44 protein-coding genes (2 of these 44 cut by a window edge) are annotated in these 57,671 nt (G+C 47.5%); 13 read left to right on the plus strand and 31 right to left on the minus strand.

The features are described from left to right. From ACYVGR_RS05575 to ACYVGR_RS05680, 22 genes are all read right to left on the minus strand, one after another. A protein-coding gene (locus ACYVGR_RS05575; protein WP_460954396.1) for an aldo/keto reductase crosses the window boundary here: on the minus strand, window positions 1-942 show its 5' portion. The gene continues 30 nt to the left of window position 1, outside the view; only the first 942 of its 972 coding nucleotides appear in the window; the start codon lies at window positions 940-942; the stop codon falls past the left edge of the window. Between the two features lie 307 nt (window positions 943-1,249). Beyond that, window positions 1,250-2,380, minus strand: coding sequence for an efflux RND transporter periplasmic adaptor subunit (locus ACYVGR_RS05580; protein ID WP_460954398.1), 1,131 nt, complete (start codon window positions 2,378-2,380; stop codon window positions 1,250-1,252). Between the two features lie 138 nt (window positions 2,381-2,518). Beyond that, on the minus strand, window positions 2,519-5,785 hold the full coding sequence (locus tag ACYVGR_RS05585) for an efflux RND transporter permease subunit (protein WP_460954400.1): 3,267 nt from the start codon (window positions 5,783-5,785) through the stop codon (window positions 2,519-2,521). A gap of 10 nt (window positions 5,786-5,795) precedes the next feature. Beyond that, window positions 5,796-7,235: a TolC family protein gene (locus tag ACYVGR_RS05590; protein WP_460954402.1), complete on the minus strand. Its 1,440-nt coding sequence runs from the start codon at window positions 7,233-7,235 to the stop codon at window positions 5,796-5,798. A 749-nt stretch (window positions 7,236-7,984) separates the two neighbouring features. Next, on the minus strand, window positions 7,985-9,310 hold the full coding sequence (locus ACYVGR_RS05595; RefSeq protein ID WP_460954404.1) for a bZIP transcription factor: 1,326 nt from the start codon (window positions 9,308-9,310) through the stop codon (window positions 7,985-7,987). A 162-nt stretch (window positions 9,311-9,472) separates the two neighbouring features. Beyond that, window positions 9,473-9,889, minus strand: a complete 417-nt coding sequence (locus ACYVGR_RS05600; RefSeq protein ID WP_460954406.1) for a hypothetical protein — start codon at window positions 9,887-9,889, stop codon at window positions 9,473-9,475. Window positions 9,890-9,949: 60 nt separating this feature from the next. Beyond that, window positions 9,950-11,500: a TMF family protein gene (locus ACYVGR_RS05605; protein WP_460954408.1), complete on the minus strand. Its 1,551-nt coding sequence runs from the start codon at window positions 11,498-11,500 to the stop codon at window positions 9,950-9,952. A gap of 70 nt (window positions 11,501-11,570) precedes the next feature. Then, the gene (locus ACYVGR_RS05610) at window positions 11,571-12,119 is read right to left on the minus strand and encodes a T9SS type A sorting domain-containing protein (RefSeq protein WP_460954410.1); all 549 of its coding nucleotides are present in this window, start codon (window positions 12,117-12,119) and stop codon (window positions 11,571-11,573) included. Between the two features lie 11 nt (window positions 12,120-12,130). Next, entirely contained in the window at window positions 12,131-13,375 is a 1,245-nt protein-coding gene (locus ACYVGR_RS05615) for a bZIP transcription factor (protein ID WP_460954412.1), read from the minus strand. A gap of 349 nt (window positions 13,376-13,724) precedes the next feature. After that, window positions 13,725-13,955 carry a hypothetical protein gene (locus ACYVGR_RS05620; protein WP_460954414.1) on the minus strand — a complete coding sequence of 77 codons (231 nt, stop codon included), beginning with the start codon at window positions 13,953-13,955 and terminating at the stop codon, window positions 13,725-13,727. 275 nt (window positions 13,956-14,230) lie between these two features. Then, a complete protein-coding gene (locus tag ACYVGR_RS05625) occupies window positions 14,231-14,626 on the minus strand; it encodes a hypothetical protein (RefSeq protein ID WP_460954416.1) in 396 nt (131 codons plus the stop codon). 123 nt (window positions 14,627-14,749) lie between these two features. Then, a complete protein-coding gene (locus ACYVGR_RS05630) occupies window positions 14,750-15,874 on the minus strand; it encodes an RHS repeat domain-containing protein (RefSeq protein WP_460954418.1) in 1,125 nt (374 codons plus the stop codon). 290 nt (window positions 15,875-16,164) lie between these two features. Then, complete coding sequence (locus ACYVGR_RS05635) at window positions 16,165-16,530, minus strand: hypothetical protein (protein WP_460954420.1); 366 nt, start codon at window positions 16,528-16,530, stop codon at window positions 16,165-16,167. Between the two features lie 173 nt (window positions 16,531-16,703). Then, window positions 16,704-17,105, minus strand: a complete 402-nt coding sequence (locus ACYVGR_RS05640; RefSeq protein WP_460954422.1) for a hypothetical protein — start codon at window positions 17,103-17,105, stop codon at window positions 16,704-16,706. A gap of 4 nt (window positions 17,106-17,109) precedes the next feature. Further along, entirely contained in the window at window positions 17,110-20,772 is a 3,663-nt protein-coding gene (locus tag ACYVGR_RS05645) for a DUF6443 domain-containing protein (RefSeq protein ID WP_460954424.1), read from the minus strand. Beyond that, entirely contained in the window at window positions 20,769-23,705 is a 2,937-nt protein-coding gene (locus tag ACYVGR_RS05650; protein ID WP_460954426.1) for an RHS repeat domain-containing protein, read from the minus strand. The genes ACYVGR_RS05645 and ACYVGR_RS05650 overlap by 4 nt, the downstream gene beginning before the upstream one ends. 11 nt (window positions 23,706-23,716) lie before the next feature. Next, a complete protein-coding gene (locus tag ACYVGR_RS05655; protein WP_460954428.1) occupies window positions 23,717-24,196 on the minus strand; it encodes a hypothetical protein in 480 nt (159 codons plus the stop codon). Window positions 24,197-24,886: 690 nt separating this feature from the next. Beyond that, window positions 24,887-26,131 carry a hypothetical protein gene (locus tag ACYVGR_RS05660; protein WP_460954429.1) on the minus strand — a complete coding sequence of 415 codons (1,245 nt, stop codon included), beginning with the start codon at window positions 26,129-26,131 and terminating at the stop codon, window positions 24,887-24,889. 72 nt (window positions 26,132-26,203) lie between these two features. Beyond that, window positions 26,204-26,506 (minus strand): winged helix-turn-helix domain-containing protein, encoded by a 303-nt coding sequence (locus tag ACYVGR_RS05665; protein ID WP_460954431.1) that lies wholly within the window; start codon window positions 26,504-26,506, stop codon window positions 26,204-26,206. After that, a complete protein-coding gene (locus tag ACYVGR_RS05670; RefSeq protein WP_460954433.1) occupies window positions 26,503-27,126 on the minus strand; it encodes a hypothetical protein in 624 nt (207 codons plus the stop codon). The genes ACYVGR_RS05665 and ACYVGR_RS05670 overlap by 4 nt, the downstream gene beginning before the upstream one ends. Before the next feature lie 139 nt (window positions 27,127-27,265). After that, window positions 27,266-28,654, minus strand: a complete 1,389-nt coding sequence (locus ACYVGR_RS05675; RefSeq protein WP_460954435.1) for a sensor histidine kinase — start codon at window positions 28,652-28,654, stop codon at window positions 27,266-27,268. A gap of 2 nt (window positions 28,655-28,656) precedes the next feature. Next, window positions 28,657-29,331, minus strand: coding sequence for a response regulator transcription factor (locus ACYVGR_RS05680; protein ID WP_460954437.1), 675 nt, complete (start codon window positions 29,329-29,331; stop codon window positions 28,657-28,659). 479 nt (window positions 29,332-29,810) lie between these two features. Here ACYVGR_RS05680 and ACYVGR_RS05685 point away from each other — a divergent pair, with 479 nt between their 5' ends. Together ACYVGR_RS05685 and ACYVGR_RS05690 are read left to right on the plus strand one after the other, a co-directional pair. Further along, window positions 29,811-30,629: a helix-turn-helix domain-containing protein gene (locus ACYVGR_RS05685; protein ID WP_460954439.1), complete on the plus strand. Its 819-nt coding sequence runs from the start codon at window positions 29,811-29,813 to the stop codon at window positions 30,627-30,629. Between the two features lie 51 nt (window positions 30,630-30,680). Further along, window positions 30,681-32,225, plus strand: a complete 1,545-nt coding sequence (locus ACYVGR_RS05690; protein ID WP_460954441.1) for an FAD-dependent monooxygenase — start codon at window positions 30,681-30,683, stop codon at window positions 32,223-32,225. Window positions 32,226-32,543: 318 nt separating this feature from the next. Here ACYVGR_RS05690 and ACYVGR_RS05695 read toward each other — a convergent pair whose 3' ends face one another. The 3 genes from ACYVGR_RS05695 to ACYVGR_RS05705 all read right to left on the minus strand — a co-directional run bounded on the left by ACYVGR_RS05695 (window position 32,544) and on the right by ACYVGR_RS05705 (window position 38,408). Then, complete coding sequence (locus ACYVGR_RS05695; protein WP_460954443.1) at window positions 32,544-33,971, minus strand: efflux transporter outer membrane subunit; 1,428 nt, start codon at window positions 33,969-33,971, stop codon at window positions 32,544-32,546. A gap of 2 nt (window positions 33,972-33,973) precedes the next feature. Further along, the gene (locus tag ACYVGR_RS05700; RefSeq protein ID WP_460954445.1) at window positions 33,974-37,171 is read right to left on the minus strand and encodes an efflux RND transporter permease subunit; all 3,198 of its coding nucleotides are present in this window, start codon (window positions 37,169-37,171) and stop codon (window positions 33,974-33,976) included. Window positions 37,172-37,235: 64 nt separating this feature from the next. Further along, window positions 37,236-38,408, minus strand: coding sequence for an efflux RND transporter periplasmic adaptor subunit (locus ACYVGR_RS05705; protein WP_460954447.1), 1,173 nt, complete (start codon window positions 38,406-38,408; stop codon window positions 37,236-37,238). A 280-nt stretch (window positions 38,409-38,688) separates the two neighbouring features. Here ACYVGR_RS05705 and ACYVGR_RS05710 point away from each other — a divergent pair, with 280 nt between their 5' ends. From ACYVGR_RS05710 to ACYVGR_RS05730, 5 genes are all read left to right on the plus strand, one after another. Beyond that, window positions 38,689-39,750, plus strand: coding sequence for a sensor histidine kinase (locus ACYVGR_RS05710; RefSeq protein ID WP_460954449.1), 1,062 nt, complete (start codon window positions 38,689-38,691; stop codon window positions 39,748-39,750). Beyond that, window positions 39,719-40,426 carry a LytR/AlgR family response regulator transcription factor gene (locus ACYVGR_RS05715; RefSeq protein WP_460954451.1) on the plus strand — a complete coding sequence of 236 codons (708 nt, stop codon included), beginning with the start codon at window positions 39,719-39,721 and terminating at the stop codon, window positions 40,424-40,426. The genes ACYVGR_RS05710 and ACYVGR_RS05715 overlap by 32 nt, the downstream gene beginning before the upstream one ends. 398 nt (window positions 40,427-40,824) lie before the next feature. Beyond that, window positions 40,825-42,309 carry an ankyrin repeat domain-containing protein gene (locus tag ACYVGR_RS05720; protein WP_460954453.1) on the plus strand — a complete coding sequence of 495 codons (1,485 nt, stop codon included), beginning with the start codon at window positions 40,825-40,827 and terminating at the stop codon, window positions 42,307-42,309. Window positions 42,310-42,313: 4 nt separating this feature from the next. Then, the gene (locus ACYVGR_RS05725; protein ID WP_460954455.1) at window positions 42,314-42,817 is read left to right on the plus strand and encodes a DUF2271 domain-containing protein; all 504 of its coding nucleotides are present in this window, start codon (window positions 42,314-42,316) and stop codon (window positions 42,815-42,817) included. Window positions 42,818-42,931: 114 nt separating this feature from the next. Beyond that, a complete protein-coding gene (locus ACYVGR_RS05730; protein ID WP_460954457.1) occupies window positions 42,932-45,127 on the plus strand; it encodes a PepSY domain-containing protein in 2,196 nt (731 codons plus the stop codon). A 77-nt stretch (window positions 45,128-45,204) separates the two neighbouring features. Here the strand turns inward: ACYVGR_RS05730 and ACYVGR_RS05735 are convergent, their stop codons facing one another. Further along, the gene (locus tag ACYVGR_RS05735) at window positions 45,205-46,191 is read right to left on the minus strand and encodes an FAD:protein FMN transferase (RefSeq protein ID WP_460954459.1); all 987 of its coding nucleotides are present in this window, start codon (window positions 46,189-46,191) and stop codon (window positions 45,205-45,207) included. A gap of 161 nt (window positions 46,192-46,352) precedes the next feature. On the opposite strand from ACYVGR_RS05735, the gene ACYVGR_RS05740 reads away from it, so the two are divergent. Beyond that, window positions 46,353-47,930 (plus strand): DHA2 family efflux MFS transporter permease subunit, encoded by a 1,578-nt coding sequence (locus ACYVGR_RS05740; protein WP_460954461.1) that lies wholly within the window; start codon window positions 46,353-46,355, stop codon window positions 47,928-47,930. A 195-nt stretch (window positions 47,931-48,125) separates the two neighbouring features. Here ACYVGR_RS05740 and ACYVGR_RS05745 read toward each other — a convergent pair whose 3' ends face one another. Further along, window positions 48,126-48,458 (minus strand): winged helix-turn-helix transcriptional regulator, encoded by a 333-nt coding sequence (locus ACYVGR_RS05745; protein ID WP_460954463.1) that lies wholly within the window; start codon window positions 48,456-48,458, stop codon window positions 48,126-48,128. A 106-nt stretch (window positions 48,459-48,564) separates the two neighbouring features. Here ACYVGR_RS05745 and ACYVGR_RS05750 point away from each other — a divergent pair, with 106 nt between their 5' ends. Beyond that, window positions 48,565-49,161 (plus strand): short chain dehydrogenase, encoded by a 597-nt coding sequence (locus ACYVGR_RS05750; RefSeq protein ID WP_460954465.1) that lies wholly within the window; start codon window positions 48,565-48,567, stop codon window positions 49,159-49,161. A 69-nt stretch (window positions 49,162-49,230) separates the two neighbouring features. Here ACYVGR_RS05750 and ACYVGR_RS05755 read toward each other — a convergent pair whose 3' ends face one another. Then, window positions 49,231-49,569, minus strand: coding sequence for a winged helix-turn-helix transcriptional regulator (locus ACYVGR_RS05755; protein WP_460954467.1), 339 nt, complete (start codon window positions 49,567-49,569; stop codon window positions 49,231-49,233). 115 nt (window positions 49,570-49,684) lie between these two features. Here ACYVGR_RS05755 and ACYVGR_RS05760 point away from each other — a divergent pair, with 115 nt between their 5' ends. From ACYVGR_RS05760 to ACYVGR_RS05775, 4 genes are all read left to right on the plus strand, one after another. After that, window positions 49,685-50,092: a DoxX family protein gene (locus tag ACYVGR_RS05760; protein WP_460954469.1), complete on the plus strand. Its 408-nt coding sequence runs from the start codon at window positions 49,685-49,687 to the stop codon at window positions 50,090-50,092. Between the two features lie 23 nt (window positions 50,093-50,115). Further along, window positions 50,116-51,030, plus strand: coding sequence for a helix-turn-helix domain-containing protein (locus ACYVGR_RS05765; RefSeq protein ID WP_460954471.1), 915 nt, complete (start codon window positions 50,116-50,118; stop codon window positions 51,028-51,030). A gap of 101 nt (window positions 51,031-51,131) precedes the next feature. Then, window positions 51,132-52,019 carry an NmrA family NAD(P)-binding protein gene (locus ACYVGR_RS05770; RefSeq protein ID WP_460954473.1) on the plus strand — a complete coding sequence of 296 codons (888 nt, stop codon included), beginning with the start codon at window positions 51,132-51,134 and terminating at the stop codon, window positions 52,017-52,019. 432 nt (window positions 52,020-52,451) lie between these two features. Beyond that, on the plus strand, window positions 52,452-53,735 hold the full coding sequence (locus ACYVGR_RS05775) for an MFS transporter (protein WP_460954536.1): 1,284 nt from the start codon (window positions 52,452-52,454) through the stop codon (window positions 53,733-53,735). A gap of 42 nt (window positions 53,736-53,777) precedes the next feature. Here the strand turns inward: ACYVGR_RS05775 and ACYVGR_RS05780 are convergent, their stop codons facing one another. The 3 genes from ACYVGR_RS05780 to ACYVGR_RS05790 form a co-directional block, all read right to left on the minus strand. Further along, window positions 53,778-55,721: a GDSL-type esterase/lipase family protein gene (locus tag ACYVGR_RS05780; RefSeq protein WP_460954475.1), complete on the minus strand. Its 1,944-nt coding sequence runs from the start codon at window positions 55,719-55,721 to the stop codon at window positions 53,778-53,780. Window positions 55,722-55,778: 57 nt separating this feature from the next. Then, window positions 55,779-57,158, minus strand: a complete 1,380-nt coding sequence (locus ACYVGR_RS05785) for an enolase C-terminal domain-like protein (protein ID WP_460954477.1) — start codon at window positions 57,156-57,158, stop codon at window positions 55,779-55,781. Between the two features lie 96 nt (window positions 57,159-57,254). Beyond that, window positions 57,255-57,671 carry the end of an outer membrane protein assembly factor BamB family protein gene (locus tag ACYVGR_RS05790; RefSeq protein ID WP_460954479.1) on the minus strand. Its footprint extends 1,779 nt past the window's final position, so only the last 417 of its 2,196 coding nucleotides appear in the window; the start codon falls outside the window, past its right edge — the gene reads right to left on this strand; its stop codon occupies window positions 57,255-57,257.

The following is a 57,671-nucleotide window of genomic DNA, read 5'->3' on the forward strand; positions in this document are numbered from 1 at the left end:
GGCACCAGGGGCAAAAACTGTGTTCAGTGTGTTCATTTCTTCCGGCGTAAAGACGATTTCCATAGCCTGGCTGTTTTCTGGCAACCGCGCTCGACTACTCATGCTAACCAAGGGCATCATGTGTTCGCCCTGTGCATTTACCCAGGCAATGGCCAGTTGGGTTGGAGTATACCCTTTTTCAGCGGCCATCGTCTTTAATACCTCAACTTTTTCCAGATTCTTCACCAGATTTTCGCCCTGAAACCGCGAAAAATGATTCCGGTGGTCATTGGCCGCGAGCGGGGCTGTCATATCACCCGTTAGTAAGCCCTCGGCTGTATTGGCAAATGCCACAACGCCAATGCCTAATTCTTTCGCGGTGGGTAGCAGGTCCTGTTCAATCTGCCGATCTGCCAGTGAGTACCCAATTTCCAGGGCAGTTACCGGGTAAACGCTATTGGCTTTCCGCAGTTGGTCGGCGTTGATTTCCGACACACCTAGGTAACGAACCTTCCCCTCTTTGATCAGATCAGCGACCGTTCCAATCACATCTTCTATCGGAACGCTGTTATCCAGTCGGCAGGGTTGATAAAGATCAATGGTATCGATTCCCAAACGCACCAACGAATAATTAATAAAGTTCTTGATGGCTATTGGGCGCAGGTCCAATCCGAGCCATTGGCTACCGTAGAAGATAGCCCCAAACTTAACGCTAATAAAGGCGTCGTCTCGCCGACCTTTGATAGCTTTGCCGACCAGTAGCTCATTATGGCCGCTACCGTAAAAATCGCCTGTGTTTAGGAAATTAATGCCATTGTCTAGTGCCTCCTGAATAGTAGCCACGCTTTCCTGTTCGTCTCGTGCGGCAGAACCCCAAACGGGCGACATGCGCATACAGCCCAATCCAAGTTTCGACACGAGGGGTCCATTGTTGCCTAAAGCAATCTTTGTTATTGTTGTCATACGGATAGTAGTCGATTAACAATACAAAGTTCAGCGCTTATCCCTTGTCGCCGATTTCGTTTATGGCTCAATTTACTTGTCTGAATGGCTCAACAGTAAGCCAGTCTTCTTCTGTTTTTATCTGGTTTTTCACAAAAAATTACCAATACCTAGTGCTTTGACAATTTAGATTCTAACTGTTTCTATAGCTTCTCGAGGCCGCCCGCGCGGTTGATTCTATTGCACTGATAATCAGAAACGATAGAATCAACCGCGCGGGCGGCCTCGAGAAGCTATAGAAACAGTTAGAATCTAAATTGTCAAAGCACTAGTTCACCAATTGCGTTTTGATTGGGGTTTGGTCGGCAATTTCTTCACTGGCGGTTTTCAGAATAATGTCGCCGGGTTTCAGGGCTCCAAAAACCTGTGTCTGTCCAGCCGTATCATCGCCTTTCTGAACAGTTGTCCGGACGGCTTTCCCGTTTACTACTTTTAGCACAAACGTCTGATCCATCGTGCTAACAACCGCGGTTTTTGGAACGTATAAGCTGCCTTCTGCCGATGAGCTGACAGGCAATCGGACCGAGGCAAACATACCAGGCTTCAGCTTTCCCCCTTTGTTCTGAAAATCAATTTCGACCATCTCTGAACGAGTCTCTGGCCGAACGTTATTTGAAATGCGGTTGATACGTCCCGTAAAGTTTTGGTTCGGGAAACTACGCACCGAAAACTGAACCGGGTTTCCCTGACGAATATCGCCTAAATAAGCCTCTGGAACAGCAATCCGCAACCGGAGCCGATCGAGTTGCTTGATTTTTAGCATCGGTACGCTATTTTGGCCGCCCGGCCCCACAAATGCTCCCGGTGAAAGCCGACGATCAGTAATGACACCAGTAAATGGAGCGGTGATTTTGAGGTAGCTTACGAGCTGATTGACCGAGTTATAGTGCGCATTGGCCGCTACTACACCTAAACTGTCCGAAATAGCTTTTGTACGGGATGTCTCCAGATCCACAGGCGAAATAGCGCCCAAGGTGCGACTGGTACGCAGCACCCGTAGAAACGTTCCTTTACTAGCGCCATAAACTGCTTCGGCCGCTTTCACTTTCGAATAAGCCTCAGTCAGATTGGCGGTCAACTCGGGCGCTTCCAGCTCGGCCAGCACCTGCCCTTTTTGTACCTGATCGCCGATGTCGACATGTAGCGCCTTAACATAACTGCTGACACGCGGGTACAGATCGGTTTCATAATAGCTTTCCAATTCGCCCGGAAGGTTCAGTTCGGACGTTGGGCGGGAAGCAACGACGCGAATGGCTTCGTATCGGATATCTTCGTCAACCGGCGTTTCGGCCATCTTGCTCTTTTCGGCGGAGGAGTTACCACACTGACTCAATAGCAACCCCAGGCTGGCCAAAAGGGCTATGTGTATACTTGATCGGAGAACAGAATAGAGTTGCATAAACCTTAGTTTAAATTGGGGATCTATGATGTATGATATAGGATGTATTATATCTAAAATTCAACGCACTTATACTGTGATTATCAGCATATTGACACACGCCACACATCCTATATCAAACATCATACATCTACTATATCATACATCAAGCATTATCCCCCGTGGCGATTCCGCAAGGTCCACCGGCAGACCATCGTAAACTGTACTCGCGGGATCATCTGGGTTGAGAGAAGGCGAATCGAAAGTTGTTTTTCGTTGAACAGATGCAAACACAACGGGCAAAATCAGCAAGGCAGCCACGGTCGAGAAAAGCAGTCCGCCAATAACGGCCCGCCCCAACGGAGCCGTTTGCTCGCCCGATTCGCCCAGGCCGCTGGCCATCGGTATCATCCCGGCAATCATTGCCAGCGCCGTCATGAGAATAGGGCGCAGACGAGCCGCCCCTGCCACCCGAGCCGCTGCCCGGGCATCGCGGTAGGTGAGTCGCAGGGACTCGGCGTTGGTGACCAGCAGCAACGCATTCGCTACAGACACCCCTACCGACATGATAATGCCCATGTATGATTGCAGGTTCAAGGTCTGACCGGTTATCAGGAGCAGCGTAAGCGCTCCTGCCAGTACAGCGGGTATACTCACCAACACTACACTCGCCACCTTAAATGATTGATAGTTAGCCGCGAGCAACAGGAAAATCACCACAATAGCCAGTCCTAGCCCAAACTGTAAGCTGCTGAGTGTTTCCTGAAGGAGTTGTGCCAGGCCGCGCAATTCAACTACAGAACCTTTGGGCGGATCGCCAGCGACAGTAATGGCAGCCTGTACATCGCGCGTGGCTGTTCCTAAATCCTGGTTGTTAATGTTGGCCGATATCGTAATGATTCGGCGGGGCCCAATCCGGTCGTACTCACCCGGAACGGTGGTGGGCGTAATGGTGGCCACGTCGCCGAGGGTAGGACGAAGCTGGCCTTTTACCAGGGGAATTGCCTGTATGTCGGCCACCGACTTCATCTGATCCTGTTCCAGTTGAATCTGCACCTGATACGCAAACCCTTTCGACTGATCGAGCCAGAGGTTTTTGGCCGTAAAACGACTCGACGACGTAGCCGCAACCAACGATTTCGAAATCTCATCGGTACTTAACCCCAATTGAGCGGCCCGTTCGCGATCCACTTTAATCGACACCGTTGGATAGCTAAGCGGCTGATTGATCCGCAGATCGCGCAGGTACGGAATCTCACGTAGATGACTCATTAATCGGTTGGCGTAGTGCTGACCTTCTTTAAGGTCTTTCCCACCAACCAGAATTTCGATGGGTGTTTGTGCACCCTGACTCATGATCTTATCGGTCAAATCAATAGGCTCGAAGGATAGCCGAACGTTGGGCATCTTCTGCCGAACCCGCTTGCGAATCTGCTCTTTCAGCGCGTCTAATGACTCAACCTTATACTCCTCAGACAGATTGATCTGCAAAACTGCTTCGTGTGGCCCAGCATTGAATACATACAGCGCACTGGTGCCATAGCTGGAAGGCGTCATGCCCACAAAAGCCGACGAAATTGCTACGTTATTCTGGCCAACAATGTCGTTGATCTGCTTGATAACCCGTTTGGTTAGCTCTTCTGTCCGTTCGATACGTAAGCCCTGCGGCCCCACAATCCGTACCTGAAACTGGTGCGCATGATTTTGCCGAGGCATCATATCCTGACCAATCTGCGTGAATCCAATGCCAATCAGCACCGCACAAACCAACACATATACCCCAATCACCAACACCCGGCGAGCCAGCAAACTATCCAGCAACCGCAGGTAGCCTAGTTTGAATCGTTCGAAGCCGGTTACCTTTTCGGGGTGCTTTTCCTCGTAGTTCTCCTGTCTTACTTCTGGTTGATTCGGCAAATCGGGGAGAATGCTTAAGTCGTGGGGAGCCGCGTGTTCATGGTTTTTCAACCACCAGTTGGCCACTACGGGTACAAATGTTTGCGATAGCACGTACGACGCAATAATCGAAAAGCCTACTGATAGCGATAAGGGCAGAAACATTCCGCGTGGTACGCCATTCATCAGAAAAGCCGGCGCAAAAACTGCCAGAATACATAACGTAATCAGCAAGAGCGGAAACGACATTTCCATACAGGCATCCAGAATAGCGCGGGCTTTGGGCTTTCCCATTTCGAGGTGCTGGTGAATATTTTCGATCACCACCGTTGCCTGATCGACCAGAATCCCAATGGCCAGCGCCAGTCCTGACAGCGTCATAATGTTAATGGTTTGCCCGGTGAGATTGAGCAATAGAATGGCGCTCAGGATCGATACCGGAATTGTCAGAATAACAATCAGCGAACTGCGCCAGTCGCCCAGAAAAAGCAGAACCATCAACCCCGTCAGAATAGCACCCAAACCACCTTCAACTGCCAGACTATGCACCGCCTGCGTTACGTAAACCGACTGGTCAAATTCATACGTAAGCTGCACATCGTCGGGCAACAGGGCCTTCATTTCGGGGAGCTTGCCTTTCAGCGCATTCACGACGCTCATGGTGGAGGCATCGGCGCTTTTTGTTACCGGGATATACACCGATCGCTTTCCGTTGACGAGTGCATACCCAACCGTAATGTCGGTGGCATCTTCGACCGTGGCTACGTCATGAAGGAATACGGTAGGCCCCACTCCTTTTCGTAGCGGGATATTCATAAACTCATTTACCTTATCGAGTACCGTATTGCTGGGAGTCATGATCGTATAGTCGCCCATTTGGACGCTGCCCGCTGGCGAAATTTGATTATTCTTCACCACCGTCTGCACAATCTCGTCGGGCGTTAGTTCGTAGCTACGCATCCGTTCTGGATTCACTTTCACGACCACCGTACGTTCGTTTCCACCGAACGGCGGAGGAGCCGACGCACCAGGAATCTGAGAAAACAGCGGCCGAATCCGGGTAGACGCCAGATCCTGCATTTCGCCCAGCGATGCCCGTCGACTGCTGAATACCAACTGTCCTACAGGCAAACTGGAAGCATCGAACCGAACAACCGTAGGCGGCACAGTACCCGGTGGCAGGTAATTCATTACCCGACTGACCTGGTTGGCGACTTCGCCCGACACCTGCGCCATATTCACGTCTTCGTAGAACGTACATTTTACCAAACACAGCCCCTGAATATTCTTTACCTCAACATTCTTGATACCCGACACATACAACAGTTGGTTCTGATAACGAGTAGCAATAAAGCCCTCCATCTGAGCGGGTGTCATACCGCCGTAGGGCTGGGCAATATAAATTGTCGGGAGATTGAGCCGGGGAAAAATATCGACCGGAATCGAGAGCAAGGCCAGCACCGCAAACAGTACAATGCCCGCCAGCGCGACGATTACGGTAATAGGTTTGGCTAAGGCAGCTTTAATCATAACAGTTGAGTTAGCGGGGAAGTTGTTGGAGAAACGAGTCTAAATCACCAGCCGTAGCGGCCCGTAACAGCAGGGCACGCCATACGCTGTTCGTAACTAATGATTGATCGACTTCGGCTCGATTGAGCAAAGCGCTGGTTTGGGTAAGTGCCTGAATATTATCTAAGCCGGACTCGTAGCGAGCCTGCGACTGAATATAGGCTTGTTTAGCGGCATCCAACTGAATAGGTGCCTGCTGAGCCCGCGCCTGTGCCAGTTGCAATTGCAGAAGCGCATTCTGGCTCGCAGCCTGAATACCCAACGCCTGTTGGTCGTAGGCCTGCTGGCTGGCCTTGATCCGTTCGCGCTGGGCCGAAACAACGTATTTATTCCGCCATAAATCGGTAGGGCGCCAGATGGCCGTTACCCCAACAATGTAGTTAAAGGAACGTAGCGGAAGCCCGGCTCCCAAGGATGGATCGATGCGGAACGTGCCGTCGGCCTGGGCCTGTTCGCTAATGCCAGAGCCACGCCCCTGAAGCGACCCAAGCAGCGCAATTGACGGCAGTGCAGATGCTTTCAACAAGCTTTCGCTCGCTTTTCCCAGTTCGATATTTTTCTGGAATACACGGAGTTGCGGATGCAAAGCCGGATTACTGCCAGCAGCCAGCGGAAGCTGCGGGAGTTGATTATAAAAAACCATCGAGTCCAGTTGCACCGTCGGATTGGGTTGCCCAATCAACTCGGTCAACCGAAGCACCTGCTGTTGTGCCAATTGTTGGCTTTCCAGCACCTGTAGTTGGGCGCGGGCCACTTCCGTATTGGCCACGGAACTGTCGATACCCGGCCGGAGTCCGCCTTCGGTACTCGCCCGAATGATTCGTTGAAGCTCGCGCGATCGTTGAAGATTGGCCGTTTGCAACGCGACCGATTTCTGGGCATTCAGCGCCAGTAGATAGGCGTCGCAAACGCGCACCTGATGGGTAAATAACTCCCCTTCGTAATCGGCCTGGGCCTGTTCCACCGCCAACCGTGCCTGATCGCGTCGGGCCTGACGACGGCCAAACGTAACGGCCTCCCAATCGATCACCATCGACGCTGCACTGGTCCAGGCTGGCTCATTTCGGAAACCATCGGTACGCACCCCCGAAATTGGCAGAAGTAATCCTCCATTGGACACATAGGCTCCGCGCACCTGATTGGACGTCGCGTTCAGGGTCTGTGCCTGAACACCCGCCTGCGGCAACAAAGCCATTGACAACGCCTGCGCATCGGCTTCGGCCGCCTGAATGGTAGCCAGTTTCCCGCGTAAACCAGGGTAATTAGTTCGGGCTAATTCCAGTGCTTTGGGTAACGTAAGCCGATTGGCGTTGGTCGATAGGGAATTACCCGGTTGCGCCAAACTCTGGCTAAACCAGATACTCGCCAGAATGGTTAGTCGGCCAAAATATCGTTTTTCTCCGCTGAGCATGAGCCTATTTCAATAAATAAAGCCAAAGCTACAGGGCAGAGATTAGAGCCAAATTAGAGGCAAATTAGTTATTATTAGAACGGATTAAGGCAGTAGTATTTGCGTGGTGTCGGTTTTGAGAAACTGACACCACGCAAATACAAGAGGGAGGAGAAAAGTTTGTCAATTTGCATTTTAATTGTCGCTACAGTTGCGCGCTTATTGTTGCAAGTCGATTCATATTATGGTCGAAGCTATCGGTCTCAAACTCAGCTAAAATGTGAGATTTTGAGACGGTCCGCCGTTGCGGTTGAATCACGAGATGACTTTATGAGACGTCATCACATATTAAAAGAATTTATCTGGATGGTAACTGTCTCAATCTCAAGAATGGGGTGATTTTGAGAGACGGTGAATGGGTATGATTTATAGCAAAAGCGTCAAGTGAAATTGAGTCTATTAGTAAGTCATTTGGTCCGACGTTTCTTCATAAAAACAGCCGCTACCCAACGGGCAACGGCTGTTCGAGCCAGTGAAAACTAAAATAACGTGAATAATGGATAGAACCTAAAATCGGCCACTGATTATCAGTTATTTATAGTGTTATTTTTTATCATCCCTCCTGACGTCGGGATGACAAAAAACTAGTATAATTCTATTCGTAAAGCCTCCATTATTCACGTTAAAATAGCATCAACACCCGTTCAAGAGAATGAAGCGGTAGGGAAAGAAAAGTCTTGATCAGCTAGAAAAAACAGTGTACTTCGATGCTATTTCTGTTTCAACATCTGCTTAACAAGCTTTTCTAACTCATCAATTCTGATCTGCTGTTGATCAAGCTGCCGTTGCTTGGCTTGATCTGCTTTTTCTAGCTGAATGCTATACAGCGTCAATTCTTCTATTTTCGCAAGTAGCTTAGCATCTGTTTGATGCAAGTCGTTGCCCTTTTCGACCATCTCCTGAGCGGAAGGGATACCTGGTAGATGACCACTCTTCTGGATGTGCGCTTCTACCTCAGCTAGTGATGCCAGTTTGTAGCCTGTCGCAAACACGTGATCACTCCAATCAATACTACTTTTGACAGCTACTTTTACTTTTTCGGTTAATATACCGTCCGCTACGTATAAACGATAACCAGCAGGTGTTTTATCAACACCTGGGCCTATTATTATTCCGCCAGAATTACCATTACGCATATTATCACCATCAGCAATCCAGTTTAAACTCTCATCAGCCCCTATCCGAGCCGAACCATTAGTACTGCCCAAAATAACATCACCATTACTATCAACGGTCAAAAATTTATTAGTACTCAAAACTGTTGCTGGACTGGTCGACTTGAGATTCTTCAATCGTAAGCCGGACGTATTCGTGGAGTTACTGACCACCTCTAATTTATTAGCTGGAGCAGTTGTGCCAATACCAACATTTGCATTGCTACCTAAAACAAGAGCATTTGAGATCGTTACTTGAGCATTTGCACCAATAGCTCCGGCATTTGTCAGGTTTGCATTTCCGACATCTGCCAAATAGCCAATAATCGTATTGCTACTACCAGATTGATTTGTTACACCCGCATTTGTACCAATCACAATATTATTACCGCCAGTAGAAGTATTAAAACCAGCATGTACACCTAGAAATAGATTATTATCTGACGTAAAAGAATAACCAGCTCCGTCTCCAATAGCTGTATTAAAACGACCAGTCACATTATAAGCGCCTGTTGCATTGCCAATTAAGGTATTATAACTACCTGTCGTTATATTATTTCCAGAAAATGGACCGATAAACATATTAAAAATCCCGCTACTTAAACTATTACCGGAATATGTTCCTAAACAAACGTTCCCATAAGCAGTCGACCCACTCGACCCATACCCAGCTCTATTACCAATAAACACGTTATTCACACCAGAAGTGTTGTAATATCCAGCTTGATTGCCGACAAATGTATTGGCGTTCCCAGTTGAGTTAGCGTAGCCCGCCTGGTAGCCCAGAAAGGTGTTCTGATCGGTAGCTCCCTGAGACCAAGATGGAGCATTATTGGCGATAAGTAAGGCCATAGTCAGGAGAAATATCGAAAACTGTTTCATGATAATGGAGTAGTGATAGACTATAATATAGTGACTCAAAAGAGTCTTTTTGATTAGGATTGGAATTGTTATAGCTATTTTCACTAGCCTTAGGGTCTGACTTTCTTTGCCCGCTTGTACACAATACAAATAGAGGCCTGCGGGTAGATCTCGACCGTCTACCTACATCTGGTACAGCCCCTCCAATTGTTTCTCGGGGCTGATGATTGACGTAGCAGTCGTAGCATTTCCCATATAGAGGTTATAGCTACCCGTCGTGTTACTATGTCCAGTAGCATTACCCAAGAATACATTACCAACTGAGCTGGTACTGGAAAAGCCGGCGCGGTTGCCAATAAGTACGTTCGCGGTACCTGACGTATTATAACACCCAACTTGATTTCCAATGAAAACATTATACGCACCATTTGTAGTATTGAAACCACTTTGAAACCCTAGATAGGTATTACCTATCCCACTCATATTGGCGCTACCTGCTTGATAGCCCAGAGTTGTGGTCTGATCCGACTGAGACAATGTTACAGTACTATTGATAATTATTAGTCCAGTAGTGAGAAGTAGAGAGTAGACGAGTTTCATGTTGATTGGTTAATGCTGGAGTAAACTCTTGGGAACACGTTCATTGGATTATGTTGTCTTCTATTTCTTTTCCAGCAATTGATTCACCAATTGCTTAAGCTGATCGATCTCAGCCTGTTGATGCTGTTTTGTGGCTCGCAATTCTTTTTCTAACTGAATGCTATAAAGTGTCAATTCTTCAATCTTTGCCAACAACTTGGCATCCATCTTAGCCACGTCTATCCCCTGTTTGACAACCTCTGTAGCCGACGGGATACCAGGCAAGTGATTATGCTGTTGTATGTACTGCTCTACTTCTGGTAATGACTTAAGTTTATAACCAGGGGCAAATACATAGTCACTCCAATCCGCACTACTCTTCACGGCTACTTTTACCTTTTCGGTTAGAACGCCATCGGCCACGTACAACCGATATCCCGCTGGTGTGTTGGCGACTCCTGGACCAATCACCACGCCACCCTGACTGTTCGTGTTACGAAGATGTACGCCATCACGACTCCACAAGCTGGCAGAGTCGGCCTCAGCTGCGGTGCGGAAACTACCTTTACTACCCCCCACTTGGGCGAGCACCACATCCCCTACACTATTAACCGTCAAAAACTGATTGGTGCTGCCAATTGGTGTAGTAGCACTCGTCAGATTGCTAAAACGAAGGCCTGAATTGCCGGCTGTACCGTGAGTAATTTCCAATTTATTACCGGGAGCGGTGTTGCCAATCCCCACATTAACCACGTTTGATCCCGTACCTCCCAATACAATTGAATTGCTTTGAGTAACAATGGCATTGGCGCCAATAGCGGCTGCATTATTGACTACCGTAGCCGCTGCATTAACGCCTGCACCATACCCAATGAACAGATTGTTTGAACCAGTTGTATTATAATAACCAGCATTCTGACCAAGGGTTGTATTACCGATTCCAGACGTATTATTGAAACCAGCGGCCCCTCCCACAAAGGTGTTCGCATTGCCGATGGTATTATTTTGACCTGAACGCACGCCCGTAAATGTATTGCCTGTTCCGGTCGTATTCGAGTAGCCAGCATAGGTGCTAAAAAATGAATTCCCCGTACCTGTAGTATTATATGACCCCGCTGCATGGCCAATAAACGCATTGTCACTGCCAGAGGTATTTGTATAACCAGAATAGGTGCCAATAAATAAATTATCTAAACCAGTGGTATTAGAGAAGCCTGCCTGATAGCCAATAAATGAATTATTAGCTCCACTGGTATTAGCCTGCCCGGCACCACTACCAATAAATGCGTTGTTATATCCAGCAGTATTAGCTAGGCCTGCCTGATAGCCGATAAAGGCGTTGTTATATCCAGTGGTATTAGTTAGACCTGCCTGATAGCCAATAAAGGCGTTGCCGCTACCCGAGGTATTACTGTAACCACTTAGATTGCCAATAAACAGATTATTCGATGCCGTTGTATTGTTGTAACCTGCCTGATAGCCAATAACTGAATTGCCTATTCCTGTTGTGTTTGAATAGCCCGCTTTATAACCCAGAAATACATTTTGGTCTGTAGGAGCCTGAGACCAGGCTGTACTTATACAGCTTATAAGTAAGCCAGTAGCCATGAGAAGCGAGGCAAGTTGTTTCATGATGTATAAAAGCATTTAGTTTAGTAGCAGAATATGCGGGGAAAAAGCTCAGGTGAGTCCTATTTGAATCCTAGGGTTTTTTCACTAATCGAAGGGTCTGACTTTCTTTGCCCACTTGCACACGATATAAATAGACACCGGTGGGTAAATTCCGACCATCTACCTGCGTTTGGTGGATGCCTACCGATTGCTCCGTGGGGTCCGATGATTGGCGCAGCACTTGTCCCTGCAGATCCGTCAGCGTATGTTCAACTGGGCCAGACTTGGGTACGTTATACTCCACGGTGGTTGACTCGGCAAATGGATTGGGATAAGCCCGCAAGAGTAAGTCAGGGACATCACTGGTCGTCGGTGAAGAAACCACTCGGTCTACGCTTGCCACAAACACAGAGCCTGCCTGAGCGACAAAGCCTGGTTGCAAGCTTACCGATTGACCGGCAGTAAACAGGGCAACTGCCCCGGCACGGACAGCATTGTGAGCCATGATGGTTTCAGTCGCTTTTTGCTCACTAATCATGCCCGCCGATATGGGTTGATTCAGATTTAATTGAGATTCGTACGTCTGGGCGAAAACAGAGCCGCTCAGCAGGAGTAAGACGAATAGTACAGTTGGTTTCATAATCGAATAAATTAGTGGTTTGTCTTTTTCAGCACTTCTAGTTCCTCTTTTATTTGCTGGTTTTGCTGACGCAGAGTATCTAATTCCCTCTTCTGCTGAATGAGGTATAATGTCAGTTCCTCTATCTTTTCCAATAGTTTAGCATCGGTTTGATGCAGGTCATTCCCTTTCTCGACCATCTCTTTCGCGGAAGGAATGCCCGGCAGATGACCTTTCTGCTGAATGTGGAGAGCTACCTCGGCCAGAGAAGCCAATTTGTAACCCGGAGCAAACACATAGTCACTCCAGTCCGCACTACTTTTGACTGCCACCTTCACTTTCTCGGTCAGGATTCCCTGTTCGACAAAGAGCTTATAGCCAACGGGGGTTTGAGTGATGCCAGCACCAATCACGACGCCACCGGAGTTTGTACTTTGCAGGTTATCGCCACTGGTTGACCATAACTCTGCTCCTAAACGGGCTGAGCCAGGCGTACTGCCAAGCACCACATTACCGCTCCCATCCACGGTGAGAAACTTGGTTTGACTCAGTACACTGGCAGGCGAAGAACTAGTCAGATTTTCCAGGCGTAAGCCGGAGGTGTTGGCTGTTCCGGTAGTTACATGGAGCTTGTTGGTTGGCGCGGTATTACCGATCCCGACGTTAACCCCATTGCCCAGTACTAACGCGTTGGAAGCAGTCACCGAAGCATTGTAGCCAATGGCGGTTGCATTTGTGATAGCACCACTACCTGAAGGAGCAGTGGCCGCAACGCCAATAAAGGTGTTGTTTGAGCCAGTAGTCATGTTGATACCTGCATACCGACCAATGCTGACGCTGTTAGTCCCAGTGGTATTACTAAGAAAAGCCCCATCGCCGATAGCGGTGTTGGCTCCACCCGTGGTCGTGGCATTTCCCGACGAATTACCCATAAACAGGTTATAGCTACCCGTTGAATTGTTCGATCCTGCCTGGTTCCCCAGGAAGAGATTGCCCGTAGCGGTGGTGTTATTAATCCCCGCCTGGTTGCCAATGAAGGTGTTGGCTGATCCTGAGGTATTACTATGCCCTGCCTGACTCCCGATGAACACATTACTATTGCCGGTATTGGTTAAAACACCTGTCTGGTATCCCATATAGGTATTGCCCTGACCGGTCATGGTACTATTGCCAGCCTGATAGCCCAGGACGGTATTCTGATCGATCTGGGCGAAGGTTAAATGACTACTTATGGTTATGAATCCAGTAGTAAGTAAAAGGGTGGAAAGTTGTTTCATGATGGTATAAATATGTTTAGATTTCCTTCGAACCTCTGGCTAACTTACGGCTTTCTGTTTTTCTATTTATGGGTGTTGCCTTTGTGAAACCTTGGGGGGTAACATAGTTTTTTTGCCCTATTGTTGGCCAGTAATTTTACTAGAAGAACAGATGATTAGCCATTACGGAACCGAGGGTAGCCATTATACTAAAAATAGATTATGACTGCCTGATGTATTAGCGGCTCCCGATGCCTCATAAATAATTAGGACGACTAGTATCTGTCTAACTTAAAGCATTGCCGATAAACTGATAATAAAAGCCAATTGTATTAGCGCTACTAATTCCATTGTCAATAAGCGTGATTCCTTATCCAGTAGAGTTGGCCTTCCCCGCTTCACTGCCAATGAAGGTATTTTGATTTCCTGATGTGGTATTAACACCTGCCTGGTTACCCAATAAGGTATTGGCTAAACCTGTACTAAGACTCATCCCTGCTTGATAGCCGACAAATGTGTTTTTATCGGACTGGGCCACGACTGAATTAAAATTGCCGGTTAATAGACCTATAAATAATATAAGGGTGGAAAGTTGTTTCATGATGGTGCAAATGGACATCCTCTAAACTTCAATTAGATTTTAGTAGATTCCAAACCCTAAAAATAAGAGTTTTTCTAATGGATAATTTATTAGATATGATATATATTATTATCCAATAAATATGCAAATTCTTAGTTTAATTTTCTTTTCAAAAAAAAGTTCCACCCTCAAGGAGGGTATTTTTATAAAAAGAAAATTAATATCAATAAGAAATTTAATTTGATTAAATCAACAATTAATCATAAGTCTATGGCTGTTTATTATTAACAAATTGATTATTTACTATTTGAATAAAACCATAAATCTTCTATGGAAAACCTTTCGGGGTCTATACCAAAATCAAATTGATCGTTTAATAGATGGTAATCAATCTTAAATAGTTTTCCTACAAAATCATCTACTTCTATAATTTCAATAGGTCCATCATTGAAAAGTAAATCTTTCAAAACTGTAAAATACATTGGCTTGATAAAAAATAGAGGATGTTTTTGCCATAAATATCCTATGGGTTTATTTTCAACAAGGACGATAGCCCAATTTTCTTCATTTTCCCAATAGGATATTTCGTAACCTTTACGTCGCATATTTTCAATAACGTTAAAAAATAAGCTTATTGACCAATGGGAATTTTGATAAATGGCGCTCTTAACTTGCTGTGTTATATCTTTCATTTAGAAAATGTTTAAACTTTCTGATTGCTGTTGAATCAATTCTTTGTCATTCTGATGTCAGAATGACAAAGAAGGGTCCTCTATTTTCTTATTAAAGAAAAGCTAAATCAGCCTCTTAATAAATTATCTTTTTGTTCCTGGAGAACCATGTATAAATCCATTTGAGTTTCTATAAACATTAATTACGTTAGTGTGTTCGCCATTAGTTAATATTCCAATGTTAGTGTTTGTAACTGGTACTTTTGCTTTAATACCAATCCACAAATTATTCTGGTCCGCATATTGAGCGGCTTTAAGCACAGCTTCTTGAGCATTTAAGGTAGGATAAAAAATACTCCTGTCGGAAACCCCAACAAATACATGCTTTTTCATTGCCTCACGTGCAACAATGTAAGTCCCATTTGTTAATTCTCCATGTTTTGTCAATGAAAAACCAGCCTTAATGGCATCATCTGTTAAGCCAGCAGCTTTAGACGCACCTCCACCCATAAAGAATGGCATTGGCACAGCTGCAATCTGAATATTAGGGTCACTTTGTTCTGGAATTCCTAATAAAAACTTGCCAATTGTAATAAGATTATCAGCTAAATCTGAACCTAAATCTTTGGTTTGCTCCTTAAAGTTAGCATCATTCTGCTTGTCAACCGAGACGGTTGCTGTGGAAGATGTTTTATCATTTTTGCCTTTTCCTGGGCCAGTTCCGCCACTTATATATCCCCCTTCCCCAGGAAGAGCGGCCCCATTAAAGGTCACATTCCCAAAATCATCCCGATTGGATCGCTGATATTCTTGGGTTTCCATCCCATCGGGGTCAATCATCCGTACCGGATTGTCGTTTCCATACACAAACGGACTAAATCTCCGACTTACTTCCGCCAGTGGATCTACTACCCCCCAACGCCCAATCGTCGCATCATAGCCCCTTGCCCCAAAATCCAATAAGCCACTTCCTAACTCAGCCAGAGTTTCCTTACCGTTGAACTTGGCTCGGTTGCTACTTAGCCCACTACCCAAACCCGATAACTCCAGACCCCAGGGGTCATAATCGACCATCTGAGTGACAAAGGCACCATTCACATTAGCCACTATTGCCCGGACGTTACCCAGATGATCCCGCAGGAAATATTCGTAGCCATTGGTGCTACCGGGCAACACGCGTCCCTCTTCATGAGTCACCTCAAAAGGAGCACTGTTGAGGTATTGGAAAGGGCCAATATAATCTCGCACTTCACCTGTCGAGGTGCTCATGCGTAATTTTTGCCCGCTAGCCGTGTACGTGTAACTAACCACCTTGCCACTGCTAAAGGTTACCTGTCGGCGTAGTTTTAAACTATACGCTGGGCCAGCTCAGGTGTAGCGCCCCGGCATAAGAACAGGATAATAGAGTCATTAATAGGTCAAAGAACGGTTGGTTTAGCCGGTGCTAAACCAAAAGGGCAAAGCTTGTTAGTACTATATATAAATAGACCTACTACACCCTACTAGGCAATATTAGTCAAATAGGTCACACTACTTAGGTCTGTTATGTATCCTTGAATTTATGTCCGATTCCTCCTAATAAGGGTTTCTATAATCGAGCTAGGTACGGTGAAGGGAGCGCACATATCAATAATTACTTCTTTCTGGATTTTTTGATCAAGTGCTGTCCAATTATCTATATTTTGCAAATGGATTTTCACTTTTTCTATATAATTTGGATAATCTTCTATACTACCAAACTCTGTATTGTGGGTTATTTTTCTTTCTACAAAATGCTTGTTTAATTCCTTATTTACCTTCCTCAGAAGCTCGCCGACAATCGGGCTAACTGCTAAATAGTGCGCATCGTATTCTTCGCTACCAAATTTTACAAACATCAAAACTTTTTGTAGAGCCAAAAGCTCATCTATTTTTTCTATATTCATTTGCTTGGTATTGTATTAGACCCAATATAAATTATTTGTGGGAGTTTCAAGGTCTCATTGGGATAAATTAATTCTAACGATTGTGAAGGGTGTATCTCTAATATCGTTCGTCTCTTCCACAACTAAGAACTAGCAAAACACGTATCTAAATAATTACAAAATCAAACAAGGCCTTAAATAGAGTACTTTAACGGTTCGTACATGTCGTAATATTCGTAATAATCACTTAAATTTTCAATTTCAAAATTTTCATTCGGCCAAAAAATTTCCCATAACCAAATGAAAAATTTCTTTGGGTCATTAGGTGTATAAAAAGGCAATAAATTAGATTCCATTAAACTCTCAAAATCAAACCATTGTATTGATAAGTAATATTTAAGAGAATCCTTTAATATGTATTTGTATCGATCAGGTTTTAAATTAAAATAAGGCACAAAAATGGACTTAATTAGTTGTTTCATTGTTTTCTCGTCATTTGAGTCAATATCTTCATAAACTACCATTTCATCCATATCGGCTCCTCCAACTAGTGGGTTAAGAATGTCGCTTAAAAAAGCTCTGTTTACCTTTTTCATAGAATTATCGGAGTTTTGGAAACATTGTATATAAATTTCCCCCTTTGAATATTGCCTGAACATTTGTAGATTGAATTACAGCACTTCCTCCTTTTAGATATCCTTCTCCAACGATGAAGCCCATATTAAAATTAACAACACTTTGCCCTGTTTGATTGAATATGGTCTGGGCTCTTTGTGCTGCCTGTAGTTGCATTTGATTAGAAAGAAAACGCGATGCATCAACCGCGCGCCTGGATATCCCATCAGGTGTTAGTCCAGTCAGCGCTCTTATTTCTTGCTGTGCTAGTGTAGTACCAGCACCGTGCCTCGAAAGAAAATGAGCGCCTTGAGTTGCAGCTTCCATAGACGCTAATTGTCTACCAGCGTTAGCTTCTATTAAAGTAGAAATTTTGGGTATGCTACTCCCACCTCCACCCATAAAGAATGGCATTGGCACAGCTGCCACCTGCACATTTGGATCGCTTTGCTCTGGAATACCTAATAAAATCTTACCAATTGTAATAAGATTATCAGCTAAATCTGAACCTAAATCTTTGGTTTGCTCCTTAAAGTTAGCATCATTCTGCTTGTCAACCGAGACGGTTGCTGTGGAAGATGTTTTATCATTTTTGCCTTTTCCTGGGCCAGTTCCGCCACTTATATATCCCCCTTCCCCAGGAAGAGCGGCCCCATTAAAGGTCACATTCCCAAAATCATCCCGATTGGATCGCTGATATTCTTGGGTTTCCATCCCATCGGGGTCAATCATCCGTACCGGATTGTCGTTGCCATACACAAATGGGCTAAACCTCCGACTTACTTCCGCCAGTGGATCTACTACCCCCCAACGCCCAATCGTCGCATCATAGCCCCTAGCCCCAAAATCCAACATCCCACTGCCTAATTCAGCTAAGGTTTCTTTGCCATTGAACTTGGCTCGGTTGCTACTTAGCCCACTACCCAAACCCGATAACTCCAGACCCCAGGGGTCATAATCGACCATCTGAGTGACAAAGGCACCATTTACATTAGCCACTACTGCCCGGACGTTACCCAGATGATCCCGCAGGAAGTATTCGTAGCCATTGGTGCTACCGGGCAACACGCGTCCCTCTTCATGAGTCACCTCAAAAGGAGCACTGTTGAGGTATTGGAAAGGGCCAATATAATCTCGCACTTCCCCCGTCGAGGTGCTCATGCGTAATTTTTGACCGCTAGCCGTGTACGTGTAACTAACCGTCTTGGTCACGGTAGTCCCAGAGCCAAAGCTGATCTTCCTGGGCAATTTCAGTGGGTTATATTGTATCTCCGTGATCCCCCGGTTACGATCCACCTTAAGGCTCCCATCAGGGTAGTATTCATAATCAACGCCACTAGCGTTGCCATCGGTAAAACCTCCACTACCACTCGAGGCATCCGATACGGCTGTCAGACTATTGCCAGCTCCATAGCTATACGTAAGCTGATCAATGCCCGCTCGATTTAAGCTTAAGATATTCCCATTTTTATCGTAGCTCATGTTGGAGAGACTATAATCCTCTCCTGAGGCCCCGCTATAGCTAGCCGAGGTCAACCTACTGGCGCCATCATAACTATACGTGTATTGCCGGAGTTGATTCGACGGGCTAGATGGATTACTTTTTATCCAACGCTGCCGACCAATATTCCCATCATAGTACCCAGCTGTTTCATAGTCTAACCCAAACGAGAAAACATCACTACGACTGGTATTTGGCGTGGGCTGCCCGTTCACATCTACATTGATGCCACGGAGCCATCCTCGAATATGGTATCGATAGTCCAATACCTGAAGACCAGAAATACCAATCCGAGCTTCATAGAGACCATTGGGGTTTCCGGCATTATTAACACTAAACGTGCCATCCGTTATCAGTACATACTGGGTAGCCACATCCACGGTTGGGTTACCTGGTGTTGAAGAACGGGTAATACTATTTGTCTGACCAATGGAAGACGGAGCAATCCCCTTTTGAACCAGCCGTCCAATGGCATCGTAGTTATAGACAGCCAACGGTTTAGCCGCATCACCCCCATACTGATAGGTCAGGCCGGTCCGCCTACCCATATGATCGTAATTATACGTAGTAACTACGGTGGTGGCTGTTCCCCCCGAAACCTTCTGATGACGAAGTACCGATTGCAACAACTCCCCACTGAACTGATAATTCATATCGATACGGTCAACACCACCCAGGTGATTCTGGCTTTGCTGTTGAACGACCCGCCCTTTATCATCATACCAGAAAGCGGACTTTTGCCAGCCACCAAAAGCTTCATTGCCCAGCGTTCGGACACCTGTATACGTCAATAATCCCGTAGCATTATTTGAACTCCAGGGCGTTGATACAAAGGCTCCACTCGAATTGAAGCTAAAATCTGGATCGTTATACGTATCATAATAGTTTTCTGTCAAATGATCGAAAGCCTGCGGGGTGATCGAACTGGGGAAATTCTCATTGGTTATGGTCGAACCGGCAAAAAGGGTTCGAATATCCTCGGCGGTACCACCCTGCGACATACGCCCCGTTTCGGTTACCCGACTTAGTCCATCATAGCGGGTGTACCGCCACATTCCATCGGTCTTATCCTGCTGATCCTGGCTCATAACCAGTCGATCCTGGAAGTCATACACTAGCTCGGTCCATCCCGCCGACGGAATGTGTTTGCTAATCTGGCGTCCACGAGCATCGTATTTATAAACATAGCAGTTGTCCTTAAACTGGGGATTGGGTGTATTGACATCGCCTGTCGGTGAGCCACTCACATTTACATTGGAACCCGTATTAAGGCCATAGAAATACATTTCCCGTCCAGAATTACTACTAAACCAGTCATACAGTTTAGGAGGAATAACGGCGGCTAATCGTTCATAACTGTCATAGACATATACCGTCGTTTGCGTCTGGCCACCACCCAGTAATACATCTCGTCGAATCGTCCGCCCCTGAAGATCGGTGTACTCAATCGTCTGGTTATTCTGCTCATCGGTCAGCGTACGGGTAGCAATATCATTGGGGCCAAAATACTCCCAATTTGTCCCATCATTTTCTACATGGCCATAGATTACGTTCGAGAATAAATTTACCTTAAACCGGATGACATTGCTGGTGGTCCCGTTTCCCGCTACCCCGTACCGAATCTGCTGGGAACGCCCGGCACTGCGCCAGTTCTGTCCCGGTCCCCACTGCTGACTGGGCCGGTTAAGCGGAGAGGCTTCATAGACGGTTTGGCTATAGGGGTTTAAATCACTATAGAATGCCTGGCTACTAGCTTGTACAGTCGTTTGGAGTTGGATACCTCCTCCGCCAACGCTACTGGGCGTAGGCAAAAATGTCTGATCGGCCCGACCATAGGCATCATAGGTCGTTGCGGAGGTTACGATATCGTTCGGGCTTAAGGCATTATCACCCGCTCCTTTCACCTGAATAGTCTGAGTGGGCCGACCTAAGCCATCCAGATACGACACCGTAGCCGGAACACTCATATACCCACTGCTTAAAGTTACGGTTGTTTGAGCCGTACGGGGACTCTGCTCGACCACGTAGTTTTGATTGGCAGTCGGAACCACTTGTGCCAGCAACGGCGCGCTAATGAGTAGCCAAAGACTTACCCAGCTAACGCCACACCGGAGTTGCCAATTAACGAGAAAAGAGAATAAGTTCATGGTGCTGCGGTGGCGTAGTGGTAGGAGTATTGTTTGAGGACGTTATTATCCTTGTCTTTTACCGTGCTCAAGCGGCCAAAACTATCATAGACATAGTAGGTGCTTACTCCTTTTGGATCGGTAGTAGATGAGGGGCCTAGCAAAGGGCGTGCGTAATAAAAAGATGTAGTTTGCGCGGTTGATTGTCCGGCATTCAGGGTTTGCCGGGCGAGGGTCGAGAACAAGACCCCTCCCGAGGGCGTATACGAGTTATAGGCGAAAGTGGTTGATGACCCTTTGGTCACGGTATAACCATTCAGATTTCCGTTAGCATCATAGCTGTTCATCGTAACGCGCAGAACAAACTGGGGATCAATCGGGTAAGTACTCGTACTCGTTGAACTGTTATAGCGTTGATCCGATGATTGGAAAGAACTCGTGGTGGGCTCCAGCAAATACGTCTGGTAGGGCAACGCGGTCGTCAGTCCATTGAGCGTGACAGCCGTAAAAGAGGTCAGTTTTCCGGTCTTGTAATCGAGCGTGGTTGCTCCCTTTTCTTTTCGGTAGTTCACCGTCTCAACGGGTAGGTAGGCATTTCGCAGTTTCAGGGCTCGAATGCCGAGCAGCTCAGGACTGGTAGCGGTTTCAGGAATCGAATTGAAGTTCTGGGGATAGATTAACTGGGTACCCAGCGTTATACCTCCTTCTGCTTTAAGCCGAGTTTCTTTCGGCAAATAAAAGTTGGGGTAATAATCAGTCTCCGTGATTTTGAGGGTATATTTCCCCGAATTGTCATCGGCATAGGTGGAAACGCTACTACTAACGATTTTAGTGATGCCAGATACGAAATAATAGGTTTGGCCAGGAGTATACTGATCAACTACCCAAGTGCTACAATCACCACCGGTTTGAGTAGTGCCAATCTGCTTGAGTGACCGATTGACCAAAACCCCGGCAAAAGAAGCTGAATTACTAGTCCCATAGCTTGCATATGTGTTCTCCGTTTTGCTTCGTAGGTTACCTGCCACATCGGTTACTATTTCGCGAATAAGTTGCCCTCGGTCCCAGCTACGACTGGTTAAAAAGCCTTTACCTCCGCCAACCTGTAAAAAAGCATCTGAGGCTTGATCTCTAAATTCATAGACGGTCTTGCCGGTTGAATTACCATTTCCATCTTCGGTATACTCTGCTACCGTGGAATAGGTAACTGGGCTGCCTTCATCGGGTGAGAGCGGATAGGTTGGGGAGGAGGAAAATGTATAGGCCTTATACGTGAAATTTGGGGCGCCACTATTGGAATCATACTTTCTCAGCGACAACACTGACGTGGGAGCATTGGGATTGGTATTGACCATAGAACGATAAGTTCCTAGCCCAGACTCGGCAGTCCCGTATTTATAGGTTTTGGTTGTTGCCAGTTGGTTGGCGGATGTATAGCTGCGAATCTGTTTAATGCGTAAGCCACCCGCCAATTGATTAGCGCCATATTTGTTCGTTTCAAAGTCGAACTGGGTTGATCCGCCCGTTGGATACTGGATGGATTGAATTACCCAAGCCTTCATTAACGATTCGTTAGGTGCCCGGTTAGCATTGCCAATGGGCACCATCGTTACGCCTGTTGAGGGAGATTTGCAATCGATTCCATAACCTCCTTGAATAATGGGGATCAATGTTGAGCCAGCATTGCCATTATAATACCCCCAGTAATCTTTGGCATTCCCGGCTGCTGCGGGTAATGGAGTAGAGTTATAAGTTAGCGAATAAGAGCCTATGACAGTTGCCGCATCTGCCTGTACTAGGTTTACGCCATCCAAAAAGGTTACCGATGAACCATCTGTCCTCGTTTTATAGCTATACTGGAAGTCAAAACGTTTTGTCAATACATATTGGGACGTGTTTATATCATAGCTCAACAGGTCGATATAATCCAGTACAATACCGCCATCAGACCTAGTTGTTTTTTCGAGCACAAAGCTAATTTTACCACCCGGAAACTGAATTTGCGTCGGAAATCGCGCATCCACATGAACGCCCAGATTGCTTACTGAAGTCGTAGGGATACACGTTGTGACAGCGTTTGAGATATTGGTTTCCTGTAAGTTTCCCAGAACAACCGTGGAATAAACGATTTCAGGGGCCATTGGTAGCCCACTAACGGTCGTATACGTGTAGGTAGCGTGTTCAGAGGTATTCAAACTGACAATTTCACTTAAATACCAGGCGCTTGTAAAGCTATTAAACCCATAAGGCGTATTTTGATTAGTAGACGTGGCCTCTCCGTCTGCGAAATGGAATCGAGTACCACTCTGATCCGTTAGGGTAAACGAGCTTAGTCCACTCGAAGCACTCAGGCTTACCGGGTCAGGCGTTAACCCAACAAAGCCAGGTGCTTCGGGAGTCAAAATGAAGGTATTACTTCCTGATGGGGTACGATACGAAAACAAATCCCGTTGGCCATCTTTAATATTGTCAGCCAGGTTCATGGACGCATCCAGACCGGCTGAAGTTGGGCAACTAACCGAATAAGCTGGCGGTACAATTGTCTGAGTCAATACGCCATTACTTAATTCATCGGGTCGCCCTTGAACACTTCTAGTAATCAGGCCACCGGTTTGTAAACTCCAGCCTAGCCCAACCCAGGAAGCCAGATCATTGATTTTATTACCTGAAGAATGGTAGGTGAGTTTGATCGGTACGGTTAGGGCACCAACTTTAAATTCACAAAGCGGAATTTCAATGGTAGCCAGACCAGAATACATACTGACCGGGTACTCGCCATAACGTCCCAGCGCAGCTGCCGTTGGCGATTTAGGACTAAAGTTGGGGAACAGGTCAGACGTGGGAGCTTGGGCAGTAAGGGAAGCTAACGGAGCCGCAGTTGAATCCTGAGCCCTACTGACACTCCATAGTACTACCAGTGCCCCCAGGAGGGCAAGTCGAAAAATTGTCTGCATGGGGAAAGCAATTAGGGGTGCAAAGGAGCTTTAGGAGTGACTTTTCGGAGCTGCTGGCGCAATCGCTTGATCTCTTTCTCTTGTTGGATTGCGTGTAGGGTCAGTTCCTCGATTTTGGCCATCATGCTCGTCTGCATAGAGACTACGTCAATCCCCTGCTTAGCTATTTCTTTGGCAGAGGGAATACCGGGTAGGTGACCATTATGCTTGATGAAGCTCTCCACATTCGCCAGCGGCATTAATTTGTAAGAAGGCGCCAGCACATAATCCGCCCAGTTACCACTACTCTTGGAGGCAACTCGTAGCTTCTCCGTCAGAATACCTCCTTCAACGGCCAGATAATAGCCAGATGGCGTATTCATGGTGTAGGCCGAAGGCCCAATGGCTACATAATGGGGGAAGTGAACCAGTTTAGTGGGTACAGGTGTGGTTTGGGCAAACAGAGCACTAGTACCCAAAGCCAGTAGACAGGCAGGTAGAAGGAAACGCATAAAGGGATCAGTTGACGTAAATGGATGTTACTGCTCTGTAGTCAAAATGCATACCAACTTAATTCATAATCGTTACCTAGTTTTTATTTTAAATACCTTACATGTTCATAATTTCCTATAAAATACAACTTTAAGTCACTGAAGACACCGCTGTTGGCGTAGTGTAATTGGCTAATAAAAAAGGGGTTAGATTATATTTCGGTATTTAGTCTTGACCGTACTCAGAACATTCTCGATACAGATTGATATCCATTGAAACTTATTAAGCTTACCTAACAGATTTATTAAAAGGCGATTTGCTCATGATGCCAGCTCTTCTACTTCCTGGCTTAACGTTGGTTTGGCATTCTAATTGAGGCAATGGACAGGAAATCAGGCTGAGGGAACTGACAAAAAAAAGAGGCTTAGAAAGAGTCAAGGATTTAAACAAGAGAACGGAGGTTGAAGTAGATAACGCAAATAAGCTAAGCGAAAGGATATCGTTATCAATAATCGTCAAGGTCTGGCCTACTAATAGGTTTGTCATATGGCTTTTTAACTGGATGTTCGAGAATTAACAATACTTTGAATACCATACCTTTGACCATGAAATGAATCGACTTACGATAATAAACGCGCAACTGTAGCGACAATCAAAATACAAATTGACAGAAAAGTTGACGGATCTGAATTGGCTGATGGCACAACGCCTTAGTTGAACCCAAATAGTATTGGAAATAGAAACGTTACAATAACGGCCCATAAAGCATAAACGGGCAGGTAAATCGCGATGCTTTTTCCAACGCTGGGCAGGCTTTCTTTCTTCGAAACCACTCTAAACAGTTGCACAGCTACCAACAGTAGATTAATCAGAATCAGTATGTTACTCCCCAGAACGGCCACTCTGTTAGGTGTTATGCCCCAGGTTGAAATTCTGAACAAAATAGCCGAGAGCGCAATGCCGTTAACAACGATTGTAACAATAGACAGGAGAAAGAGAACCCAAATTTCCGGCAGACTTCGCACAGTCTTGCCCATTTCGGCAATTGAAAAGAAAATAATGGCCATCACGCCAATTAATAACCCATTGAACATCAGCAAAAACTCACGGTTATTGTACGGGTCTTTCCCCGAGTAAATGATGGCAACGAGATAAATAACCAGCATGACGAGCACCAGTGGACTAAAGAGCCGGGCAATTACCGGCGATACTTTACCGACTAGCTGCGGATTGGTCTGCGTAAGATACGTACCGACAATGGGAGCCGCCGGAAGGCCAAAAGCGACGATATTCTCGAAATAGAACGTTTTGATGTCAATACCAATCAGTTGGAAAAGGCCAACGGTTATACCGGTCATAATGAAACCGGCTATCAAAATGAGCCCTGTTATCACAACCAGATCACCATTGTAGCGCAAATAGCTGAGTCGCTTTTGATCATTGTTACTCACCTCGCCAACAAAGGCAAACCCAAGTATCGACCAGAGAAACACAGCTAAATGAATACACGATAAAACCAGCGTATCGCTCTTTTTATCATTGGGAAGAAAGTTGATGAATAAGGCCCCAACCAGGGTTAAGCCAACAAGAATAGAAAGCTTGCTGGCTGGCAATTTATTCTTCCAGGCAAAGAAGGCCGTTAGCGCTGGAAAAACGATAAAACCGATATTTCTGGAATAGAAAAGCTCCGGATCAATATTCAACATGGCGGGCAATTTGGCGATTAGGCCCGCCACCAATGCCGTAAGGATGATGAACCTTAGTTCACGACTTGAGCCCCAGTTTAGCTCATCTGTTTCGTAGCTTAGTCGTTCATGCCAGAAATCGGCAAGGGCGTTGCCTTTCAGTTCTGGATACAACGTACTGAATGCTCGCTTAAAGGGCGCTTTGCTGGTTCGGTACAGCTTTTCGAGTTGTCCCGGATCGTTTAGGCAGGCAATTATTTCGTCTTTCATGAGTTTGAATTTAGGGGTTATTGAATGCACTTTGAATTTCAAAGTGAGTGGATAAAAAAAAGAGAACTACGTTTACTCGCTAACGCCCTTAATTAACTTTTCCAGGGCATTCAAATGGTCACTAAAGGCTGTCCGGCCCAGTTCGGTAGCGGCATAGCTTGTGTTCGATTTCCGGTCAACAAATGACTTTTCTACTTGGATAAACTCTTCTTTTTCCAACGCTTTCAGGTGGCTGGCCAGATTGCCGTCGGTCACGTCCAGAAAGTCCTTCAGCGAATTGAAATCAAGCGTCTTGTTAACAGCCAGGGCCGCCATAATGCCAAGCTTGATTCTGCTTTCAAATGCCTTGTGTAAACCATTGATGGATATCTTCACCGCTCGTACCTGTAATGCATATAAACACCATACATACTATGGGCTACCCCAAACCCTAACGCCCAGCATAGCACTCCGTACTCGACAAAATAGGCGCTAAACAGCCCCAGCCCAATCTGGATGAATCCTAAGCTCCTGATTTCCTCATACGTAAACTGACTGGCGTTGTACAAAGCTATCCCATAAAATAACAGGGCAAATGGAGCCATCCAGCCAATCAATCCGTTAGCCATTACGATCAGGATCAGAAGCCCCCCAACAATGAGTGGCACCGACATATTGATCAAAAGCCGCTTCACCAGCGCATTCCAGAGCTTCTCCCCTCGTTTACTCGCCTTTCGGCTGGAAAGCAGAATGGCGGTACCGATAGCCAGAATCAGGACAACAAGGGCTAACAACACAATTTTCGGTAAGCTGGCCGCTTCACTCGCCGACTTGGTGTCGTAAATGAGCTGGTCTGGGTTAAAGTTAAAAACGGCATACGCGATATAGGCACCAGCCAACGCATACACGCCCGCCATAATACCCGCCCAACCAGCAAGCGAGAGAAATTTGGACGATCGCTCCATGATAGAACGTATCTGGGCTATATCCTGAACGTAATCTTGCTCTTCTTTCATTTAAAAGCACTTTGAAATTCAAAGTAATAATAGAAAAATCAGTTGTGCAAGCCTTATCCGAATTTATTTTGCTAGTAGTCAGCCAGGAACGAATATAGATATGGAACTAAGGGCGTAAAATTTCAGATTGAGCGACTCATCAATCCTGTTGCAAAGGCAAGGTAATTTCCGTAATGGTTCCTCCACCCGGACGTGGACGTAGCTGAAGTTGTCCGTGGTGCAAGGTAACGATTCGGTGCGCTAACGTCAGGCCAATACCGAACCCGCCAATTGTTTGTACATTAGAACCCCGTACCAGCGGCATGAAAACGCGCTCTTCTTCGCCCGGAGCCAGCCCGATGCCCCGGTCTTCGATCCGAATACGGGCTCGTTCTTCGGTATCCATTTCCAGACACAACGTAACAGGTTGCCCGTTCGAATATTTAGCGGCATTATCCAGCAGATTCAGCAAGGCAGTTTTGAATAAATAGGCATTCCCGAAAATCTTGACTGGCGTGGCCTGTTCGAGAATACCATCGCTCAACTGAACGGATAACGATTGTCCCTCCCGCTGTTGACCGATGGTATCGGCCGCATCCAGCACAATGTCAACCAGTTCGAGGGGTTGCCGATCTAGCTGGGCATCGACGCCATCGATTCGGGCCAGTTGTAACAAGCCATTGGCCAATGCCGTTAGTTTATCCAACTCCGTTACAGCTTGTGTCATGCCCCGTTTAAGACTATCGACGTCTGTGTCGTAGAGCATCGATGTTTCCAGCCAGCCTTTGATGGTTGTCAGTGGCGTTCGAAGTTCGTGCGAAGCTTGGGCAATAAACGAGCGTTGATTATCGACCAGGCGCTCCTGACGGGTCAGTAAGTCATTAAACGCCTGCGCCAATACGCCCACTTCGTCCTGCATATTATCGGCCCGTAACCGAAACGGCAGCGTACTGGCTTCGGGGGTGTTAATTTGATCAATCAGGCTATTAAGCGGTTTAAGCGCCTGACGGGAGAAAAAATAACCGAGCAAAATAACCAGACCAATGGACACCGCATTACCCACGATAAACAGATCGCGCAACTCTCGCTGGCGTTGATACCCGTCCTGATCATAAGCGGTAACGATGGCCACAAATTCTTTCCCATCTGGCGAGGGCGATAAGCCAGCATAGGTCAAGGCGACGCCATCTTTTGGGTAAATATGTCCCTTGCTCTCATACTGAAAATGCACCATGCGTTCCCGGCGAACCCGTTTTCGAAACGCAGGCCCCGATACGAAATCATTGGCCTGTTGGCTTTTATAGATGAGGCTATCGGTCGGCGAATAGACAAATTCGACCTGCTCGGGCATGGAGGTTATAACACTGCCTGCCACGGCTCCTTTCAGGGTTAATAACTGCTCTGTTACGCGGGCTTTCCGTTCAAGTCGATCTTCAATGGAACGTTGCCGGAAACTGGTGTACGTGCTATACACATAGACCGAAAAAACCAATAGAATTGTGGCCACCAGCGATGAAAACCACAGAATCAGTTTGTGCTTGATCTGCATAGTCAGCCCCGTAAAACGTAGCCCATGCCTACTACTGTGTGCAACAGTTTCGGGCTAAAATCTTTGTCGATCTTTTTGCGTAAGTAATTGACATACACATCAATCACATTGGTATTGGTATCAAAATGCAAATCCCACACTTTCTCCGCAATATCGACCCGGCTCACGGTTCGCCCCTGATTAATCATCAGGTATTCCAGTAAGGCGTACTCGCGGGCGGTCAGCTCAATTCGTTGTCCGGCTCGGGTAACACAGTGGGCTTCGGTGTCCAGTTCCAGATCGGCCACGCGCAAAACGCGCTTGAGTCCTGTGTAGTCGCTGTTCCGTCGGGCCAGGGCTTTAATGCGCAGCATCAGTTCCCGAAACTGAAAGGGCTTTACCAGGTAATCGTCAGCCCCTGCTCCAAATCCACTTTCTTTATCGGGCAAACTATCCAGCGCGGTCAACAGCATCACTGGTTGCCGGGGCGATTCCTGTTTGATGTGTCGGCACAAATCGAATCCATTGATTTTCGGCAGATTAACGTCCAGCACCATCACATCGTAGGTATTATTATCGGCCAGACGCTGCCCCATCAACCCATCGTAGGCAAGGTCTATCTCATAACCTTCACTCTCCACACCTTTGCGAATAAACGACGCCAGACTTACTTCGTCTTCAACCAGTAATATCTTCATATTTTCGAGAAGCTACCTGCAAGTATACTGCGCCAAACGCGATTGTGTTTGATTAGGATCATTTTTCCCGATCAGTTCTTTATCGTATCCTCGTTCTGTGTCCTCACCTAGAGTATATACACAGCTCAGGTCTAGTCGAATCAGCCCGGTAAGGGCGTCCTGTCAATAGATATTGTCGCTTAGTATGAACCTGAAGCGCCGTAGGTGCGACCTAATTAGGTCCATATAGGTCGCACCTACGGCGCTTCAGGTTATGCTCAATCCTGTGTTTTCTATTAACAGGCCACTCCTAACGGAGTTTTAAACATCTTGAAAAGATGTGTATATACAGTAGACCTACACACAGACCGAGGATGTGGTGTCGGTTTCCCAAAACCGACACCACATCAATCACGTCAACGCACTCCTATTGGTGTTATTGAATTTTCCTTAGAAAGCCCTTTGTTTGAACGAACAGCCCGAATCCCTTATCTTTCAGCATGCAGCACCAGGAATTTGACGCTCCACCAGCATTACAGGATACCATAAAGTGCTTTTGGTACAACCGACGGGATTCAGGCGAATTGAAATTTGATTTTGAGGTCCAACCGGATGGCTATGCCGAAATCATTTTTTACTTTGGAAGTCTACATTTTATGTCTAATGATGGAACCCTGCAACCATTGCCATCTCCGTTTTTGATCGGGCTCCTCAATCAGCCAGCGGTCTTTTACACCGAAAACCGCTTAGAGATTATTGGAGTCCGATGCTTTCCCTGGACAGTATTCGATTTACTCGGGCTGCCATCTGCTAAAGTTAGCCTTCACCTATTTGAGCATCCGATTGCTCAGCTTCAACCGGGTTTAGCGGAGTCGATTCAGGCGGGTAAGATAGCCGAAGCGCTGGATCAGGTGAAGCAGTATTTTCTACAGGCAAGAATGGGCGTTTCCACAGACAGTATGCTATTCAAAGCCGGAGCGGCTATGCGGGCAGCCAGCGGCAATATGCCCGTAAGTCAGGTGGCTGAGGCTGCGCACGCAACGGTTCGAACGTTGGAACGGAAGTTTAAGCAATCGTCGGGTCATACGGTCAAAGACGTGTCGGGACTGATGCGTTTTGAGCAGGTACGAAACCACTTATGGCTGCACCCCGATGCCAACTTAGCCGGTTTAGCGCATGAGATGGGCTACACCGATCAGGCTCACCTCAGCAAAGAATTCAAACGGTATAGTGGTGCTACCCCAGCAGCATTTGCCCGAAAAGCCAGGCAAGGCAAACAGCTTGTTAGCGCCGATTTTGTCGCATTTATACAAGCCTAACCCAGGGGTGTTCCAGAATTTTGCGTCGTAATCATGCTAAACGCAATTTTTATGAAAACCCCACTAAACAACAAACTATCCGAACCCAATCAACCTACTTACGACGTAATCATTTCTGGTGCAGGCCCTGTTGGGCTATTTCTTGCTTGTGAACTGGCTCTGGCCAACTGTTCGGTTCTCATCCTGGAAAAAACGGAGAACCCCAACTCACCCCTAAAACAACTCCCCTTCGGCATACGTGGGCTCTCGGCGCCAACTATTGAATCACTTTACCGTCGTGGGTTACTCGATCAACTTGAGATACACAAACGGCTTAAAAATCCCCATCAACATGCCGGGCAAGGAGCCCGTCGTCAGGTAGGGCACTTTGCGGGCATTCCCTTTCATGAGGGTGATATAGATACATCTCAGTGGACGGATCGCCTGCCCAGCTCGACCGACACCAGTTTGATTTCGGAAATAGCGGAGCTTGAAACGATTCTAGCTCACCGGGCAGCAACGCTGGGAGTAGACATCCAGCGTGGGCTTGGCGTTACGGGCTTTCATCAAACCGACGAAACGGTAACTGTTTTGGCAGGCGATCAATCGTTTCGGACTAAATGGCTCGTGGGCTGCGATGGAAGCCGGAGTGTTGTTCGGAAGGCGGGACGCTTTGACTTCGCGGGGACGGAGCCGGAATTTACGGGCTATACGACGCTAGTCGACATTGCTGATCCGGAGAAATTAAAACCGGGCCGGAACATGACCCCAACGGGCATGTATTTACAATCTCAGCCGGGTTATCTCATGATTCAGGATTTTGATGGTGGAGCTTTTCATGGCTCAGAGCAGCCAATCACGCGTGAACACGTGCAGGAGGTACTACGTCGCGTTTCGAACACCGACGTTACGGTCACCGCCCTGCATACAGCCACCACCTGGACCGATCGGGCAAGGCAGGCTACAACCTATCGTAATGGCCGAGTCCTTTTGGCGGGTGATGCGGCCCACATTCACGCGCCGTTGGGAGGTCAGGGCCTCAATCTTGGGCTGGGCGATGCCATGAACCTGGGCTGGAAGCTCGCTGCCACTATCCACACTAAAGCGCCCGAAGGCTTGCTGGACAGTTACTTTACTGAACGACATCCCATTGGCGCACAGGTTCTGGATTGGTCGCGGGCTCAGGTTGCGATCATGAACTTAAGCCCGCAAGCCCGTGCGCTCAATGCTATTTTCCGCGACCTTCTGAATACGCGTGATGGCGCTACCTACTTTGCAGGACGGGTGTGGGGCATTTTCACGCACTACGACCTCGGTGATGCCCACCCGCTGGTAGGCCATAGCGTTCCTAATTTTGCGTTCGACGATGGTACGACGATTGGTGAACACATGCACGATGGTCAGGGTGTATTGCTTGATTTTGGCCCGAATGATTCCCTCAAAACCTGGGCAAGTGAATACCACGGGCAAATCAAGTATGTTTCAGGCCGGGCGAACGAACAGTTAGGTTTGAGTGCTGTTCTGATACGTCCGGATGGCATTATCGCCTGGGCTTCTGATAGCGATCCTGATTTCAGTGAACTCTCGAAAGCGGCTGTTCGCTGGTTTGTTCGGTAAACAGAACATGGATTATGAATCATTCGCCCCTGTCTAGAATAACCTATTGACGTTGAGAATCGGGCAATTCATCCTGTAGGGATAAAACAGCGCAGCGTCGCCGGGCCGCCGGTGCGGTAGAAAAAGTAATTTCACGATCCATTTGGCGTGCCGTAGGTACGCGATCTATAATCAGTTGCGTACCTACGGCACGCTGGAGAAAGACTACTGCCTTTTAACTTAGCTACCGACGCTACGCTGGTAAGCCCCTAACGGGGCAAAATCAGCAAGCGGTGCCACGATGTAAATAACCGTGGCACCGCTTGCTGATAATTTTCATTACCGCCAGCCCCCGCCCAGCGATCGATAAACCTCAACCATCGCGCCTAACCGTTGTCGTTTGATATCGGCCAACGCCAATTCTGCCTGAAGCGCGTTGCTTTGTGCGGTGATCACTTCCAGATAGGTGGCCATTCCGCTCTTAAACAGAAGTTTAGCATTATTGATAGCGCCTTGTAAGGTCTGGGCACGGGTTCGGGCAATCCGTTCCTGTTCATGCAATTTTTCATTTCGGACTAAGGCATTCGACACTTCCTTCACGGCATTATTCAAACTCTGTCGAAACTGAATTTGCGCCGATTCGCGCTGAATCTGAGCCACTTCGAGCTGTGTTTTGAGTTGTCCACGCTGAAAAATAGGCTGTACCAAACCAGCCGCCAGATTATAAAACAAGGAATTCGGTAAGGCAAACCAGTTACCAGCCTGAAAAGAGTTCAAACCAACACTTCCCGTTATGGTCAACGCAGGATACCGATTAGCTTCGGCCACGCCCGCACGTGCATTGGCTGCCACCAGCACCAGCTCACTTGCCCGTACATCGGGCCGGTTAGCCAGCAATTGGGCGGGCACACCCGTAAGCAACGTGTCGGCAACGGGGTACGTGGAGAGTCGGTTGCTACGGGCAATCGCTCCCGGCCAGTCACCCAGTAATTGCCGGATACCATTCTGTTCGATGACCAGCGCCTGTTCCAGTTGAGAACGTAACAAATCGGCATTCTGACGTTGCGCTTCGGCTTGTTGAACAGCCAGTTCTGTCACATCGCCCGACTGTTTCTGAAACCGGACCAGCCGCACAATAGAGTCACCTAAGGCTACATTCCGTTTGGCAATATCCAGTTGGGCATCGAGCAACAAGACATTAAAATAACTCGTTGCCACGTTAGAAACCAGATTTGTTCGAACAGCTTTGGCGGCTTCATCGGCCTGGAGAAACGTGGCCAGTGTAGCCTCATTCTGCCGACGGATACGCCCCCAGATGTCCACCTCCCAGGAGAGTGACAGGTTTGCCGAATAATCTTCCAGATGTCGGGTACCGATGAAGTTTTCCAGACTCAACCCATTCAAACTATTGCGGGAAGGCGTCACGGTTGAAGCCGCCATTTGTGCATTCACAGCGGGCAATAGTGCATAGCGCGTCTGCCGAACATAGGCCTGATTTTCCTCAATCCGTTTGATGGCTACCTGCAAATCGAAGTTATTCGCCAGCGCCGTTCCAATCAGATTCTGCAATTCGGTATCCCGAAAAAACTGCCGCCACGGAACTTGCGCTACGTTGAGTGTATCCGTTCCATTACGTTGACTGAACTGCTCAGGCATCTGCACCGTTGGGCGCTGATAGTTTTGTCCAACTTTACAACCTGAAACTAATAGGATAAGTGAAAGTATGCCTAGCGAAAGGCGAGACGACAAAAAATAAGGTCCTGACATGATTAATTACGCGTTATCGGATTGCTGGCAAACGCTTCTTCGGCCAGTGCTTTCCGTTCTTCAGCGGTTTTGGGCCGCTTGATTTTCTCCTGAATTCCCTGAAAAATGACAAATAGCACTGGAACGATGAACAGCCCCAGCAGTACGCCGGTCAGCATACCACCTGCCGTACCGATACTAATCGAGTGATTCCCTTTGGCCGATGCTCCCGTAGCGCTCATGAGCGGCACCAACCCCACAATGAAGGCAAACGACGTCATCAGAATTGGGCGAAGTCGCAGTTTGGCCGCGTCTAAGGCCGACGCCAGCAGTCCCATACCCGCCTGTCGTCGCTGAATGGCGAACTCGACAATCAGGATGGCGTTCTTAGCCAGCAAGCCGATGAGCATGATCAGTCCGACCTGCACGTAGATGTTATTGTCGATGCCCGCCAGATTGATGAACAGAAAAACGCCCAGAATCCCTGTGGGAATAGACAATAGTACTGCCCACGGCAATACGTAACTTTCGTATTGAGCCGACAACAGGAAGTACACAAATACCAGACTAAGGGCGAAAATCAGACTCGACTGACTACCAGCCGCGATCTCTTCCCGCGTCATGCCGGTCCATTCGTAAGTGTAGCCAACAGGCAGTTTTTTCTTGGCCACTTCCTCTACTGCCCGGATGGCGTCGCCCGTACTATAACCCGGTTTGGCTTGACCGTTAATGGCTACCGACGTAAAGAGGTTATTACGCGTGATGGCTTCCGGTCCGTAGACGCGTTTCAACGAAACGAACGTCGTTATCGGCACCATTTGACCCGTCGCATTTTTGACGTAAATGCTCTTTAGCGATTCGGAGTCAGCCCGATACGGCGCGTCGGCCTGGGCAATCACGCGGTAGAATTTACCGAAGCGGTTGAAGTCCGATGCAAACGTACTGCCGTAATAGACCTGCATCGTTTGCAGAATATCGCTGGTCGAAACGCCGAGTTGCTTCGCTTTTTTCACGTCCAGCTCCAGCTCAAACTGAGGTGTTTCGGTATCGAAGGTCGTAAAGGCAGCTGCAATTTCTGGGCGTTTCTGTAGCTCTTCAATCAGGGTGTTCGCTGTGGCACTCAGTTTATCAAGCTTTCCACCCGTCCGATCCTGCAACAGCAATTCGAACCCATCGACGTTACTGAATCCCGGAACGGTTGGCATCGTAAATACATCAACCCGTCCTTCTTCAACGCCAGCTACCTGCTTACTAACCGAATCGACCACCTGTTGCAGGTCTTTCACAGCCCCCCGATCAGCATATGGTTTCATCTTGACAAAACCAGCCGCATAAGACGGACTCGATGAATTGGCAATCATGTTGAACCCGCTGATTTCGATATGCTGCTCAACAGCCTGGGTTTTGTGCAGAATGCCTTCAATCTTATCGGCTACTTTCTGAGTACGCTTCAACGACGCACCTGCTGGAAGTTTCAGCGAATAGGCGATAAAGCCCTGATCCTCTGACGGAATAAAGCCCGTTGGCGTCGTGCGCATCAGAAAAACCGTGACAGCCGTGACCAACGCCAGCCCACTCAACCCAACCCATTTGTTGCGAATCAGGAATCGAAGGCTTCCCACATACTTGTTCGTCAGCGAAGTAAAGCCCGCATTAAACGCATCGAAGAAACGATTCAGAAAACCTTTCTTCGCGTGGGCCTTATCTGCCGGTCCGCCGTCGTGATGCGGATTTTTCAACAACAACGCACAAAGGGCCGGACTCAGCGTCAATGCGTTAACCGCCGAAATCAGGATGGCAATGGCCAGCGTGAACGCGAACTGTTGGTAGAAAACCCCCGCCGGACCGTTCATGAACCCTACTGGCACGAACACAGCCGCCATGACCAACGTAATGGAAATGATAGCGCCTGAAATTTCCTGCATGGACTGGATCGTCGCCGACCGCGCCGACTGTCGACTTTTCTCCATCTTGGCGTGAACAGCTTCGACCACCACAATGGCATCGTCGACGACAATCCCGATGGCCAATACGAGCGCGAAAAGCGTTAATAGATTGATCGTAAAGCCGAACAACTGCATGAAAAAGAATGTACCGATAATGGCAACGGGAACCGCAATGGCCGGAATGAGCGTAGAGCGGAAGTCCTGTAAAAACAGGAATACCACGATAAATACCAGAATAAAGGCTTCGATCAGTGTGTGGGTAACCTGGTCGATGGATTCATCGAGGAAGGTTTTGGTGCTGTAGCCGATGGTGTAATTAATGCCCTTCGGAAACGCCCCTTTGGCCTTATCCATAATCGACAGAATGGCCACCTGAATGTCGTTGGCATTCGAGCCCGCCATCTGGTTAACCGCAATTCCAACGCTGGGCCGACCGTTTACGCGAGTGTCGCCACTGTAGGTAAACGAACCAAACTCAATCCGCGCTACGTCCTTGAGCTGAATGGTTGAGCCGTCGGTATTGGCTTTCAGAATGATGTTTTCGTATTGCTCCGGCTGGTTGAGTTTGCCCTTGTATTTGATCACGTACTCAAACGCTTCCTGACTTTTCTCCCCAATTTTACCGGGTGCCGCTTCCAGATTCTGCTCACGAATCGCATTCATTACCTCCTGCGGGGACAGGCCCAGTGCTACCAGTCGATCCGGTTTCAGCCAGATTCGCATCGAGTAATCCTTTACACCAAAGACCATCACCTGCCCTACCCCATTCACCCGCTGCAACTCTGGAATCAGGTTGATTTTGGCGTAGTTCTGCAAAAAGGTTTCGTCATACACATCCTCATCGCTGTTCAGGTTGAGGATCATGATCATACTGTTCTGCTGTTTCTGTGTCGAAATCCCCGCCTGAACCACTTCGGTAGGCAACAGGCTTGTTGCTTTGGCAACCCGGTTCTGTACATTCACAGCGGCTAGATCAGGGTTGGTGCCGAGTTTGAAATAAATATTGATCGCCACCGACCCATCGTTGCCCGACGAGGAAGTCATGTAGGTCATATTTTCGACCCCGTTAATGGCTTCTTCGAGTGGCGTGGCTACCGAACGAGCCACCACCTCAGCGTTGGCGCCGGGGTACGATGCCGCAACCTGCACGCTGGGCGGAGCAATTTCGGGAAACTGCGTAACGGGCAGCGAAACCAGTGAAATGACACCCAGAATAACCAGCAGGATAGAAATAACCGTGGCGAGTACCGGGCGTTCGATGAATACTTTAAACATAAAATAATCAGAAGCGTCTCAAGCCAGTAAGCAGGGTTGAAACGATGAATACAGACTAAAAATCTTATTGCACAGAAGAAACCGTCAGGCTATCGGCGGCAATCAGTCGCGGAGTAATTACGTCGCCGTCGCGGAGTCGGTCGAGGCCTTCCCGAACGATGCGTTCGCCCGGTTGAATACCCTTCGTGATCAGGTAAAAGTTGCCGCTCTTACCTGCAATCTGAAGCGGCCTGCTCACCACTTTATTGCTGTCGGCCAGGGCATAGACGAATACACGATCCTGCCGTTCGAACGTAGCTTCCTGCGGAACGACCACTGCCGACGGGTGTGCTTCAGGAATCCGCACGCGTCCGGTAATCCCGGAGCGTAAAAGCCCCTGCGCATTCGGAAAAACGGCGCGGAAGCTGATAGAGCCCATCGTTTTATCGAATTGCCCCGACACCAGTTCAATCCGGCCTTTCTGGACATAGGCTTTTCCATCGGCCAGCACTAAATCGACGGGAGGTAGTTTTTTGATTTTATCAGCGATACTATTGCCCGATGACTGCTCCGTGAAATGCAGGAAATCGACTTCACTCATCGAGAAGTAGGCAAATACCTCATGTACATCCGAAAGCGTCGTCAAGGGTTGAAGTTCGGTACGACCAACCAGACTCCCCACCTTGTAGGGCAATCGACCAATAAACCCGCTTGCCGGAGCCGTGATAAGCGTCCGGTTCAGATTAACGTTGGCATTTCCTACGATTGAACGCGCCTGTTCGACGTTAGCTTTGGCAGCCGCGTAAGCCGATTGAGCTGCTTTCAACTGCACATCCGAAACGACGTTATTTTCGACCAACGGCGTCAGTCGGGCAACCTCCAGCGCGGCCTTATCCAAATTGGCTTTTGCTCCCAACAGACTGGCACTGGCGTTACCGACCTGCTCCTGATAGGTACGCGTATCGATGCGAAATAAGGGTTGCCCTTTACGAACAGCAGCCCCTTCATCGACATAAATTTTTTCCAGATAGCCTTCCACCTGTGGCCGAATATCGACGTTGACCCGGCCTTCCAGCGTGGCCGGAAACTCCTGATAGGTCGTAACAGAGGCCGTTTTGACCTGAACAACGGGCAACGTGGGAACTTCGGTAGCAGTTGTGGTTTCGTTGGTTGATGAAGTGCAGCCAAAGTGACTCAGTATGAGAAAAAAGGCCAAAGAAAGCGTACCTGACTTGTATGCGGTATTGACGAATAACATGAGGTTGTAACAACAGTAGTTAAAAAGGAACAGCAATTCGGGCCGTTCTATTCCGGCTTCATTAAAAATTAATTAAAAATAAACACGGCAATCCTATTTGAAAGCTGGACCGTTCCTACACGAATAAAAGCCGAAAGTGCGTTACAAAGTACGTTTTGGAGATTCGCCCAATTCTTAAAAAAATGATAAACATAGCCTTTTTGATGACGTATTGAGTTGGTCATTTTAGGTTGGAAAGTAGGAATACATTGGGTTGCTTTGCAGAGATTTTGAGAAAACTATGCATGTACCAAACTGGATTGGCGAGCGAAAAGCGTGGGTACGAGAGAGCCTGTTCTTTATTGTATTGTTTGTGCTCATGTCGCTCAACGCCTGGAACCGCCTGACTACCTGGGACGATTTTTGGCGGGCGCTCGTCAATTTTCTAATTCTATACAGCCAAGCGCAGTTTCACCGCTTTTTTCTCTTTCCGTTGCTGTTTAGCCAGCATATCAAGCGCTACGTAATCCTGACGAGTATTGCGCTATTGGTAGGCAGCCTGGTTGTGTATTGGGCTGATTTCTGGATATGTCCCGAGTTTTTCAGTACCCACGACTGGCGGGAAATGGGTCTTTTCCACCTGGCAACCTGCACGGTCAGTCTGATTGCGATCATGGCACTTTTTCTGATCCGGCGCTTTTATGAACAGCAGGAAAAGCAGAATGCCGATCAACTGCTGCTTCAGGAAGTACAAATGAAGTTCCTACACGCTCAGCTTAATCCGCATTTCTTTTTTAACACACTCAACAATCTGTACGGCATCAGCCTGCATCAACCTAACCGGATGCCTAATCTGATCATGCAACTCTCGAAGCTGATGCGGTACCAGGTTGATAGTAGTCGTCGGTCGTGGGTACTTCTCCAGCAGGAAATCGAGTTTATTACTAGCTACGTAACGCTGGAGCAGGAACGCGTGGGCAATCGATGCCAGATCGAGTATAGTTATCCAACCGATCCCTGCGTCCTGCAAGGCTACCAGTTAGCTCCGCTACTTCTCATCCCGTTGGTTGAGAATGCGTTTAAACACGGCACGAGTGATATTCAGGGATGCTTTGTTTACATTTCGCTGACGCTGGACGGTGATGCGTTAACCCTACGCATTGAAAACTCTATGCCTGGCCACAAGGTCCCTGTTTCTTCAACAGGTTTAGGCTTACAGAATACACGCCAGCGACTGGAAATTCTGTATTCTGGCAAACACCAGCTCCGGGTTGATCAATCTGCGGGCTTGTATAAAACCGAATTGGTTGTTCAGTTAACGCCTTTACACCATGCCCAACCCCTTGCGGTGCCTGCTTATTGATGATGAAGTAGCCGCTCATTACGTACTACAACATTACATTGAGCAGGTAGATCGACTGGAACTGGTTGGCGATTGTTATCATGCCCTGGAAGCCATCAATTTTCTGCATCGCCAACCCGTCGATCTGTTATTTCTGGACATCAACATGCCCCAAATGAACGGGCTTCAGATGCTGGAAACGCTCACTCATCCGCCCAAGGTTATTCTGACAACGGCCTATTCGGAGTTTGCTTTGGAAAGCTACAATTACAACGTAGTCGATTATCTATTAAAGCCTATTGAGTTTGCTCGGTTCCTGAAAGCTATTGATAAAGTGGTGGTTGCGCAACCTGAAGAAGAAACTCCGCGAGTAACTTTAGCGCCTTCAGCCAGCACATCGTTCGTGGTCAAAGTCGATGGCGATTGGGTTCGGATTGCCTACGAGGATTTACTGTACGGACAGAGCTGGGGGAATTACGTGAAGCTATTTACAAGCCAGCAGGTTTACCTGACTTCCATGACCATGACGGAACTGGAACAGCGACTTCCCTCCGACCAATTTATCCGAATTCACAAATCGTATCTGGTCGCATTGGCTAAAATCAAACGACTGAGTGGCAACGAAGTCTTTATAGACGAAGCTCCCCTGCCTATTGGGTCCACTTATCGCCGGGAATTGGTCGAGCGGTTACGGTAATCATTGATAGGTAATCGGGTTATCGCCGGTCGAGGCCGCCCAAGCGGTAGTACTCCGGCGTATAACCCGATGCCTAATCTTCCCCTCCCTGCCAAATTTAGTAGCAACACAACAGCCTTATTTAACGTGAATAATGGATAAATTCTGAAATTATTTACTGATTATCACCCAATTATAATATTGTTTTTTGTCATCCCGACGCCAGGAGGGATCTTCGGTAAATAACCAGTTGCCGAAGATCCCTCCTGGCGTCGGGATGACAAAAAACTAGTATAATTCTATTCGTAAATCCTCCATAATTCACGTTATTTAGATTCAATCTTATTAATTTGCAGCCCGTTTAGGCCTAAGAACGGCTTAAATGCATTGAATCAGCCTTTCAACTCGAATATATTCGCATGAAGAAATTAGTTATCGCCATTTTGGTGGGTGTTTCGTTGTCTGCCCAAGCCCAGAAAAATGTGCTGCTTGACCAATCGTTCTGGCAAAACAAGCCGGATGCCAACCAGGTTAAAGCCGAAGTAGAGAAAGGGAATAGTCCTTCTCAATTCAACCCAAATAGCTTTGACCCCGTTGTGCTGGCCATCAACGCTCAGGCGCCCAACGAGACTATTAAATACTTATTGTCGCAACCCGGAAACGATGTTGCCAAGCTTACCCACGACGGTCGTATCTACCTGCACTGGGCAGCTTTACGGGGCAATGTGGAGATTATGGAATACCTGATCGCCAAAGGCTCCAAAGCGAACCTGGTAGACAGTCACGGGGCTACTCCGCTGAATTTTGCCGCCGGGAGCGGTCAACCCAATACGCAGGTATATGACTTATGTCTGCAAAATGGAGCCAATCTAAAAAAAGACCTGAATCATGAGGGTGCTAACGCGCTGTTGCTCGCGATTGCCAACGACAAAGACCTCAAACTAACGGACTATTTTGTCTCGAAAGGACTGGATTTGAAAAGCACGGATGCCGCTGGAAACAACGCTTTTAGCTATGCAGCCCGAAGCGGCAATATCAACACCCTCAAAGCGCTTCAACAACGGGGCGTACCCGTGAATGCAACGGCTATGATTATGGCCAGTCAGGGTGGACGTCAGGGAGTTGCCCCGATCGAAGTGTTTCAGTACCTCGAAAGCCTGGGTATCAAACCGACTGTCACCAGCAAGAGTGGCGAAAATGTACTGCACGCCATTGCCCGTAGACCCAAGCAGAATGAGCTTATCCAGTATTTTCTGGATAAAGGTGTCGATGTCAATCAGGCCGACGAAGACGGAAATACAGTATTTATGAATGCGGCCGCTTCCAATCGGGATATTGCGGTGCTGGAGTTGTTACAACCCAAGGTAAAAAACATCAATCAGGGCAATCAAAAAGGCACCACGGCTCTGGCGATGGCGGTTCAAAGTAACTCGCCCGAAGTTGTGGGTTATCTACTGAGCAAAGGCGCCGACGTTGCGGTAACCGATAAAAAAGGCGACAACGTTGTTGCTTATCTGGTGCAATCTTACCGACCCAACAGTGGACCCCAGGCAGGAGCTGATTTTGATGCCAAACTAAAAGAGCTTCAGGGCAAAGGACTGGATATTAAAGCGCCCCAACAAAACGGGAATACCCTTTACCATTTGGCCGTCGCCAAAAATGACCTTCCGTTAGTACAACGGCTGGCACCCCTTCAGATTGATGTGAATAGCAAAAACAAAGAAGGTCTGACCGCCCTACACAGAGCAGCAATGATTTCGAAAGATGATGCCCTGCTGAAATATCTGCTGTCGATTGGCGCAAAGAAAGACATTTCGACCAACTTTAAAGAGACTGCTTTCGATCTGGCGAGCGAGAATGAATCGCTAACGAAAAACAATATATCTGTTAACTTCCTGAAATAAGACGATGTCCTGTTTATATAAAATTGGCGTATTGGCACTGGCCCTTACCCTGGCTAAGCCATCCGCATCGGTAGCGCAACAAGCTGGCACCGTGAAGTATAAGTGCATGATCCAGATGACCAACTACATGGGCGAAGGCGCTTATATCGTGGTATCGCTCATCAATGGGAAAGGCGGGTACGACAAAACCTTGTACGTGCTCGGTTCTAATAAAAAATGGTATCCCGACATAAAAGAATGGTATAAGGCTTACGCCAAGAAAAAAACCGACATCAGCGCCATAACTGGAGCCTCAGTGGCGGGCGGTGACCGGAGCGTTACCGTACTGGAACTCGAAAGCGCGAAAATTGACAAGGATTACAAGCTACGGTTTGAAAGTGGTGTGGAAGACAAACCTTACTACGTAAAAGACCTGGAAATTCCGCTCACAACGGAGGCTCTTTCGGCCAAGAGTGAAGGAACGGGCTACATTCGCTACGTGCGTTTCAGCCCTAATGCGAGCAATTGAGACGATGGTAATGGATAATGTAAAATGAATTATGGTCAATCAATGACTGTTCGTTATTCATTTTACATTATTCATTAATCCCCCACGTTGCCCTACTTAACAGCAACCTGATTTATGACCATTTCTGTTTGGAGATACAGCCACTTAGCCCTGGCTGTATCTTCTTTTCTTTTATTGACACTAGCCTCGATTACAGGTATTATTCTGGCCTTCGAACCTATATCGCAGAAACTTCAACCGTATCGTGTCGACAATTTCAATCAACTTACGCTGGCGCAAACCCTGCCGGTTCTCAAAAAAAGTTATCCCGAAATCAGTGAGTTGAGTATCGATGCCAACCAGTTTGTACAGATCAAGGGTAGTGATGCCGACGGCAAAAACCTGACGGTTTACGTTGATCCGCAAACGGGCAAATCGCTGGGCGTACCGACTAAACAGAGTGAATTTTTCGAGTGGGTCACGGCGCTGCATCGTTCGTTATTTCTGCACGAAGCGGGTCGATTTTTTATCGGATTAACGGCGTTTCTATTACTGCTTATTACGGTTTCCGGCACCATGCTGATTATTCAGCGACAGCGGGGTATCAAACGGTTCTTCACCCGCATTGTGCGCGACAATTTTGCCCAGTATTACCACGTTGTATTAGGTCGCCTGTCGTTGATTCCAATTTTCATTATTGCCTTATCGGGCACCTATCTTTCGCTAGCCCGGTTCGACTTAATCGGAACGAAAAAGATTTCTACCAACATTGATTTCGATGCCATCCAATCAAAGCCAGCACGAAAACTGGCCGATTTTGACGTGTTTAAGAACACGCGATTGGCCGATGTTCAAAGCATTGAATTTCCATTTTCAGAAGACCCCGAAGAGTTTTACACGTTGAAACTCAACGACCGTGAGCTGACCGTCAATCAGATTACCGGCGATATTCTCAGCGAGACTAAGTACCCAATGACCGTCTTGCTCACTAACCTGAGTCTGGATTTACACACCGGTCGAGGGAGTAGCATTTGGGCTATTATTCTGGCCATTGCCTCCGGCAACATCCTCTTTTTCATTTATTCTGGCTTTGCAATCACCTGGAAACGGCTGGCTAATCGCGTCAGGAACAAGTACACCGCCAACGAGAGCCGATTTATTATTCTGGTGGGTTCTGAGAATGGCAGTACGTACCGATTTGCCCAGATCATTCATCAGCAGTTACTTAAACAGGGCGAGAAATCGTTCCTGACCGAACTCAACAACTACACGCTGTATCCAAACGCCGATCATTTAATTGTACTGACGGCTACCTACGGACTCGGTGATGCCCCGACCAATGCCCAGAAATTAACGGCATTGATTGAAAAATACTCTCAGAAACAGCCAGTCCGTTATTCGGTGCTGGGCTTTGGGTCGCATGCCTATCCCGATTTCTGCAAGTTTGCTTTCGAGGTAAACCAATTGCTGGCCCGGCAGACCTGGGCGGTTCCGCTGGTGGATATCCATACGGTGAACGACAAAGCGCTGGACGAGTTTGGCTTATGGGCCGAAGCCTGGTCGCAACAGGCAAACATTCCTATCAGCGTTTCGTCCGACTTACTGAAAGCCCCAACCCGTCGTTTGGATACGCTAACCGTCGTCAACAATACCCGAACGTCTGAACCCGATGGCACGTTTCTGCTTCAATTGCAGCCTAAATCTCGCCAGAGTGTGACGTCAGGCGATTTGCTGGCGATCTACCCCGGCAACGACCATCGGGAGCGATTGTATTCAATCGGGATAGTCGATCAAGCGATTCAGCTAAGTGTCCGATTGCATCCGGGCGGATTGGGTTCCGGCTTCCTGCATGCGTTAGCACCGGGCGAAACCGTTCAGGCACGCCTTGTCAATAACGATCATTTTCATTTCCCAGCAAAAGCCCCGATTGTCGTTATGATTGCGAATGGTACTGGGATTGCCCCGTTTTTGGGTATGATCAGCCAGAATAAACAGCAGATTCCCTGTCATCTGTACTGTGGCTTTCGGCAAAGTGCATCGTTTGGACTTTATCAGGCGTTTTTGGCGGAAAGCCAGTCGACTCAAAAGCTCACCAAGCTGCACGTGGCTTATTCACGGGAGAACGAAAAGCAGTACGTCAGCGATCTCCTCACCAACGATGCGGACTTCATTGCCAATACGTTACTTATGAAAGGGGTACTAATGATCTGCGGATCGCTGGCGATGCAAAAGGATGTCCTTGAGCTGCTCGAATCTATCTGCCAAGCCAAACTGGGACAAAGCGTCAGTGTGTATCAATCGCACAGCCAGATCTTGATGGACTGTTATTGAGTTGGCATGTGGTGGTGTCAGTTTCTCAAAACTGACACCAAGAACATAATGACACCAAGAAAACTCTAATCAACTGTCTATAACCGCTTCTTTTTCAAACCTAAATCACTGGAAGAAACAACCTCCCCATCGTCGGTAATCAGGATGTAGCTGTATTGCGGGTGTTTTCGAATTAGTTGCAAGCCAGCCTTTTTGCCCAATACCATGAGCGATGTGCTGAACCCATTAGCGGTTTCGGCGCTAGGCCCAAAGACCGTCACGCTACTCAGGCCAGTAGCCGGGTAGCCTGTGCTGGGGTTGATAATATGCGCATACCGCTTCCCGTTGAAGACGACAAATTTTTCGTAACTCCCGGAGGTTACAACAGCGCTCTTCCGGAGCGGAACAATGGCGAATACGGTATCTTTATGCAATGGATTCGTAATACCTACCGACCAGTCGCGCCCATCAGGTTGTTTCCCCCAGATACTCATATCACCCGAACCATTGACAATGCCCGCCTTGATGCCCCGAGCCAGCATCATCTCACGGCAACGATCAGCAGCATAGCCTTCGCCCAAGGCCCCGAAGCCAATTTTCATGCCTTTGCGCGACAAAAAGATGGTCGATTTCTGCCGATCCAGAACGATGTATTTATAGCCAATTTTCTCAACCGATTTCCTGATGGCTTCAGGGGTAGGCATTTTCGTCATCGAGCCGTCGAATTTCCAGATTCGATCCATGGCCGCAAAGCTAATGTCAAACGCTCCATTCGTGATTTTGGAGAAATGCAACGCCCTTTCGGTTAGAGCAAATACTTCGGCATCGACCTTAACCGGGGCAATGCCCGCGTTTCTGTTGACTTGCGAAATTTGCGTATTCGCCCGCCAGTCCGAAATCAGGTTTTCAATCCGCGTCACTTCGGCAATGACCGTATCAATATTCTGTTCGGCAGTTAGGGAATCGGTAGCCACAATGGTAATATCGAACCGACTTCCCATCAATTTAACCGTTCTTTTCCGCAGTACCTGAGCCGTAGCACTGAAGCCAATTAAAAGCAGAACGAGTATGAATACTTGTTTCATGTGGCAAAAATCGGCAAGCTTTCTCATTGTTCAGGTAGCCCACAAACAGTTTTCAATCGACGGAAATTATTACGGATATGTATGGGTTGTCTTAAAGTATATCGTAACGACTAGCCGCTCTTTACCTGTACCTGTCTCGTTGCTCTCAACTTGTATTTACTATGCAACAACCATTAGCTGCTCAAGCGCCTGCTCTACCAACAGGCTTGCTTCGTGTTATCATCGTCGTCACGGCTATTACGGCCGCAGTTATGGAATTGATCGACGTCACTATCGTCAACGTAGCCCTAAATGAAATTGCCGGCGCCTTAGGGGCTACCATCGAAGACGTTGCCTGGGTGGTTACCTCCTATGCCATTGCCAACGTAATCATTATCCCCATGACGGGCTTTCTGGCCGAGTATTTTGGTCGTAAAAAGTACTATCTGGCCTCCATTGTTCTGTTTACGGCTGCGTCCTATTTCTGTGCCAGCTCAACCAGTCTGTGGCAACTCGTTCTCTGGCGATTCATTCAGGGCATTGGTGGTGGAGCCTTATTATCTACGTCTCAGGGAATCATTTTTGATGCGTTTCCACCCGCCAAACGAGGAGTTGCTTCCGGTATTTTCGGCATGGGCATCATTCTCGGGCCAACATTAGGGCCCTTTCTGGGAGGAGTTATTGTCGAAAACTACCATTGGTCTTACATCTTTTACGTGAACGTGCCTGTTGGCATTGTTGCTACCATTCTTACGTTTCTTTACATTGCCAAGAAGCCCGGCGAAGGCACTCGTAAGGATCAAATCAAGATTGACTATCTGGGTATTTTTCTACTGGCTGTGGGCGTCGGTTCGCTACAATATGTATTGGAAAAAGGACAGTCCGACGACTGGTTTGAGTCGAAAACGATCCTAACCTTCACGATAGCAGCTGTGGTTGGCATGATCGGTTTCGTCTGGCGGCAATTGACCACCGACCATCCCGTTGTCAATCTGCGTGTTCTCTCAAAAGGTACTCTGGGCGTAACGACCATTTTCAGCTTTGTAGCCGGGCTGGGCTTGTTTACCTCTGTGTTCGTTTATCCGGTTCTGGTCCAACGCATTAACGGCTTTACACCCACCATGACGGGACTCTCCCTGCTTTGGCCTACACTGGTTGGTATTCCTTTATTTCCCCTCATCGGTCGGCGCTTATCGACTGGGGCTTCTCCCCTGCCCTTTATCATTGTTGGAATGTGTACGTTTGTGGTGTTCGGCTTTTACAGTGGCACGCTGAACGGACAAGCCAATCAATGGGATTTTTTCTGGCCGCAAATGATGCGGGTCTTTGGCGTTACGATGTTGCAACTACCCTTGATTAATCAGGCAGTGGCGGGGCTTCCTCCCCAGGATTTCCCATCGGCCATTGCGCTCAACAACATGATTCGGCAATTGGGGGGCGCATTCGGTATTGCGCTCGCCAACACATTTGTTACCCGCAGTTATGCCCAGCACCGGGGCGACCTGATCAGCAATCTGGACCCAGTCAACCCCTTACTGACCGAGCGATTAACGATGATGGGGGGCGCTAGTCAACGCGCTTACAAGCTACTGGATCTGACCGTAGATAAACAGGCTTACCTGCTAGCTTACCTGGATACGTTCCGGCTAGTGGGCGTTTTCTTTCTTCTGATACTGCCCCTGGTCTACTTCTTGCGAACCAAAAAGAAATCGGCAGCCGAGATCGCCTTAGCCGCCAAAGCTATGTCAGAGGCTCACTAAGGTGTGTTTGGTGGAGACGAAGCTGTCTAAACTTTTCCTTTTATAGAAAAATCTAAGCTTTTTTGTCATCCCGACGGTAGGAGGGATCTTCGGTAAATAATCAGTTGCCGAAGATCCCTCCTACCGTCGGGATGACAAAAAACAATATTATAAATAACTGACAATCAATCAACAATCCCAGATTCCATCCACTATTCACGTTAAAATATTCTTTCGGCTCCAGTCCGATAACATAAACATAACCGCTCTGAGTGTTTCGCCCTTTTCGCTCAACGAGTATTCTACCCGAGGAGGAACTTCCGGATAGGCTGTACGAACCACAATGCCATCGGCTTCCAGTTCTTTCAGTTGCCTCGATAAAACTTTCAATGCCATGCCCGGAATTGTTTTGTGAAGCTCGCCAAAACGCATTGGCCCTTTCAGCAACAGCCAGATAATGGGAGGCTTCCATTTGCCTCCGATTACATCAATCGTAGCCGTTATCGGACATTCTTCGGCATCGTGGTATTTTATTTTCTCGGTTTCCATAATTCAGGCGCAATTATCACTTTTTTGTCATTACTAGACAAAAAGGTAATTACTTGACAAAAGTAGAGTATTGGTCTACTTTCGCCTAACAAATTCACGAATCAACATGAAAATTATCATTATTGGTGCTACGGGTACCATCGGTAAGCACGTAGTCAGCGCGTTAGAAAAAGACAATGAAATTCTGAAAGTAGGCTCAAAAAGCGGGGATATGCAGGTTGATATTACCAATCCTGATTCCATTAAAAACCTGTTCGAACAGGCTGGTTCGTTCGATGCGCTCGTCAGCACGACTGGTGACGGTCACTTTGGTCCGCTACCCAAAATGACGGATGCCGATTTTAGAATTGGCCTAAACAGCAAACTCATGGGTCAGGTCAATCTGGTATTAATTGGTCAGCATTACATCAACCCCAAAGGTTCGTTTACATTAACATCCGGCAGTTTGGCCGACGACCCTATTGTGTTGGGGGCAGCGGTCAGCGCCATCAATGGGGCACTGGATTCGTTTGTGCGGGCGGCTGCCATCGAGCTTGAACAGGGTGTACGAATCAACACCGTAGCACCAGGTGTCGTTGAAGAATCACCAGGCTACTTCCCGTTTTTTCCGGGCCATATTCCTGTATCCATGCATCGTGTGGCACAGGCTTATGTCAAGAGTGTATTGGGCGCGCAAACCGGCCAGACGTATAAAGTGGTTTAGGCAGACGCATTTCTCCCGTTAGCTGTTCACCTTGGTATATATCCCGCTCCTAAAACAGGAGCGGGATAATCACTTTTCCATTATCTCTTTGCGATGCGCTAATCCCCAATAATGGAGTTCATCCATTACTTTCTCCAGCGATTTTCCGTGTTCAGTTATGGAATACTCAACCGTTGGCGGAAACGTATCGTGGACATCGCGCTGAATTAATTTATTAGCTTCCAGGCTTTTCAATTCTTTCGACAGAGTCTTGTCGGTAATGCCGGGCACTTCTCTCGAAAGCTGCTTAAAGCGCTTACCTCCTGTCGACAAGGCAAACAGTATGAGTAATTTCCATCTACCTTCCAGAGCCTCTAAGGCATCCTTGATGGAAAGAGCTGTTTTTGGACATCCACCTTTGAGTAACATCGATTCCTGGGTTTACTGTACTTCCATTTTGGATAGCGCTATCCAAAATGGAAGTACTATCAATCGGCTAGCAAACATAAATACTTTTACGCCATTACTAAAAAAGAGATTAGGTATGGCAAACCAACAACCATCAAAAGCACTACACATTACCCTCTGGATTATACAAGTAATTTTGGCCGCTACGTTCATTTGGGCGGCTACCATGAAACTGTTTCAGCCTATTGATGAGTTAGCTAACATGTGGCCCTGGGTAGGTCAGATTCCGGTAGCCTTCGTAAAACTCACCGGTCTCATCGACTTATTGGGGGCAGTTGGGTTGATTCTGCCAGCATGGCTTCGCATCAAACCCCAACTAACGCCCATTGCCGCTTTAGGAACCGTAGTGTTAATGATCTGCGCCAGTATTTTTCACATTACCCGAGGAGAAGCATCGGTCATTGGCGTAAACATCGTTTTCGCTGTTCTTGCGGCTTTTATTGCGTGGGGACGGTTTACCAAGGCACCGATCACCGAAAAGTGAAACGAGTTTATCTTAGCTTACGAATGAAAAACGCACAGCCTCAACGGATTAAAACCATAACTGACTATCATCAGGTTATGGGGCTTCCCAAGCCGGAGCATCCCTTAATCAGCGTCATTCCTTTTGAAGCCATTAGACGACCATCGTGTGATAAATCGAATAGTCAAATCCACGATTTTTACTCCGTTGCGCTTAAACGGAATTTCAACGGCAAGCTGAAATATGGGCAACAGGACTATGATTTCGATGAAGGGATCATGATCTTTATGGCACCCGGACAGGTTTTTACGATTGAGGCCGACGGCGACCTACAGCATACGGGCTGGCTACTTCTCGTTCACCCCGATTATTTATGGAACACGTCGTTAGCCAAAACCATAAAGCAATACGACTATTTCAGTTATTCGGTCCACGAAGCCCTGCACCTTTCGGAAAAAGAAGAAGCAGTAGTTACGGGCATCCTGAAAAACATTGAGCAGGAATACCGCGCAAACATTGATCAGTTTAGCCAGAACGTCATTCTCGCCCAACTTGACTTATTGCTAACCTATGCCGATCGCTTCTATCATCGGCAATTCATAACCCGAAAAATTACCAATCATCAGCTTCTGAATCGGCTTGAGGCTACTCTTGACGCTTACTTTGATAGCGATGCCTTAGCCGAAAAAGGGTTGCCTACGGTTCAATACATTGCCGAAGTGCTCAACGTATCGCCCAACTATTTAAGTGTATTGCTGAACGTACTAACCGGGCAAAGTACCCAGCAACACATCCACGATAAATTGATCGAAAAGGCCAAAGAAAAACTATCCACAACCGATTTGTCGGTTGGCGAGATTGCTTACGCTTTGGGATTTGAACACTCGCAGTCATTCAGCAAATTATTTAAAAGTAAGACGAATACATCGCCGTTGGCGTTCCGACATTCGTTCAACTAAGCCATTAATCAGTCAAGAAACGGCTACAACAATCGAAGATTCAACTACAAGGCTAAGATCGACAGACTAGACCTTTGTGCTGTAAACAAAAACAGCTAGTTATGAACGTTGTAGTAACAGGTTCGTTAGGCCATATTGGCAAGCCGCTCACCCAGGAACTCGTACAAAAGGGCCATCAGGTTACGGTTATCAGCAGTAAGCCGGAAAAACAGAATGAGATTACCCAGATTGGGGCAATAGCCGCCATTGGCTCTTTGGAAGACGTTGATTTTCTGAACGCCACCTTTGCTGATGCCGATGCCGTATTTGCCATGATCCCCCCCAATTATGCCGAGCCCGATCAGTTTGCGTATTATAGAAGAATCGGCAGCAACTACGCGCAAGCCATTCAGGGGTTGGGTGTACAGCATGTTGTTCACCTCAGTAGTTATGGCGCGCATCTGCCCAAAGGAACCGGGTTTATCCTTGGCTCTCATCATACAGAAGGGATTTTGAATGAATTACCGGATGTTGCCATCACCCACCTGCGCCCTGGTTACTTCTATTACAATCTGTACGGCTTTGTGAACATGATCAAAGAACAGGGCTTGATCGGCTCGGTTTACGGTGGCGATGACCAACTCGTGATGGTTGCTCCCAGTGATATTGCCACTGTTGCCGCAGAAGAATTGACAAAATCAGCTACAGGTAGAAACATTCGCTATATAGCCAGCGATGAGCGCACCGCCAGCGAGGTCGCTCATGTGTTAGGGAACGCCATCGGTAAGCCCGATTTGCAATGGTTAGCCTTCAGCGAAGAGCAAGTAACAGACGCACTGCTCAAAAACGGGATGCCTGCTTCGCTGGTCGCTAATTTTGTAGAATTAGGCGCCTGTATACACAGTGGCAAATTGCAGGAAGATTATGACCAACATAAACCAGCTAGCCTGGGTAACGTAAAGCTGGAAGATTTCGCGAAAGAGTTTGCGGCTGCATTTCAAGTCGCCTGATTGCCTTTTTGTCAAGCGGTTTCCTTTTAAAGGAAACCGCTTTTTTATGGTTGATTAACCTTTTTGCCCACACAGGGTACAAAGGACGCGGAGAAAATACCCCGTATCCTGGTACTCTTCCAATTTAGATTCTAGAGATTCTTTGATTCTAATTGGTGGTTCAGACATTGATTATCAACACAATATCTCCAATAGAATCCAAAGAATCTCTAGAATCTAAATTGGAAGAGCATTAGTTTGCCAAAGCACTAGGGCTTAACGAATATACCTAATCCATTGTACAAGTCCTTTTTAGCCTCAGAATCAGGCTAAAACTCATTCACTAACAACAGAAAAAGCACAAGAAAGTCATTTATTTAGTGCATATTATCAGAATATTATTTCGATATTCTATATTATTGTAGAATAATTAAAGACTACTTGTACCCTTATATGGTTGTGCCTACTCCTTCATCAGAACCACCACTTAATTCAAGCAAATCCACAACAGTTAGCTTATTTAGTTTGCCAATCATTGTGGCTGCGTTGGGCTATTTCGTTGATATTTACGACTTGCTGCTATTCGGTATCGTTCGGGTGCCGAGCCTGAAAGATATGGGGCTGACACCCGATCAAATCTCGCTGGTTGGTGGACGCATCATGAACTGGCAAATGGCGGGTCTGCTACTTGGCGGCATTGTGTGGGGAATCCTGGGCGACAAGCGTGGGCGACTTTCGGTGTTATTTGGGAGTATCATTACCTATTCGATTGCCAATATTGCCTGTGGATTTGTGAAACATATCACCTTCATGGACCCGGTTCAGTACTATGCCCTGATGCGGTTTGTGGCCGGTGTCGGGCTAGCGGGCGAACTAGGGGCAGGCATTACCCTCGTCAGCGAAATTCTGCCGAAAGAAAAACGGGCCGTTGGAACCTCGTTCGTAGCCGGAATTGGGGTTCTAGGCGCTGTCGTAGCCTATTTTACAGTTAAACTCTTCGATTGGGAAACGGCTTTTTTTGTCGGTGGAAGTTTAGGTTTTGGCTTGTTATTGTTACGTTTTGGGGTGGTTGAGTCGGGCATGTTCACCAACATCATTGAGCAAAAACAGGTAAGCCGGGGTAATTTTCTCTCTTTCTTTACTAACACCAACCGACTCAGTCGCTATCTAAAATGCATCGGCGTTGGCATTCCCTCCTGGTTCGTTACCGGCATTCTGGCTTCGTTCAGTAACGAATTTGGAAAAGCCTGGGGTGTTGACGAGGAAATTCAACCGGGCTTAGCCATCACGTGCTTATACATTGGCATGGCCATCGGCGATCTGTCCAACGGCTTCATTAGTCAGGCGCTGGCATCGCGTAAAAAAGCGATCACGCTCTTCATGTCCATTGCTTTTGTGTTCAGCTTTATCTGTTTGTACCTCGGTATCAAAAGTGCCACTGTTTTCTACGTGCTTTGCCTGGGTCTGGGCTTTGGGAATGGTTATTGGGCCATGTTTGTGACCATTAGTGCGGAGCAGTTTGGCACCAACTTACGCGCGACAGCCGCCACTACCATCCCGAATATGGTGCGCGCTTTTCTGATTCCTATGACCCTGGGTTATCAGGCACTTAAGCCTTCTCTGGATGTTGTCAATGCAGGTGCAGTTGTGGGTCTGGTTACGTTTTTAATCGGTTTTTACGCCATCCTGACCATCCCCGAAACCCACGACAAGGATTTGAATTACCTAGAAGAGTGAAGTGGCCTTCCGTCAACTTAGTACAACCTGAATGACAGAGCGTTACTTTTGGATAGACCGAATCTTTTCCTTCAACTGTAGCGCGATGGCATTATGGCTATCCAGACGAAGCGTTTTTTCTACGTATTTGGTGGCCGCCGTGGCATTCGCAAATTTCAGATAACCTAAGGCCAGCTGATTACTGAGGTTAACATTGGTGGTATCCTGGGAAAACTGATTCTTTATTGTAACCAACTGTTGTACAAAGGATTGTAGCTCGTTCAAACTAAAGCCAGATTGTGTGTGTGCAGCGGCATATTGAAGGTAAGGCAGCGCTTCTTCGGGCCTATCTAGTTTCAGTAACGTAATGAATAATGGCTGAGCTCGCTCAAAACTATTCTCCAAACGAAACGCCTTTTTTAGATAAGTGACAGCTTGTTCATTTTTGGTCAATGCTAAACTGAGCTTAGCCGCCTGGTCGTACAAGGCGGGATTATACGGATATTCGAGCAATTGGGCTTCGGTCACCTGTAAGGCTTTAGTGAAGTTCTTTTGCGACAGATAATAACTCACTAACCGATTCATGGCGTCGGGCCAGGATATTTGCTTGACAACCAGCGCACCCGCCAGTTGTTCTTCCTCAGTTTTTGGCCGTTTTTCTTCAGGAGGCATCGGCACGTTGAACGGCCAGCCTTCTTTTAAGATCATCATTTCGTAGACCCCTTTGAGCGAATCGACAGTCGTTATGGGCATACGCTGTCGCAACTCAGCGAGCGAGAGTTCATGCGTCCGATCATTGGGAAGTAACCGACTCTTTTTCAAGACTTCATAAAACGCATCCGAAAGAAGAGCGTAGCCAAATAAATTAGGATGGACGTGCTCCAAGAGGGTTTCCTGACCTAGAATACCGTGGGGCGAATGAGCTTCAAAAACCTGCTTTGTATCGACCAACGTAACACCTGGGTAGTTAGTCGAGATTTCCTGGATGGATTGATTCATGGCCTCGGGTGCCCTAAATCGCAACATATCCAGCTCTTTGGCTTGTACATACCCTCGTTTGGCCTGGGCAAAATCCCCTTTTGCATAAGCCTGGTTTGCCAGTTGATAGTGTCTTTGAGCTGACGCTGGCCCATTCCCAGGGCTGCTAATAAATGGCTTTAGGTCTTTCTCATTACTGACCAAATTGCTAATAAAGACAGGAGTATGCTGTTCACTCAATTGCTGACATACATCATTCAGATTCGTCTTAAATTGCTCGATACCCGCTTGATACGTTGCAGAACCATAGGCGATCTGCTGATCGGCGGCCATTCGCTTCATCAGATTCTCACGGAGGTCAATTTTCTGACCAGAAATAGCTTTTCGAATTCCGTTTATTGTATTGGCAAGCAGTTGTACCAGCCGAAATTGCCGGAGCTTGATCAACAATCGAATAAGTGTGGGACTGTGCGCAAGACTACTCGTAGAACCAACGCCTAATGCTCCATAGTATTCATTATGACCTACATAAATCAATACCGCATCGGGACTATAGTCGCCTAGTTGCTTCGCGAAATCGGCAACAGTGTAGGTATTAACGGCTGTCAGTGCCAGATTAATGATCTCGAACTCTTTATTCGGGAAGGTATGCATCAGCCGATATTGCAACCAGCGATGAAAGGAGCCGTTGTGCATGTACGGATAACCGATTGTGGTTGACTCTCCCAACACAAAAATCCGAAATGTACCCTCGGCTTTTTGCTTTCGAAACGGCTCAAAGTTACCAATCGTCGCATTTTCAGTTTCCGAAAAATACTTCTCCGACGTGTACTGATTCATGACCAGAAAGCCCTTATTCTGCGGGTCTTCTACAAAAAGGCGTAGGTCATGGCCATAACTAAACAACCTGAGTAAGCCTTCGATAAGTGCCAGCAACAGAAAAGGGAACAGTAACGCTATGCCCTTAAACAGCAACAGACGCTTTCGGCTTGTTGGCGTTGGCGGAGGGGGCGTTACTGTTTTTTTCATAGTTATTGATTGGAATTATGCCCTGGCGCGGATGGATACCCGCGCCAGATCACAAATTTAAGGTCTAATAATCGTGCCGTCCATCTTACGTACCTGCCAGTTTGACTTGGTCGTGATGGGATATTTGGCGGCTTCTTTCTCGTTAATATCAACGCCCAACCCCGGCACTTCATTGACCGACATATAGCCTTTATTCATCGTCGGGCAACCTGTGAACACCTCTTTGGTCTTGTTGGAAAACTGCACGGCTTCCTGAATACCGAAATTCCATACTGCCAGATCAATGTGTGCATGAGCTGCGTGACCCACTGGCGACACATCGCCAGGTCCATGCCAGGCGGTGCGGATGTTAAACCACTCGCCCAATCGCGCTACTTTCATGGCGGGTGTGATTCCCCCAATCTGCGAGACGTGTATCCGGATAAAATCGAACCATTGGTTGACCATCGGCTCTTTGAACTCGTTGATGTTGTTGAACAACTCACCCATAGCGATGGGAACCGATGTCGCTTGTCGAAGTTGCGCGAACCACTTCATATTCTCGGGTGAGAAGGGGTCTTCGATGAAGAAAGGTCGATATTCTTCAACCCGTTTGATCATGTTTATGGCATCGATGGGTTGCACCCGCTCGTGAATGTCGTGAAGCAGTTCGATCTCTTCCCCACATTCTTTCCGAACTATTTCGAACATCTTAGGTACCGATTTCAGATACAGTCGCTCATTCATGTAGTTGTCGGTTTCACCACCGAAGCCTGCCACTTTGAAGTCGGGTTTGTCGGCAGTGGCCCCAACGGCTCCATAACCGCCCTGCTGAATGCGGATGTACTTGAAGCCATCGGCCATCAGTTTCTTCACACTGTCGGCGGCTGCTTCGGGCGTGTTGCCACCAGCGTGGGTATAACAGGGAATGGCAAAGCGGGCTTTACCGCCCAGGAGTTGATAAACGGGCATATTGGCCCGCTTGCCCTTGATGTCCCACAACGCCTGATCCAGTCCACTCAGGGCATTGTTGAGCACAGGGCCATTCCGCCAGTACGAACTCACGTAAGCCGACTGCCACATATCCTCGATATTGTCTACGTCTTTCCCGACGCAGAACTCATTCAAATAGGTATTGATGGCTACAATGACGGTAGCGGCCCGTTGTGTAAACGTAGCACAACCTAAACCATAGAGACCAGGCTCGGTGGTTTCGACCTTCACCACAATGAGGTTAGAGCCCTGGGGGGCCGTAGCAATGGCTTTCACGCTTTTGATTTTAACAGGCGCTGTACCGACAGCATATTGGGGCTTTGCCTGTTGCTCACGCGCTTCGGCTGTAGACAGACCGCCAAACATACTTAAAAGTCCAGCCGATGAGCCCATGCCCAGCATTTTTAACGCGTTACGGCGGTTATGATCGAGTTGCTTTTCGTGGGATTCACGGTTTGTATTCATGGAGTACGTATTGAAGGATTAGAAATTTATGCGAACTACTAGCTACCAACCTATTAAACATGGAATAGAAGGCGTCAAACAGGAAACTGTAATGAGCTAGGGTAATGCAAAAGCGAAATAAGACCCGCCCGGTTTATGCCCATTTTTGACACCCCCGACAGCAATGGCGACATACTGTTTCCCATTGACCTGATAGGTAATTGGGGTAGCGAAACCGCCCGCCGGAAGCTGATACTCCCAAACGACCTTGCCCGTTTTTCGGTCGAAAGCCCGAATGCGCTCGTCGTAGGTGGCGGCTATAAAGACTAAGCCCCCTGCCGTAACGATGGGACCACCGTAGTTTTCGGTACCCGTCTGCGGAATCCCTTTTTTTGTCAATTCAGGAAACTCGCCTAATGGAACCTTCCACAAATATTCTCCCGTGTTCAGATTAATGGCGTTGAGTGTACCCCAGGGTGGTTTTACGGCAGGATAGCCTTCTGGATCGACGAAACGGGTCCAGCCATTGTTGAT

Source organism: Spirosoma litoris, assembly GCF_054776755.1.

Coding starts and splice junctions, on each gene's coding strand:
- ACYVGR_RS05580 (WP_460954398.1), bottom strand. CDS start 2,380: ATGCAACTCTATTCTGTTCTCCGATCAAGTATACACATAGCCCTTTTG.
- ACYVGR_RS05770 (WP_460954473.1), top strand. CDS start 51,132: ATGAACGTTGTAGTAACAGGTTCGTTAGGCCATATTGGCAAGCCGCTC.
- ACYVGR_RS05705 (WP_460954447.1), bottom strand. CDS start 38,408: ATGTTATTCGTCAATACCGCATACAAGTCAGGTACGCTTTCTTTGGCC.
- ACYVGR_RS05720 (WP_460954453.1), top strand. CDS start 40,825: ATGAAGAAATTAGTTATCGCCATTTTGGTGGGTGTTTCGTTGTCTGCC.
- ACYVGR_RS05630 (WP_460954418.1), bottom strand. CDS start 15,874: ATGAGCACCTCGACAGGTGAAGTGCGAGATTATATTGGCCCTTTCCAA.
- ACYVGR_RS05750 (WP_460954465.1), top strand. CDS start 48,565: ATGAAAATTATCATTATTGGTGCTACGGGTACCATCGGTAAGCACGTA.
- ACYVGR_RS05700 (WP_460954445.1), bottom strand. CDS start 37,171: ATGTTTAAAGTATTCATCGAACGCCCGGTACTCGCCACGGTTATTTCT.
- ACYVGR_RS05690 (WP_460954441.1), top strand. CDS start 30,681: ATGAAAACCCCACTAAACAACAAACTATCCGAACCCAATCAACCTACT.
- ACYVGR_RS05655 (WP_460954428.1), bottom strand. CDS start 24,196: ATGCGTTTCCTTCTACCTGCCTGTCTACTGGCTTTGGGTACTAGTGCT.
- ACYVGR_RS05660 (WP_460954429.1), bottom strand. CDS start 26,131: ATGAAAGACGAAATAATTGCCTGCCTAAACGATCCGGGACAACTCGAA.
- ACYVGR_RS05675 (WP_460954435.1), bottom strand. CDS start 28,654: ATGCAGATCAAGCACAAACTGATTCTGTGGTTTTCATCGCTGGTGGCC.
- ACYVGR_RS05765 (WP_460954471.1), top strand. CDS start 50,116: ATGAAAAACGCACAGCCTCAACGGATTAAAACCATAACTGACTATCAT.
- ACYVGR_RS05685 (WP_460954439.1), top strand. CDS start 29,811: ATGCAGCACCAGGAATTTGACGCTCCACCAGCATTACAGGATACCATA.
- ACYVGR_RS05760 (WP_460954469.1), top strand. CDS start 49,685: ATGGCAAACCAACAACCATCAAAAGCACTACACATTACCCTCTGGATT.
- ACYVGR_RS05600 (WP_460954406.1), bottom strand. CDS start 9,889: ATGAAACTCGTCTACTCTCTACTTCTCACTACTGGACTAATAATTATC.
- ACYVGR_RS05710 (WP_460954449.1), top strand. CDS start 38,689: ATGCATGTACCAAACTGGATTGGCGAGCGAAAAGCGTGGGTACGAGAG.
- ACYVGR_RS05715 (WP_460954451.1), top strand. CDS start 39,719: ATGCCCAACCCCTTGCGGTGCCTGCTTATTGATGATGAAGTAGCCGCT.
- ACYVGR_RS05755 (WP_460954467.1), bottom strand. CDS start 49,569: ATGTTACTCAAAGGTGGATGTCCAAAAACAGCTCTTTCCATCAAGGAT.
- ACYVGR_RS05620 (WP_460954414.1), bottom strand. CDS start 13,955: ATGAAACAACTTTCCACCCTTATATTATTTATAGGTCTATTAACCGGC.
- ACYVGR_RS05725 (WP_460954455.1), top strand. CDS start 42,314: ATGTCCTGTTTATATAAAATTGGCGTATTGGCACTGGCCCTTACCCTG.
- ACYVGR_RS05645 (WP_460954424.1), bottom strand. CDS start 20,772: ATGAACTTATTCTCTTTTCTCGTTAATTGGCAACTCCGGTGTGGCGTT.
- ACYVGR_RS05745 (WP_460954463.1), bottom strand. CDS start 48,458: ATGGAAACCGAGAAAATAAAATACCACGATGCCGAAGAATGTCCGATA.
- ACYVGR_RS05595 (WP_460954404.1), bottom strand. CDS start 9,310: ATGAAACAGTTTTCGATATTTCTCCTGACTATGGCCTTACTTATCGCC.
- ACYVGR_RS05605 (WP_460954408.1), bottom strand. CDS start 11,500: ATGAAACAACTTGCCTCGCTTCTCATGGCTACTGGCTTACTTATAAGC.
- ACYVGR_RS05635 (WP_460954420.1), bottom strand. CDS start 16,530: ATGAATATAGAAAAAATAGATGAGCTTTTGGCTCTACAAAAAGTTTTG.
- ACYVGR_RS05610 (WP_460954410.1), bottom strand. CDS start 12,119: ATGAAACCAACTGTACTATTCGTCTTACTCCTGCTGAGCGGCTCTGTT.
- ACYVGR_RS05585 (WP_460954400.1), bottom strand. CDS start 5,785: ATGATTAAAGCTGCCTTAGCCAAACCTATTACCGTAATCGTCGCGCTG.
- ACYVGR_RS05590 (WP_460954402.1), bottom strand. CDS start 7,235: ATGCTCAGCGGAGAAAAACGATATTTTGGCCGACTAACCATTCTGGCG.
- ACYVGR_RS05650 (WP_460954426.1), bottom strand. CDS start 23,705: ATGCAGACAATTTTTCGACTTGCCCTCCTGGGGGCACTGGTAGTACTA.
- ACYVGR_RS05695 (WP_460954443.1), bottom strand. CDS start 33,971: ATGTCAGGACCTTATTTTTTGTCGTCTCGCCTTTCGCTAGGCATACTT.
- ACYVGR_RS05735 (WP_460954459.1), bottom strand. CDS start 46,191: ATGAAACAAGTATTCATACTCGTTCTGCTTTTAATTGGCTTCAGTGCT.
- ACYVGR_RS05625 (WP_460954416.1), bottom strand. CDS start 14,626: ATGAAAGATATAACACAGCAAGTTAAGAGCGCCATTTATCAAAATTCC.
- ACYVGR_RS05670 (WP_460954433.1), bottom strand. CDS start 27,126: ATGAAAGAAGAGCAAGATTACGTTCAGGATATAGCCCAGATACGTTCT.
- ACYVGR_RS05615 (WP_460954412.1), bottom strand. CDS start 13,375: ATGAAACAACTTTCCACCCTTTTACTTACTACTGGATTCATAACCATA.
- ACYVGR_RS05785 (WP_460954477.1), bottom strand. CDS start 57,158: ATGAATACAAACCGTGAATCCCACGAAAAGCAACTCGATCATAACCGC.
- ACYVGR_RS05680 (WP_460954437.1), bottom strand. CDS start 29,331: ATGAAGATATTACTGGTTGAAGACGAAGTAAGTCTGGCGTCGTTTATT.
- ACYVGR_RS05640 (WP_460954422.1), bottom strand. CDS start 17,105: ATGAAAAAGGTAAACAGAGCTTTTTTAAGCGACATTCTTAACCCACTA.
- ACYVGR_RS05730 (WP_460954457.1), top strand. CDS start 42,932: ATGACCATTTCTGTTTGGAGATACAGCCACTTAGCCCTGGCTGTATCT.
- ACYVGR_RS05740 (WP_460954461.1), top strand. CDS start 46,353: ATGCAACAACCATTAGCTGCTCAAGCGCCTGCTCTACCAACAGGCTTG.
- ACYVGR_RS05780 (WP_460954475.1), bottom strand. CDS start 55,721: ATGAAAAAAACAGTAACGCCCCCTCCGCCAACGCCAACAAGCCGAAAG.
- ACYVGR_RS05775 (WP_460954536.1), top strand. CDS start 52,452: ATGGTTGTGCCTACTCCTTCATCAGAACCACCACTTAATTCAAGCAAA.